This window comes from Roseateles noduli (assembly GCF_050626985.1).
GTDB classification, from domain to species: domain Bacteria; phylum Pseudomonadota; class Gammaproteobacteria; order Burkholderiales; family Burkholderiaceae_C; genus Roseateles; species Roseateles noduli_A.
In genome coordinates this window covers 2,983,334-3,041,004 of sequence record NZ_CP192463.1, presented here as the reverse complement: position 1 = coordinate 3,041,004, position 57,671 = coordinate 2,983,334, and the positions used below count along the sequence as shown (strand labels likewise).

Below are 57,671 nucleotides of genomic sequence, written 5' to 3'. Positions count from 1 at the left end.
ACCCGGCGCTGTCGCGGATCCTGGAGCCGCGCGCGGCCTCGCCGCAGCGGCGGCTGCAGACGATCAGGACGCTGGCGGAGGCGGGCGTGCCGGTCGGTGTCAGCGTGTCCCCGGTGATCCCGTTCCTCAACGAGCCGGAGCTGGAGCGCATCCTCGAAGCCGCCGCGCAAGCCGGGGCGACAAAGGCCTTCAGCATCCCGCTGCGGCTGCCGTGGGAGGTGGCGCCGCTGTTCCACGACTGGCTGCGGCTGCATCAACCCGACAAGGCGGCGCGCATCATGGCGCGGCTGCACGACATGCGCGGCGGCAAGGACAACGATCCGCGTTTCGGCACGCGCTTCACCGGCGAGGGGATCTGGGCCGAGCTGCTCCAGCAGCGGCTGCGCAAGGCCTCGAAGCGCCTGGGCCTGGGCCGCGAGCGGCACCAGTTCGACTTCAGCGAGTTCCGTCCGCCGGCCAAGGTGGTGGGACAGCAGTCGTTGTTCTGAAGACATCGCGCGGTCACGTCTTAGGCCAGGCAAGACCTGTCCCCGATTCGTCGGCGAGATTGGCTCGTCGACGACGCAATGACCTTCCTCAGTATGCGCAGGGGGAGTGACCTACCGAGATCAATACCCCCCGTTGAAACGCTCTTCGGAGGGAATGTTTTCCGGGCGCATCACGCAGAGACTGGTTGCCATTGAGTCGAGGGCGTGAGCTGCTTGAAAAATCCGTCATGGAAATGTGGCGAAGTCTTGCGGGACCGTTCGCGGACCAACGGCACCCAATTGGAGGTCGCCCAAACCTCAGTTGTGATCACCCGCGCCGGCAGGCGCCCACCCAGTCCCAGTCCTTGCGGTAGACCGAGGTCTCCACGCCGCTGAGACTCAGCACCGTGTGATACAGCCCGTCGTGCGACATCGGCGTGTCGCGACGCTGCGTCAGGCAGGCGCTGTCGAGCTTCTGCGACTGCCGCGTCTGCTCCGGCAGCCACAGGATCAGCGGCACGTGCTTCTGCTGCTTGGGCGCCAGCGCGTAAGGCATGCCGTGCAGGAACAGGTTGTTCTCGCCCAGCGACTCGCCGTGGTCCGACACGTAGAGCAGGCTCGGGTCGAAACGCTGCTCCTGCGTGCCCAGCCAGTCGATCGCCTTCGCCAGCACATGGTCGGTGTAGGCGATCGTGTTGTCGTAGGCCTTGCGGACCTGGTCCAGCTCGCACTGCTGCAGCGCGTTGCTGCGGCACTCGGGCTGGAAGGGCTTGCGGTCGTCGGGCGTGCGCAGGTAGTAGGCGGGGCCGTGGCTGCCCATCTGATGCAGCACCAGCACGACGCCGCGCGCGACGCGCTGCGGATCCAGCGCGGCGATGCGCGCGTCCAGGTCGTGCAGCATCACCTCGTCGAGGCACTCGCCGTCCGCGCGGCACAGGCCCGCGGGAATCGGGTGATCGGGCCGGGCGGGATTGATGGCCTGCGCATTCGGCACGCGGTCGCAGATGCCTTTGCAGCCCGCCTGATTGTCCAGCCACAGCACCGCCAGCCCGGCGCGCTGCAGCACGTCCAGCAGCGTCTGCTGGTTGCCGGGATGGTCGACATACACCTCGCGGCCCAGCTGCGAGAACATGCACGGCAGCGACGCCGCCGTCGACGTGCCGCAGGAGGCGACCTCGCGGTAGCTCACCACCGGCTTCGTCGACAGCTCCGGATTGGTCGGCCGGTCGTAGCCGTTGAGCTGGAAGTTGTCGGAGCGCGCCGTCTCGCCGACCACCAGCAGCACCAGCGGCGGCCGCGCGCCCGCGGCACGCGGCGTGAGCCTGGCATCGGCGGCGACGACCTCGAGCGGACCTTTGGGCTTCTTCTGCTTCTGCGCGGCCAACGCGGCGCTCGCCCAGATCGCGTTGATCGGGCTGACCATCTTGGTCAACGTCTTGTTGTTGCGCAGCGTGGAGGCCAGGTCGGCCGTCCGCGTCGCCGCCAGGCCGACACCGACCGCCAGCGCCAGGGCCACGCTCGCCAGGTTCCATCCCAGCCGCTTGAACCAGCGCGTGTCGCTCAGGCGCTGCCGCCAGATCCAGACCAAGGGGATCAGCGCGATCACCGCGACATGCGCCGCCAGTCCCCAGCCGATCAGGTCGCGCGTCTCGCGCACGTCGGTCTGCAGCGCGTTGGTGATCATCGTGCTGTCGATGATCACGCCGTAGCTGCCGATGAAGTAGGCCAGCGGCGCCGTCATCAGCAGCATCAGCGTCAGCAGCGGCTTCACCGCCACGCGCCAGGCCAGCAGGCTGAAGGCGGCGGCCAGCACCATGATCACGATGCCGGCGAAGACGATGACGAACAGCTTGCCCGAGGCACCGGCGTAGTCCGGCATGCCCCACATCCGCTGCCACAGCGGCCAGTTGCCGAGCACGCCGACCCACAGGGCGCCCAGCCATGTCAACACCAGCGGCGAACGGCCTCCCTTGGCGCCTGCAGCGGCGGCCTCGCGGGTCCGCGAGGTCGATGAATCGGAAAACGGCATCGTGTCGTGTCAGGCCGGCAAAAGGAAACCCGCCCTTGTAGTTGTCCTACCTGAAGCTCCCCTGAAGCATCCCTCCGCAGGCCCGCAGCCCCGCCCGGAATGCGCAGTCATCCTCGCAAGGCCATGCCGCCGCCCCGGGCGGCCTTCAGCCCGTGGCCGCCGGTCTGCACATACCGGCGCTGCAGGTCCTCGATCCGCGGCTCCAGCGCCCCCGGGTCGCTCATCCGGTCGCGGTAGCGCTTGAGCACCAGCGCGGCCATGTCGATCAGCTTGGCGTTCAGCGTCAGCGTCCCCTGCTCGACCAGCAGTTGCACGCCGGTCTGCGCGTCGCCGCGCATCGCATGGCGCATGGCCGTCTCGGAGATCGCGAACACCCGGGCATTCGCGTCGCGCAGCAGCTGCGTGCTGGGTTCGTGGCCTTCGGCCATGCGGATCATCACCTCGGTCGCCGACTTCGAACTGCAGAAGCGCAGGCCGAGCTGGCTCATGAGCGTCTCCATCTCGCTGAGCTCGATGTCCTGCCGCGCCATGCGCACCCACAGCGCGACCAGCAGGCTGGCGGCCTCGAGGTCGAAGTCCTCGTCGACGGCGCGTCGCGCGAACCGGCGCGCGAGGAGCAGCGCGTCGGCCAGCTTGCGTTCCATCAGCAGCCGCAGGCCCTGCATCAGCACGTCGAAGCCCTGCAGGCGCTGGTCGCGCGGTGCGCGGTCCATGCCTTGCATCAGCGCGTCCATCGCGTATTTCAGGCCCTTGCCGTCCTTCGCATCGAAACGCATCAGCGCGATCAGGGCCAGGCTGTGCGCATCGAACAGCTTGGAGCGCAGGCCCTGCGCCACGCTGCGCTCGAGCATCTTGAGCGCCTCGTCGCGCTGCCCCGCGTAGAAGGCCAGCGTGCCGCAATGCTGCTGCCGCAGCAGGCAGCCGGGCGTCAGCGTCGCGGCGGTGCGGTAGGTCGCGAGCGCGGCGTCGATCTCGCCCTGTTCCATCTGCACCCGGCCCATCAGGTCGTAGCTGTCGGCCTGGTCGGGCATGTCGCCGATCAGCGTCTCCAGCGTGCGGCGCGCGGCGCTGAGGTTGCCGCTGGCGACCTCGGTGCGCGCCACGCCCAGCCGCGCCCAGGGCACGGTGCGCGCGGCGATGATGGCCTCGTAGAGTTCACGCGCCTCGGTGTGGCGCTCCAGGCGCAGCAGCAGTTCGGCGCCGATGCGGGCGGCGTACAGCCAGTAGGTCGCCTTCAGCTGGAAGCGCTCCAGGCAGAGGTCGGCGGCGCGGTTGAAGTCCCGCGCGTCGATGGCGTCGAAGATGCCCTTCAGCTCCAGCTTGCGATGCCGGGCGTTGGCCAGCCGGTCGGCCAGCGCCGCGCTCGTGTAGGGCTTGACGAGGTAGGCGTCCAGCGCCGCCTCGGCGGCCTCGGCGACCTTCGCGTACGAGGCTTCGCCCGTGACCATCACGAAGACGGTGGAGTAGGGCAGCAGCTGCTCGCGCCGCAGCTCGTCGAGCAGATCCTGGCCCGACAGCTCGGAGCCGTCGAAGTAGTAGTCGCACAGGACGATGTCGTAGGGCTGCGTCTCCAGGATCACGCGGGCGTCGCGCACGCGGGTGGCCTGGCGCACGTGGCCGACGCCGAGCTCGCGCAACTGCGCCGTCATCAGGCTGCGCGAGTTCGCGTTGCCGTCGATGACCAGCGCCTGCGTCTTGCCCAGCGGACTGGCGAGCGTCATGGCCGCCGCCCCGCGGCGCCGCGCCACCCGTGCCGGGCGGGCGCCCATGTGAAAAAGCCCGCCTCCGAAGAGAGCGGGCCGGCAGCACCCCAACGATTTGTGCGAATGTCGTCAACCACGGACCGATTGTCCGCCCGGCGACTGTGGCCGGCCCCCCGGGTTTGCGTGGGTGGAACGGCCCGATTCGTGAATCGTGGCGAGGGCTTGCGTGTCGCTGCTGGCGATTTACTTGAAGAGATCCTTGACCCGGTCGGTCCAGCTCTTCGCGTTGGGCGAGTGACGCTCGCCGCCGTCGCGCAGGCTCTTGTCGAGTTCCTTCAACAGCTTGCGCTGGTGCTCGGTCAGCTTCACCGGCGTCTCGATGCTGATGTGGCAGTACAGGTCGCCCGGATAACTCGAGCGCACGCCCTTGATGCCCTTGCCGCGCAGCCGGAAGGTCTTGCCGTGCTGGGTGCCCTCGGGCAGCTCGATCTCGGCCTTGCCGCCCAGCGTCGGCACCTCGATCGTGCCGCCCAGCGCCGAGGTCGTGATCGACACCGGCATCGTGCAGTGCAGGTCGTCGCCGTCGCGCTCGAAGATGTCGTGCTGCTTGATGCGGATCTCGATGTAGAGATCGCCCGACGGACCGCCGTTGACGCCCGGCTCGCCGTTGCCGGCCGAGCGGATGCGCATGCCTTCGTTGATGCCGGCCGGGATCTTGACTTCCAGCGTCTTGGTCTTCTTGATCTTGCCGGCGCCGTTGCAGGTCGTGCAGGGCTCCGGAATGATCTTGCCGGTGCCGTGGCAGTGCGGGCAGGTCTGCTGGATGCTGAAGAAGCCCTGGCGCATGTGCACCGTGCCGCTGCCGCCGCAGGAGCCGCAGGTCTTGGCGCTGGTGCCGGGTTTTGCGCCGCTGCCGTGGCAGGTCTCGCAGCCTTCCCACGACGGGATGCGGATCTGCGTCTCCTTGCCGCGCGCGGCTTCCTCCAGCGTGATCTCCATCGCGTAGCTCAGGTCGCTGCCGCGATAGACCTGCTGGCCGCCGCCCTGGCGCCGGCCACCGCCGCCGCCCTGCTGGCCGAAGAGGTCGCCGAAGATGTCGCCGAAGGCCTCCGCGAAGCCGCCGAAGCCTTCACCGCCCTGGCCGCCGCGGAAGCCCTGGTTCGGATCCACGCCCGCGTGGCCGTACTGGTCGTAGGCGGCCCGCTTCTGGCCGTCCGAGAGCATCTCGTAGGCTTCCTTGGTCTCCTTGAACTTGTCCTCGGCTTCCTTGGCACCGTCGCCCTGATTGCGGTCAGGGTGGTACTTCATCGCGAGCTTGCGATACGCCTTCTTGATGTCCTCTTCGCTGGCGTTCTTCGCGACGCCCAGGACTTCGTAATAGTCACGCTTTGCCATGGATCTTCCTGCGGGCCTCAAACCAAAACGCCGCGCGAGGCTGGCGGCCTCGCGCGGCGGCTGTCAATCGACAGCGATTGCCGTGCGCGATGCCGACGTGAGGGTCGGCATGCACGACGCTTACTTCGAGTCCTTGACTTCCTTGAACTCGGCGTCGACGACGTTGTCGTCGGCCGGCTTGGCCGAGGCCTGCGCACCCGCCGCTTCCGCATGCTCGGCACCGGTCGCGCCGGCGGCGCCACCCGCCGCGCCGGCCGCCGCCTGGGCGGCCTGCGCCTCGGCGTACACCTTCTCGCCCAGCTTCTGGCTGGCGGTCATCAGGGCTTCGGTCTTGGCGTCGATGTCGGCCTTGTCCTCGCCCTTGATGGCTTCTTCCAGGTCCTTGATCGATGCCTCGATCTTTTCCTTCTCGCCGGCTTCCAGCTTGTCGCCGTGCTCGGTCAGCGACTTCTGCACCGAGTGGATCAGGCCGTCGGCCTGGTTCTTGGCCTGGACCAGCTCGACCTTCTTCTTGTCCTCGGTCGCGTTGGCCTCGGCGTCCTTGACCATCTTCTCGATCTCGGCCTCGGACAGGCCGGAGTTCGCCTTGATGGTGATCTTGTTTTCCTTGCCGGTGCCCTTGTCCTTGGCGCCGACGTGCAGGATGCCGTTGGCGTCGATGTCGAAGCTGACCTCGATCTGCGGCAGGCCGCGCGGCGCCGGCGGGATGCCTTCGAGGTTGAACTCGCCCAGGCTCTTGTTGGCCTGCGCCAGTTCGCGCTCGCCCTGGTAGACCTTGATGGTCACGGCGGGCTGGCTGTCCTCGGCGGTCGAGAAGGTCTGGCTGAACTTGGTCGGGATGGTCGTGTTCTTCTTGATCATCTTCGTCATCACGCCGCCCAGGGTCTCGATGCCCAGGCTCAGCGGGGTGACGTCCAGCAGCAGCACGTCGGTGCGTTCGCCGCCCAGGACCTGGCCCTGGATCGCGGCGCCGACGGCCACGGCCTCATCGGGGTTCACGTCCTTGCGCGGGTCCTTGCCGAAGAACTCCTTGACCTTCTCCTGCACCTTGGGCATGCGCGACATGCCGCCGACCAGGATGACGTCGTCGATCTCGCCCACCGACACGCCGGCGTCCTTGATCGCGGTGCGGCAGGGGGCGATCGTGCGCTCGATCAGCTCGTCCACCAGCGACTCCAGCTTGGCGCGGGTCAGCTTGATGTTCAGGTGCTTCGGACCGGTGGCGTCGGCCGTGATGTACGGCAGGTTGACGTCGGTCTGCGACGAGTTGGACAGCTCGATCTTGGCCTTTTCAGCGGCTTCCTTCAGGCGCTGCAGGGCCAGCACGTCCTTGGTCAGGTCGACGCCCTGTTCCTTTTTGAACTCGCCGATGATGTAGTCGATGATGCGCTGGTCGAAGTCCTCGCCGCCGAGGAAGGTGTCGCCGTTGGTCGACAGCACTTCGAACTGCTTCTCGCCGTCCACGTCCGCGATCTCGATGATCGAGATGTCGAAGGTGCCGCCGCCCAGGTCGAAGACCGCGATCTTGCGGTCACCCGCGCCGTGCTTGTCCAGGCCGAAGGCCAGGGCCGCGGCGGTGGGCTCGTTGATGATGCGCTTGACGTCCAGGCCGGCGATGCGGCCGGCGTCCTTGGTCGCCTGGCGCTGCGCGTCGTTGAAGTAGGCCGGCACCGTGATGACGGCTTCGGTCACTTCCTCGCCGAGGTAGTCCTCGGCCGTCTTCTTCATCTTGCGCAGGACTTCGGCGGAGACCTGCGGCGGGGCCAGCTTCTTGCCGCGCACTTCCACCCACGCGTCGCCGTTGTCGGCGGCGGCGATGGTGTAGGGCATCAGGTCGATGTCCTTCTGGACTTCCTTTTCCTGGAACTTGCGGCCGATCAGGCGCTTCACCGCGTACAGCGTGTTGCGCGGGTTGGTCACGGCCTGGCGCTTGGCCGAGGCGCCGACCAGCACTTCGCCGTCTTCCTGGTACGCAATGATCGACGGGGTGGTGCGGGCGCCTTCCGCGTTCTCGATGACGCGGGTGGTGTTGCCTTCCATGACAGCGACGCACGAGTTGGTCGTGCCCAGGTCGATGCCGATGATCTTCTTCTTAGCCATGTGGTGCTCCTGAGGGGATGCTTCTGATCTGTGGATAACTTGCCCGGGTTCAAGGGCCCGGCTGCGTTTTTGTGCGAAGTCGGTGCGTTTATTTGGGCGCGGTCACGGTGACCAGCGCCGGGCGCAGCACGCGGTCGGCGATCAGGAAACCCTTCTGCAGCACGGTCACGACGGTGTTCGGGTCCTGCTCGGCCGGCACCACGGAAATGGCCTGGTGCTGGTGCGGATCGAATTTCGTGCCGGCGGCCGGGTTGATCTCGACCACCTTGTTGCGCTCCAGCGCGGACTGCAGCTGGCGCAGCGTGGCATGGACGCCCTGGAGGACCTGCTCGACGCTGGCGTCGGGCAGGGCGATGGCGGCCGAGAGGCTGTCCAGCACCGGCAGCATCGCTTCGGCGAAGCCCTCGACGGCGAACTTGCGGGCCTTGGTCGTGTCGTCCTCGCCGCGGCGGCGGGTGTTCTCCACTTCGGCCTTGGCGCGCAGGTAGGCGTCGGACATCTCGGCCAGGCGGCGCTCGGTGTCGGCCAGCCTGGCCTCCAGCGTTTCGGGCACCGCCGCGGCGGCGGCGGCGGCAGCTTGCTGGGTCAGTTCGTCCAGCGTCGGATCGGGATGTTGGTTGTCAGTCGTCATGGTTGGAATGCCCCAATGCGGATGCCCGGGCCTCTCTGCGAAGGCGCGGCCGGCCTCTGGACGGCCAGCCTGCGTCGGGCGACCCGCCGCATCTGAGGCCCATGGCCGGAACTTCAAGAGGGGGATTTTGGCATCCGTGCGCGGGCAAACCCCGGGCCTGCTACCGGGGGTGGTCGCCCAGGGGTGAGTTCCCTAGATCTGGCGAAGTGCGAGCGTCTCGATGGGCGACTCGGCGTCGGCACGCGGCTCGAGGGGCGCGAGCCGTGCCCATTCGAGTTGCGCCTGCTGCCGCTCCAGCCGGGCACGATCACGTGCGAGGACGGCCGGCAGCCCGCCGAAGTAGGGCTCGACGGCGGCCCCCACGCCGACGCCCAGCTCGATCGCCTTGCCGACGCGATGGATCCAGTTCAGCGGTTCGCGGCGGGTGGCCGCTCCCGCGAAGCTGACGAGCACGCCCAGCAGGGCCAGCAGCCAGGTCGAGACGGCGAGCAGCCGGATGCGGTCCCCGATGCCCCGGGCGAGGTTGCCCAGGCCGTTGCAGGCGCCGGTCCCGGTGAAGCGGGGCATGACCGGCGCCGTCTTCTTCACCTCGAACAGCGGCACCTGCACGAGCGGCGCCTGACCGTCGCCGGTGTGCCTGGCGTCCGGCACGAGATGGCGCTTCCTGGCCATGAGCGTGCCGGCGATCAGGCCCGTGGCCATCCCGGCCATGAAGGACACGGCGGTGGAGATGCCGATGTCCGGCAGCACGCCGACCGGCGACTGGCCCAGCGCGGCGCCCCGCACCGCGTTCAGGACGCCGAAGGCCACGACGCCGCTGCGCACGTGCGTGGTCCCGTCGATCTGTCCGGTGGCCTGCTGGACCTGCCGGACCTCCCGGCGGAGCCGGTCCACGCCCTTGTCGCCGTACGGCGCGCCGGTCTCGTCCAGCAGGTCGGCCACGTGGTCCGGGATGAGTCGCTCCGGCGCGATGGCCGCCAGCTGACGGCCGGTCAACGCCGCGGCCCGTGGCGCCAGGACGCCGCCCAAGGCCGCGAAGGCGCCGCCGACCAGCGTGGCGCCCAGCCACCGGAGGGTCACGACGGCGGAGATCTGCTGCAGGGCGAGGTCGGTGTCCTGGTCGACGTAGTTGCGGTCCTCGCCGATGCCCAGCGGCATGCGGGTGTCGAAGTGGTAGCGGATGCCGAGTTCGGCGATCGCCGCGCCGGTGCCCCGGCCCATGCCGAATCCGCAGCCGGAGGAACCGCCGATGTTGAGGGCCAGGGCGCCGATGGCCCGCAGCACCTCGGGATGGCCGGGCGACAGCGTCGCGGCGCTCTGCCGGATCTCGTCGAAGCGCGCGACGGCCTGGGACCGGCTCGTCGCCTGGGCCAGGGACTGGACCCGCCATCCGGCGTCCGCGCGGAAGAGGACCCGGGCCATCGATCGGGCATCGGGGCGTGCCACCGGAGACGCATCGATCGCGTCGGGCGTCGGCCGCGCCTCGGAGGGGTGGTCGTCGGCGACGACCTCGTCCTCCTTCGCGAGCGGAAACTCGTGAAGCGCCTGGTGCCTGGGGATGCCGATCATGTCGCCCTCGCTGCTCGCGTTGCGGCGGACCATGCGGCGCGCCGATGCCCACCGGGCGGCGCGGGGCCGCGTGGGATCGGCGGAACGGGGGCGTCAGTCCAGGCTGGCGGACCAGCGGTTCCAGTCCGCGAGGCGGCGGCGGTCCTGCTTGGTGGGGCGGCCCTGCTCGATGGCGTCGGCCGGTTCGGGCGCGAGGCGGCGCGCCTCGGCGGCGCGCTCGCGGGTCGCGATGCTGTCGGGCGTTTCCTCGTACAGCGCCTGCGCCACCGGCGCCGGACCGCGCATGGCGCTGAGCCCGGCCACCTTCACCTCGCGATCGATCTGACCCTGGCGCAGCTTCACGAGGTCGCCGACGCGCACGTCGCGCGAGGCCTTCGCCGCCTGCCCGTTGATGGTCACGCGACCCTTGCCGATCTCGTCGACCGCGAGCGAGCGGGTCTTGAAGAAGCGCGCGGCCCAGAGCCATTTGTCCAGGCGCATGCCGGCCGGGCCGGAAGCGGCCGCGGCGGCGGCGGGAGCGGCTGCGGCACCGGCGGAGCGGGAGCGGGCGTGGGAAGACATCAGCGTCGATTGTCCTATGGCGAGATCGGATCGGAGGATGGTGCCGCCGGCAACCGGACCACGGCGTCCAGGCCGGCGATGACCCCATCCCGCTCGCGGTTGTCCAGCGCCAGCGTGCCGCCGAGCGAGCCGACGATCTCCCGGCAGATGGCGAGCCCGAGCCCCGAACCCCCGCCGGCACCGGCAGCGAAGGGCTGGCCGAGCCTGGGCCTCAGCGCGGCCGCGATGCCGGGGCCGCTGTCGGCGATGCGCAGCTCGACGCCGCCGTCGGCTCCCGCGCCCCGCGTCACCCGCACTTCCAGACGTCCGCCGCGGGGGCAGTGCCGCAGCGCGTTGTGCAGCAAATTGCGCACGAGCTCCCGCAGGGCCCACGCATGACCGCGCACCGGCGCAGCGTCGGTGAAGAGCTCGAAGTCCAGTTCCGCGTCCGCGATCAGCGGCGCGAGGTCGAGCGCCACCTCGCGCACCGTCTCCGCCAGGTCGAGCCGCGGCGGATCGCCCTGCTGCCGCAGCTGCTCGACCTTGGCCAGCGCGAGCATCTGGTTGGCGAGCGCGGTGGCGCCGTCGACGGTGGCGCCGATCTCGTCGATCGCCTGCGTCAGCGGCAGATCGCCGCGCCGCGCCGATTGCACCTGCGCCTTGAGCACCGCCAGCGGCGTGCGCAGCTGGTGCGAGGTGTCGCGCACGAAACGCTGCTGGTGGGCGAACAGGCCGGCCTGCCGGTGCCAGGCCTCGTTGATGGCGACCACCAGCGGCGCGAGTTCCGCGGGCACGCCCGGCATGGGAATGGGGCTGAGGTCGTCGTCCGCGCGCGCGCCGATCGAGCGGCTCAACTCGCGCACCGGCCAGGTCGCGAAGAGCACCACGCCCCAGACCACGATCGCGATCACCGCGAGCAGCGCCGCCTGCCGCCACAGCGTGGAGACCAGCACCTGTCGCGCCAGCGTGCGGCGGATCTCCAGCGTCTCCGCGACCTGGATCGTCGCCACGCCCAGGCCCGCCTCGCCCGAGACGGGCTGCTTCAGCACCGCGACGCGCACGGCCTCGCCCTGGTAGACGTCGTCGTAGAAATCGACCAGCGCCGCGTAGGCGCCGCGATCGGGCAGCTTGCCGTGCCACGCGGGCAGGTCGTCGAAGCCCGATACCCATTCGCCCTGGAAGCCGGTGACGCGATAGAACATGCGGCTGCGGTTGTCCGCCTCGAAGGCCTCCAGCGCCGCGTAGGGGACTTCGGAGACGAGGTGCGGCGCCTCGCGCGTGCCGTGCACGTCGAGCTGCTCGCCGATGGTCTTCGCCGAGGCGAGCAGCGTGCGGTCGTAGGCCGTGTCGATGGCCTTGAGCGCGTCCTCGTAGAGCCGGTGCGCGTTGGCGGCGATCAGCAGCCCGACCGGCACCAGGATGCCCACCAGCAGCCGGCTGCGCATCGAGGAGAGCCAGCGCCGGCGCGCTTGCGTCGGCGGCTGCATCAGGGGCGGCAGCGGCGTCGGCGTCTGTGTCCGCGTCGGCGCTTCTGCCGGCGGCACCCGGTTCCGGCCTTCGGTCACCTCGGCCACTCAGTCCGGCGCCTTGAGCAGGTAGCCCAGGCCGCGCAGCGTCACCAGCCGCGCGCCGTCCGCGGGCAGCCGCTTGCGCAGCCGGTACGCGACGACCTCGACCGCGTCGGGCTGCACGTCCAGGTCGTCGGCGAAGACGATCTCCGTCAGCCGCTCCTTCGCGACCGCCTGGCCCGGTCGCGCCAGCAGCGCGCGCAGCAGCGCGGCCTCGCGCGGCGGCAGGTCCAGCGGCAGCCCGAGGTGGTAGATCGCGCCGCTGTCGGCGTCCACGCGCAGGCCGTGGAAGGCGTCGTCCTCGTGCGTGCCCATGCCGCCCGTCTGGCCGGTCTGGCCCGCCGATCCCGCCGCGCCGCGGCTGCGCCGCGCCAGCGCCCGCACGCGGGCCTCGAGTTCGTCGAGATCGAAGGGCTTGGGCAGGTAGTCGTCGGCGCCGATGTTCAGGCCCAGGATGCGATCGCCCACCGTGCCGCGCGCCGTCAGGATGATCACCGGCGTGGTGAGCTGCTCGGCGCGCGCGGCCGACAGCAGTTCCAGCCCGTCGATGTCGGGCAGCGACAGGTCCAGCAGCACGACATCCGGCGGCTGGGCGCGCCATCGCTCGAGCGCCGCGCGGCCCTCGGCGAACACCTGCACCTGGATCCCGCGGCGCTCGAACGAGCGCGCCACCGTGGTCTGCAGCGCGGCGTTGTCCTCGACGAAAAGCAGCCTCATGCCCGGCAGTGTCCGCCACGCGCCGAGGCGCCGCCGCTCAGGGTCAACCCTGAGTTTTCCGACAGCCGATTGAAAGCCACCTTGTGCAGGATTCACGCCTACAACGAACGTCGGGCGCGTGCTCTGCCCCCGATGACGAGATCTACAACAGGAGACATGAGCATGCGTCGAGACCAATTCCTGAAGTCCGCGGCCGCGTTCGCCGCGCTGGGCGCCACCGGCGCGCTGCCGCTGAGCGCGCAAGCCGCCGCGGCATTGAAGATCCTGGTGCCCGCCAACCCCGGCGGCGGCTGGGACATCACCGGCCGCGCGCTGGGCAAGGCGCTGCAGGACGCGGGCGCCGCGGGCGCGGTGACCTTCGAGAACAAGGGCGGCGCCGCCGGCGCCATCGGCCTGGCGCAGTTCGTCAACGCCGCCAAGGGCGACCCGAACGCGATGATGGTGATGGGCGCCGTGATGCTGGGCGGCCTGATCACCAGCAAGCAGCCCGTCACGCTGACGCAGGCCACGCCGATCGCGCGCCTGACCAGCGAGTACAACGTCTTCGTGCTGCCGGCCAACTCGCCGTTCAAGACGATGAAGGACGTGGTCGAGGCGCTGAAGAAGGACCCGGGCTCGGTGAAGTGGGGCGGCGGCTCGCGCGGCGCCACGGAGCACATCGCCGCGGCGATGCTGGCGCGCGAGGTCGGCGTCGACGCGACCAAGATCAACTACGTCGCCTTCCGTGGCGGCGGCGAGGCCGTGGCCGCGATCCTGGGCGGCAACGTCAGCATCGGCGGCAGCGGCTACAGCGAGTTCCAGGCCTACATCGAGAGCGGCAAGATGCGCCCGATCGCCATCACCGCGCCGCAGCGCATCAAGGGCCTGGACATCCCGACGATGAAGGAGCTCGGCTACAACGTCGAGATCGGCAACTGGCGCGGCGTGTACGGCGCGCCGGGCATCACGCCGGCGCAGCGCCAGGTGTTGATCGACCTGGTCGTGAAGGCGACCAAGTCCAAGGCGTGGGCCGAGGCGCTCGAGAAGAACGGCTGGACGCCGGCCGTGCTGACGGGCAAGGACTTCGAGGCGTTCGTCGACAACGAGTTCGCCTCGCTGCGCGCCATCATGCACAAGTCCGGAATGGTTTGACCCACCCCCTACCGGCTACGCCGGCCAACGCCAGAGGCGTTGGCGCCTCGTAGGCACCAACAGTCCTCAGGACTGTTGGTGTCCGACTCGGCCCCCCTCGAGGGGGCGAGCCCAGTCGCCTGGCGGAGCTGGTTCCACGGCTCCGCTTGGTAGAAACGGCGCGGACTGATCGACTTGATTCCGGACCGGGAGGTCTCCATGACTGATTCCACTCTGCAGGCCACACCGGGCCCGCTCTATCAAACCCTGGTCGGCGCCGCTGCGATGGTCGTCGGCGGCGTGATGGCCTTCGGCGCCGCCGCGATCCCGTCCGATGCGGGCTACTCCGGCATCGGCCCGAACGCGCTGCCCTGGTTCGTCGCCGTGGTGCTGCTGATCTGCGGCGCCTGGCTGATCTGGGAAGCGCGCAGCGGCGGCTTCCGTTCGATGGAGCCGCCGTCGGGCGCGCCCAAGGCCGATTGGCTGTCGGCGGCCTGGGTCGCCGCGGCCGTCATCGCCAATGCGTCGCTGATCACGACGATCGGTTTCGTCCTCGCCTGCACGCTGTGTTTCGTGCTGGCGGTGCGCGGCCTGCGTCGCGCCGAGGGCAAGGCCCACGGCGGCGTGCGCCAGGTCGTCATCGACGCCATCACCGGCCTGCTGATCGCAGCCCCGGTGTTCTGGCTGTTCAACAAGCTGCTCGCGCTGAACCTGCCCGCCGTCACGGCCGGCGGCTGGCTCTAACCCAACCGGAGTTCCGACATGCAAGACCTCTGGACCCACCTGATGGGCGGTTTCGCCACGGCCGCCTCCGGCGCCAACCTGATGTGGGCCTTCATCGGCTGCGCGCTCGGGACGGCGATCGGCGTGCTGCCCGGCCTCGGCCCGGCCGTGACCGTCGCGATGCTGCTGCCGATCACCGCGCAGGTCGACCCGACCGCGTCGATGATCTTCTTCGCCGGCATCTACTATGGCGCGATGTACGGCGGCTCGACGACGTCCATCCTGCTCAACACCCCGGGCGAGACCGGCACCATGGTGACCGCGCTCGAAGGCTTCAAGATGGCCCGCCACGGCCGCGCCGGCGCGGCGCTGGCCACGGCGGCGATCGGCTCGTTCTTCGCCGGCACCATCGCGACCGTGCTGGTCACGCTGTTCGCGCCGGTGCTGGCGGACTTCGCCGTCACGCTCGGCCCGCCGGAGTACTTCTGCCTGATGCTGATCGCCTTCACCACCGTCTCCGCGGTGCTGGGCCAGAGCACGCTGCGCGGCATGACGGCGCTGTTCATCGGCCTGGCCATGGGGCTGGTCGGCATGGACCAGATCACCGGCCAGATCCGCTACACCGGCGGCGTGCCCGAGTTCATGGACGGCATCGAGACCGTGCTGGTCGCGGTGGGGCTGTTCGCGGTCGGCGAGACGCTCTACGTGGCGCTCTATGAGGGCCGCAGCAACCTGACGATGAACACCATGGGCCGCGTGCACATGACGCGCCAGGAGTGGAAACGCTCGATCCCCGCGTGGATGCGCGGCACGGCGCTGGGCTTCCCGTTCGGCGTGATCCCGGCCGGCGGCACCGAGATCCCGACCTTCCTGAGCTACGCGACCGAGCGCAAGCTGTCCAAGCACAAGGAGGAGTTCGGCACCGTCGGCGCCATCGAGGGCGTGGCCGGACCGGAAGCGGCCAACAACGCGGCCGTGACCGGCACGCTGGTGCCGCTGCTGACGCTGGGCATCCCGACCTCGGTGACCGCGGCGATTCTGCTGTCGGCGCTGCAGAACTACGGCATCCAGGCGGGACCGCAGCTGTTCGAGACCTCGTCGACGCTGGTGTGGGCGCTGATCGCGTCGCTGTACATCGGCAACGTGATGCTGCTGGTGCTGAACCTGCCGATGGTGGGCCTGTGGGTGAAGCTGCTGCGCATCCCGCGCGCGCCGCTGTACGCCGGCATCCTGATCTTCGCGACGGTCGGCGTCTACGGCATGCGCCAGAGCGCCTTCGACCTCTACGTGATGCTGGCCATCGGCCTGCTGGGCGTGGTGATGCGGCGCTTCGACTTCCCGACCGCGCCGGTCGTCGTCGGCATGATCCTGGGCCCGCTCGCCGAGGCGCACCTGCGCAACGGCGTCGCGATCGGCGGCGGAAGCTGGAGCGTGTTCTTCGAACGCCCGCTGTCGGCCGGCCTGCTGGCGATCGTCGTGATCGTGCTGCTGTTGCCGCGCGTGCTGAAGTGGATGAGCGCGCGCAAGGCGCGCCAGCAGGCGGCAGCGATCGGCTGATCAACGGATCAACGCCTCGCGCAACGACGAACGACGAAGGGCCCCGATGAGGGGCCCTTCGTCATGGTGCGGGTGAGGGGGCGCGCAGCGCCGAGTCGATCGGCGCGTCGTTGTTCACCGTGTCCTTGCTCAGCGCGTCGCGCCGGCGGTCAGCGCCGCGTCGCGTTGGCGGGCGAGGGCGGCCGCCTGTGCCTCGTCGGGCACGGCGGTCGTGGGCCAGCCTTGCAGGTGCTGCTCCGCGATGGCCGCCAGCGCCCTGATGTGGCTCGGGCGGTCGTTCAGGCAGGGGATGTAGCTGAAGCGCTGCCCGCCGCTGTGCAGGAAGGCCTCGCGCGCTTCCATGTCGATCTCTTCCAGGGTCTCGATGCAGTCGGACGAGAAGCCCGGGCAGATCAGGTCGACGGACTTCAGCCCGCGTCCTGCCAGCTCGCGCAGCGTGGGTTCGGTGTAGGGCTCCAGCCAGCGCGCCTTGCCGAAGCGGCTCTGGAAGGTCACCTTGTACTGCGCGTCGGACAGCCCCAGCGCCTCGGCCAGCAGCCGGCCGGTCTTCAGGCATTCGCAGTGGTACGGGTCGCCCAGCGCCAGCGTGCGCGCGGGCATGCCGTGGAAGCTCATCACGAGCAGCTCGCCGCGGCCCTCGGTCTTCCAGTGGGCGCGCACGCTCTCGGCGAGCGCGGCGATGTAGCGCTTGTCGTCGTGGTACCGGTTGACGAAGCGGAACTCCGGCACGTGCCGATGCGCCAGCGACCAGCGCGCCACGTCGTCGATGACGCTGGCGGTCGTCGCGCCCGAGTACTGCGGATACGCCGGCAGCACCAGCACGCGGGTGGCGCCGTCGGCGCGCAGCGCGTCGAGCTGCGACGCGATCGACGGGTTGCCGTAGCGCATCGCGTGCAGCACCTTGACGCGATGGCCCAACTCGCCGAGCTGGCCCTGCAGCAGCTTGGCCTGCTTCGTCGTCCAGACCATCAGCGGCGAGCCGTCCTTCATCCAGATGCTGGCGTACTTCTTCGCCGATTTCGCCGGGCGTGTCCGCAGGATCACGCCGTGCAGGATCGGCCACCATGCGGCCTTGGGGATCTCGATGACGCGCGGGTCGGACAGGAACTGCGCCAGGTAGCGGCGCGTGGCCTCGGGCGTCGGCGCGTCGGGCGTGCCGAGGTTGACCAGCAGCACGCCGATCGTCGGCGCGCGCCCGTGGGTGTGATCGGGTTCGGGACGGAAGCTCATCCGGCGTGGGGCGGAAGACCGCGAAGAAGAGGGAACGAGGGGAGGGCGACGTGCCTGCGACGCGGACAGTTCAGAGTCCGCGGCGCAGCAGCGCCGGCGAGGCGGCTTCGGCCAGGTGCAGCACTTCGAAACGCACGGTCGGGGCCTGCGACTCCGAGGCCGCGCCGCCGAGGCCGATCGCGCCCGCGCCGTGCAGCGTGCACGACCCGCGACGCAGGCTCAGCGTCTGGCCGCCGGCGCCGAAGCGCACGAAGGTGCCGTTGTAGCTGAGGTCGGTCAGGCTGAAGCTGCTGCCCTGCCAGTCGATGCGCGCATGCGATCTGCTGACGCGGACGTCGGTGATGCAGTAGGTCGCCTGCGTGCTGCGGCCCAGCACGATGGGCATCTGCTCGATGTCGAAGACGCGGTCCAGGTCTTGCCAGACCAGCCGGATGCCTTCCGGCGCGACGCTGCGGGCGATCTCGCCGAACTGCGTGGCGCCCGGATCGCCGGTGCCCTGGTCCAGCACGTAGATGTGGACCGGTTCGGCGCGGCCGCGCACGCTGATGTGGTCCAGGCTGCGGAAGCGGGACTTCTGCGCGCTGGTCAGGCCGTTGACGACCTCGGCCGTCACGACGGTCTCGCCGTCGCCCGCGTGGTCGAGCAGCCGCGCCGCGACGTTGACCGCGTCGCCGAAGCAGTCGCCGTGGATCTCGACGACCTCGCCGCGCGCCAGCGCGATCTGCAGGTGGGTGTGGCGCAGGCGCTCGCTGCGCGCCGACGATTTCAGCAGCAGCTCCTGCATCCGCATGGCTGCCTTGATGCCGTCGCGCGGATTGTCGAAGGCGGCCATCAGGCCGTCGCCCAGCGTCTTGATGATGTTGCCGCGGTTCTCTTCGACCGCCTGGCCGGTCAGGGCGACCGTCTGCGTCACCAGCCCCGAGGCTTCCGCATTCCCCAGTGTCTCGAACAGCGCCGTGCTGCCGCGCAAGTCGGCAAACAGGACGGTGCGCTCGCGGATCTGGGTCATCGGCCTGGGAAGGGGCTAAGGTGTGATGGAAGTCTCAGTGTAGCCGCGCCACCTTGGGCGTCACGTGGAGATAAGCCCTCGCCTTGGGGGCCTGTCGGCCCCTGTACGACACCTCCCCCCAACAGGCGGGCGAATGCCGTACGCGGCCCCCGAGCGGTGGATCCCGAAGGGGATGCGAGGGCGGCCCGGGCAGCGGCGGCCACAAAGAAAAAACCGGCCAGCGTCCGAGGACGTGGCCGGCTTCTTCGGCAAATCCGGTACCCATCGCTGGGCGCCGGATCTGAGGCTGGATCAGAGCTTGTCCAGGTACGTGCGCAGCTTGTGGCTTCGCCGCTCGCTGCATGCCGACTGCGTCGTCATCCGCCTGCGGCGGGCACGCCCTTGGTCAATCAAAGATTGTCCAGGTAGGTGCGCAGCTTGTCGCTCCGCGACGGGTGCTTCAGCTTGCGGATCGCCTTGGCTTCGATCTGGCGGATGCGCTCGCGGGTGACGTCGAACTGCTTGCCGACTTCCTCCAACGTGTGGTCCGTGCTCATCTCGATGCCGAAGCGCATGCGCAGCACCTTGGCCTCGCGAGGGGTCAGGCTGTCGAGGATGTCCTTCACCACCTCGCGCAGGCCGGCCTGCATGGCCGCCTCGATCGGCGCGGTGTTGTTGGTGTCCTCGATGAAGTCGCCCAGGTGGCTGTCGTCGTCGTCCCCGATCGGCGTTTCCATGGAGATCGGCTCCTTGGCGATCTTCATGATCTTGCGGATCTTGTCCTCCGGCATCTCCATCTTCTCGGCCAGCGTCGGCGCGTCCGGCTCGAAACCGAACTCCTGCAGATGCTGACGCGAGATCCGGTTCATCTTGTTGATCGTCTCGATCATGTGAACCGGGATGCGGATGGTGCGGGCCTGGTCCGCGATCGAGCGGGTGATGGCCTGACGGATCCACCACGTCGCGTAGGTCGAGAACTTGTAGCCGCGGCGGTACTCGAACTTGTCGACCGCCTTCATCAGACCGATGTTGCCTTCCTGGATCAGGTCCAGGAACTGCAGGCCGCGGTTGGTGTACTTCTTGGCGATCGAGATGACCAGGCGCAGGTTGGCCTCGATCATTTCCTTCTTCGCGTCGCGCGAGGCTTTCTCGCCCTCGTTCATCCGCTTGTTGATGCCCTTGAGGTCGTCCAGCGGCACCACGGCCTTGCCCTGGATGTCGATCAGCTTCTGCTGCAGCTCCTGGATCGCGGGCAGGTTGCGCGACATGATGTTCGCGTACGGCTTGCCCGAGGCCACTTCCTTCTCCGCCCACTGCAGGTTCAGCACGTTGGGCGGGAAGGTCTTGATGAAGTGTTCCTGCGGCATGCCGCACTTGTCCACGACGATCTTGCGGATCTCGCGTTCGAAGCGGCGCACGTCGTCCACCTGCGAGCGCAGGATGTCGCACAGCTTCTCGATGGTCTTGACCGTGAAGCGGATCGTCATCAGCTCCTGGCTGATCGCGGACTGGGCCTTGTTGTAGTTGGCCGACTTGTAGCCGTCCTTCTCGAAGGCCTTGCGCATCTTGTCGAAGTTGGTCGCGAGCGAATCCAGCTTCACCAGCGCCGCGTTCTTCAGCTCTTCCAGCTTCTTGGTCAGGGCCTTGGAGCCGCCGGCGCCGTCGTCGTCGTCCTCTTCGTCGAACTCGTCGAAGTCTTCTTCCGCGACGTAGTCGTCCGCCTCGTCATCGGAGACGAAACCGTCCACCGATTCCGAGATCTGCATCTCGCCGGCGCGGATCTTGGCGGCGATGGCCAGGATCTCGGCGATGGTCGTCGGGGAGGCCGAGATGGCCAGCATCATGGCCTGCAGGCCGCCTTCGATGCGCTTGGCGATCTCGATCTCGCCCTCGCGGGTCAGCAGCTCGACGGTGCCCATCTCGCGCATGTACATGCGCACCGGGTCGGTCGTGCGGCCGAACTCGGAGTCGACAGTCGACAGCGCGGCCTCGGCCGCTTCTTCCGCTTCCTCTTCGGTGGCGGTCGGCGAGGTCGAGCCCTGGATCAGCAGCGTGGCGGCGTCGGGCGCCTGCTCGTACACGGCGATGCCCATGTCGTTGAGCATCGACACGATCGCCTCGAGGATTTCCTCGTTGATCAGCTTCTCGGGCAGGTGGTCGTTGATTTCCTGATGCGTCAGGAAACCGCGCGTCTTGCCCATCTTGATGAGGGTCTTCAGCTCCTGGCGGCGCTTGGCGACTTCCTCTTCGGTCAGCGCGGTCTCGTCCAGGCCGAACTCGCGCATCAGCGCGCGCTCCTTGGCGCGGCTGACCTTCATGCGCAGCGGCTTGGCCTTGGGCTTGTCCTCGCCGACTTCCTCGACCTCGACAGCCTCGACGGTCTCGACTTCCGCGTCGGCGTCGCCTTCGGTCTCGCCGTCGGCGTCGACGTCGGCGAAGTCCTCTTCCTCCACTTCGACCTTGGCCTTGGCGGCCGGCTTCTTCGACTCGGTCTCGGCCTTGGGCTTGCGACCGCGCTTGGGCTTCGCGTCGTCGTCGGACGCCGCAGCGGTGGCGGCTTTGGTGGTCTTCGCGGCGGCCTTGGCGGCCGGCTTCTTGACTTCTTCGGTTTCTGCGGCGGCGGCCTTGGACGCGGTCTTTTTGGCGGTCATGCAGTTCCTCGGTGGCTCAGGGGCCAGTAGGTGAATGCGGGGAAATCGCAGTGGGTGCAGGCAATGCAAACAGCCACCTGCCCCGCTGGCGCCCGCAAACTCCCGACTCCTGCGGGCTATGCGGCGCGAGCGAGCCAGGCGGCTCGAACTCAGGCCTCGAGTGACAGATCGGGGCAAACCGACTGCCATTCAAGGCTTTGCGCGTGAAGGTTAGCGTGAACCTTTGTTGTTGCAGCCCAGGCGGTGTAAGTTGGCCACTTTGTGTATGAACCCAGGGTCAGTGGGGGGCCGGGGACCGGTTGGCGCTGCGGTCACTCTTGACGCGCGAAAACCATAGATTATCTGCGAATTTTCCCATTCGGTCAAAAAGCGCGTTCCGGCCGATGTTCTGCCGGACGTTCCGGCGGACGCGCCGGCACACGTTCCGGCAGCGTATTCAGGCGGCTTCCAGCTCGCGGATCTGCCGCAGCAAGGCCTGGAACCGGGTCATGTCCGGTTGCGGGCTGCGCGCGATGCGATCGGCCTCCGCACGGAGCTTGCCGACCCACAGCTTGCGCATCACGACGCGGAACTCGACCTCCACATGCTCATCGGGCGGCGGTGCGCTCAGCGGGCCGCCGCTGACGCGCTGGGCGAGGTCCATCAGGTCGGCCTCCTGCAGGGCGACCTGCAGCACCGCCCACGGCGCCGGGCCGTTGTCGACCAGCGAACGTTCGAGCCAGGCAATCAACTGGCCGTGTTCGCCGGGAAGCTCGTGCAGCAACTGCAGGTCCTGCTCGCCGATCTGCTGCCAGAGTTCGCCGTGCAGCAGCAGCATCCGGACCGCCAGGTTCATCGGCGCCGGCGGCAGTTCCAACGGCATGCCGATGGTCGGATCCTGGTCGCGCTTGCGCCAGTCGACCTTGCCCCAGTTGCCCTTGCCGCCCTTGCCCTTGAACTCGCCCTTGGGCACCCACTTGCGTTCTGCCTGGCCCTGACCCTGGGCCTGAGGGGCGGGCGCGGCACCCGCGCCCGCGCCGTACGCGTCCGGCGGGATGTGAATGTCGTCCGCGCCGGCATGGGCGGCGTCATCACCGTAGGCGGACGCGGGGATGTCGAAGTACGGCTCGTCGTGGGGGCCGTCGGCAGCGGGGGAGGCGGTTCGCGGGGCCGCCTTCGGAGGGGCGGCGGGCCGTTCCGCGCGTGGACGCGAGCCGGGGGCGGCCGGCGGTTGCGCGTTCGCCCACAGCGCCTGCAGCTCGGCATCCGGCAACTGCGCGCGGCGGGCGAGTTCGCCCAGCAGCTGCCGCTTCAGCAGCCCGTCCGGCAGCGCGGCCCACAGCGGCTTGGCGACGCTCAGCATCTTCGCGCGACCTTCCGGCGTGCCCAGATCGCAGCCGTCGGCGGCGGTCTCCATCAACTGGCGCGACAGCGGCACGGCGCCTTCGACGCAGCGTTCGAACGCGTCGGCGCCGAGCTCGCGCACATACGAATCGGGGTCGTGCTCGGTCGGCAGGAACAGGAACTTGATCGTGCGCGTCTCGTTGGCGTGGGGCAGGGCGGCCTCGAGCGCGCGCCCGGCCGCGCGGCGCCCGGCGGCGTCGCCGTCGAAGCTGAACACCACCGACTCGGTGAAGCGGAACAGCTTCTGCACGTGCTCCGCCGTGCAGGCCGTGCCCAGCGTCGCGACCGCGTTGCCGAAGCCGTGCTGCGCCAGCGCCACGACGTCCATGTAGCCCTCGACCACCAGCGCGTAGCCGCGCCGGCGCATCGCAGGGCGGGCCTCGTAGAGGCCGTAGAGCTCGCGCCCCTTGTGGAAGACCGGCGTCTCCGGCGAGTTCAGGTACTTGGGCTCGCCCTTGTCCAGCACGCGGCCGCCGAAACCGATGACCTCGCCGAGCACATTGCGGATGGGGAACATCACGCGGTCGCGGAAGCGGTCGTAGCGGCGCTGTTCGGCCTCGCTCTTGCCGGGGTCGTCCTGCAGGATGACCATGCCGGTCTCGACCAGCAGCGGATCGTCATAGGACGGGAAGGCGTTGGCCAGCGAGCGCCAGCCGTCGGGCGCATACCCCAGCCCGAACTGCAGCGCGATCTGGCCGGTCAGGCCGCGGCCCTTGAGGTACTCGATCGCGCGCGGGTTGGCCTTGAGCTGCTGGCGGTAGTGCTGGCCGGCCTTGGCGAGGACCTCGGTGAGCGTCGCCTGACGCTGCTTCTGCGCCTTCTCGCGCTCGCGCTCCTGCGGGCTGCGGTCGTCCTCGGGCACCTGCATGCCGGCCTGCTGCGCGAGGTCGCGCACCGCGTCGATGAAGCCGATGCCCAGGTGCTCCATCAGGAAGCCGACGGCGTTGCCGTGCTGGCCGCAGCCGAAGCAGTGGTAGGTCTGGCGGGACGGGCTGACCGTGAAGCTCGGCGACTTCTCGCCGTGGAACGGACACAGCCCCTTGTGGTTGATGCCGGCCTTCTTGAGGTCGACATGGCGGCCCACGATGTCGACGATGTCGACGCGGGCCAGGAGGTCCTGAATAAAGCCGGGCGGGATCACCGCGGGATTTTAAGTGATCGCCTGGACGGGCACTTCCCGGGGCGGCAGGGGCGTGCGGCGTCGCGCCCAGGCGAGCAGCGCCTGCGGCGGCAGCGGCTCGCACAGGCCGCTGCCCTGGCCGACGCCGCAGCCCAGCGCGATCAGCGCCTGCGCGTGCGCCGCCGACTCGACGCCCTCGGCCACCAGCTCGCAGCCGAATTGCCCGGCCAGTGCGATCACGCCCTGCACCAGCGCGCGGTCCTGCGGGTCGACGAGCATGGTCTGCACGAAGGAGCGATCGATCTTGAGCTGGTCCAGCGGCAGCTGCTTGAGCACCGACAGCGTCGCGTAGCCGGTGCCGAAGTCGTCCATCGCCAGGCGCAGGCCGAGGCGTTTGCAGTCGGTCAGCAGGCGGCGCGCGTGGGCGACGTCGTCGAGCGCGCTGGACTCGAGCAGCTCCAGCACCAGCCGGTGCGGCGGCACGTCGGGATGGCGCGCCAGCAGCGCCTCCAGACGCGGCACGAAGGCCGGGGCCGCCAGGTGGCGCGGGCTGATGTTGACGCTGAGCTCCAGGTCCAGCCCCTCGGCGCGCCAGAGCCGGTTCTGCTCCAGCGCCTGCTCCAGCACCCAATGGCCGAGCTGCGCGGCCATGCCGCTGTGCTCGACGGTCGGCAGGAAGGCGGCGGGCGCCAGCAGCCCGCGCTGCGGATGGCGCCAGCGCAGCAGCGCCTCGGCGCCGAGCAGCGCACCGCTGAGCAGGTCCAGCTTCGGCTGGTAGTACAGGCACAGTTCGCCGGCCTCCAGCGCCTGCTGCACGCGCAGCGCGGCCTGGGCTTGCGCCTCGCGGCTGCGGCGCTTCTCGACGTCGAAGAATTGCACGCCGTCCCGGCCGCTGCGCTTGACGCGATACAGCGCGTGCGCGGCGTGACGCATCAGCGTCTCGGCCTCGCCGCCGTCCTGCGGGTACAGCGTCGCGCCGACGCTGGCGCTCAGGCGCAGTGCGCCGCCGGGCGCGTCCTCGGTGTCCTCGGCGCCGGCATCGTGGCCGTCGATGTCCCCGCTGTCCGGGCCTGGACTCGAGCCCGCGCCCGCGCTGCCGGCAAGGCCCTCGCCGCTCTCGTGGTCCGGATCGATGGGGCGGCGCAGCACCTGCACGAGCCGGTCCAGCGCCTGCTGGGCTTCCTCGAGGCTCTGCACGCGCAGCAGCAGGCCGAATTCATCGCCGCCGAGCCGGGCGACCTCGTCCGACCACTGCGGCGCCTGGCGCAGCGCGAGCGTCAGGCGCCGGGCGAGTTCCCGCATCGCCTGGTCCGCGCGGACGATGCCGTGCCGCCGGTTGAAGGCGGCGAAGCCGTCCAGGTCCACGCGCGCCACGCACAGCATGAACCCCGGTCCGACCTGGCGGCTGGTGTGGAGCGCGGCCTGCAGCCGGCGCTGGAATTCCTGCTCGTTCGGCAGTCCGGTCAGCAGGTCGAAGCGGCCCAGCCGCTCCAGCGCCTGCTGCCGCTGCAGTTCCTGCGTCAGGTCGCTCAGCGCCAGCACGCGGTAGCGGGGCGGGCCGTCGGGCTCGGGGATCGAGGACACGGTCAGCCGCAGCGTGCGGGGCTGGCCGCCCGCGGCGCGGACCTTGACCAGGCCGTGCCAATGGCCGGCGGGATCGGCCAGCGCCTCGGCGATCGCGTCGGGATCGTGGCCGGCCCGGCGCAGTTGCGCCTCGTCCAGCGGCAGCGCCGGCTGACCGAGCATCCGTCGGCGCAGCGCCTCGGCGGTGTCCGGCGTCTGGCCGTCGTTCTCGAGGACCAGGCCCGCGGGCGGCTCCAGCAGCGCGGACATCAGCGTCCAGTAGGCCGGGTTGGCGTCGAGCAGCCGGTGCTCGAGGTCGGTGATCGCGAGGCCTTCGTGCAGGTGTTGGAACAGCCCGCTGCTCATCCGCTGGCGCTCCTCGGCGGTACGGCGCCACTGGATGTCCTGCAGGCTGGCCAGCACCTGGCGGGCGCGGCCGCGGGGATCGCGGCGCGCGACGCGCAGCCGCAGTTCGTGCCAGACCCAGCCGCCGTCCTCGTCGGGCAGGCGCAGCGCGTGGTGCAGCGTGTCGTGCAGGGTGTCGGGCTGGTGCGCCGTCGGGTCCTGGTCGTCGGTGTTGCGCGGCCCGGCCGTCTGTCCGCCCTGCAGCAACGCGGGCAGGCGTTCCTCGAGCTTCATCCGGTCGACGGCGTGCACCTGCGTCAGCCAGGCCAGCGGATCGGCGGGATCGAGCGGCCCCAGCCGCGTCTGCCAGCCGGGCGACATCGCGACCGATTCGCCGGGGATCCATTGCGCCAGGGACAGGCCGGCCTCGTCGATCTTGGTGCGCCATTCGCGGCGCTCATCGAGCGCGCGCTGCCGCAGGGTGCGAGCGTGCAGGACCGCGCCCAGGCCGAGCAGCGGCAGCAGCCACCAGGCGACCGTGCGCCAGGTCGGCCACAGCGCGCCGGCGACCAGCAGCAGGGCCGTGGCGGCCACCAGCAGCACGGACGGCGCCACCGCGGGCAGGCGTCGAGGCAGGGCGGGCGGGGCCCAGCCGGCGGTGGCGGACAGCTCGGACTTCAAGATGGCGGCGGGGTAGGAGGGGAAAGAGCGGGCCCGCGCGGGGCGCGGGTGGGACCGGCAGGCATGCTAGCCCTGCGCTGACGCCGACCGGTCAGCGCTATCCCTGCCGGGGGTGGCGCTCCCCCCCGGAATGAGGGTGCCGCGCCGGACGTGGCAACGAAAGGTGGCCGCCGGAAAGCAGCAGCCGGAAAGCAGCAGCCGGAAAGCAGCAGCCGGAAAGCAGAAAGCCACCCGAAGGTGGCTTTCATGGTGTCGGAAGGCGCGTCGCCCTCGGAACCTGGCGCTCAGATCACGAAATCTTCCAGCTTGGCGCCGCCGGAAATGGCGGCCTTCAGCCATTTCGGTTGCAGGCCGCGGCCGCTCCAGGTTTCGCCGGTGGCTTGATTACGATACTTCGCGGCCACCTTGGAGGACTTCGGCGTGCCGGTCTTGGCGGCGCGCGCGGTCAGGTCGGCGACCGTCAGGCCGTATTCCTGCATCAGCGACTTGACTTTGCCGATCGCGTCGGACCGTTCGCGGTCCTGGGTTTCCGCGATTTGCTGTTCGAGGGCGGCCCGCTGGGCCAGGAGGTCTTTGAGCGATGCCATTTATGCAATTCCTCGCGTAGTTCAACGGCTCCCTCGAAAGGGAATGCCGCATTATAGGCAGGGAATCGAGTATCACCGCAAGGGGGTAAATTCCCGGGCCGGCGTTGAAACGGCACGCTGAAACGGCATTTCCTTGAGTTTCCAGCGGATCAACTGTCAGGAAACGTGTCTCGCCTGACACGAGTTGACGATGGCGCCCGCCTGGATCGGTGGGGCGGGAATGCCCCGGAATCGGACCCCGCCGCGCACCGCGATGGGGAAATCACTCCGTCGGCGGGACATATCCGGCGGGCTGTTCCGCGCCGTCGCCGAAGAAGAACTGTTCCATCTGCCGCGCGAGGTATTGGCGCGCGCGCTGGTCGGCCAGATTCAGGCGGTTTTCGTTGACCAGCATGGTCTGGTGCTTCATCCATGCGGCCCAGGCTTCCTTGGACACGTTCTCATAGATGCGCTTGCCGAGTTCGCCGGGATAGATGGGAAAGTCCATGCCCTCGGCTTCCTTCTTCAGATAAACGCATTGGACGGTGCGGGCCATATCAAACCTCGATGCTCAAAAAGTGTGGGGGAGTGCGGCAGCCGGCCGACGCTGGGCCGCTGCCGCGGGATCGATCCCGGATGACGGGATGCTGGGGAAGGGTGAGGGGATCGCGGGTCAGGCGAGTTTCTTGACGAGGACCTGCGAACGCCGGTCCCAGTTGTATTTGCGCTTGCGTTCCTCGGGCAGCCAGTTCGGGTCGACCGGCTGGAATCCGCGCTTGATGAACCAGTGCATGGTGCGCGTGGTCAGCACGAAGACGCTGGTCAGGCCCATGGCCTTGGCGCGCTGCTCGATGCGCTTGAGGATGCGCTCGCCGTCGCCCTGGCCCTGCACGGCGCTGGACACGGTCAGTGCCGCCATTTCGGCGGTGCGCGCTTCCTGATAGGGATGCAGCGCGGCGCAGCCGAATATCACGCCGTCGTGCTCGATGACGGTATAGGTCTCGATGTCGCGTTCGATTTCGCTGCGTTCGCGTTTGACCAGCGTGCCGTCGCGCTCGAACGGTTCGATCAGCGCGATCAGGCTGCCGATATCGTCGTGCGTCGCCTCGCGCAGGCTTTCGAGTTTTTCATCGACGACCATCGTGCCGATGCCGTCGTGGGTATAGACCTCCTGCAGGATCGCGCCGTCGACGACGAAAGGCAGGATGTGCGAGCGTTCGACGCCCGATTCGCAGGCCTTCACGCAGTACTTCAGATAGAAACCGACGTCGGTCGGCTGCGTCGGCGGCGGGAGTTTGGCGATCAGCCGTTTCGCGTCGGCCAGCGCCAGTTCCGTGTCGATCGCGCTTTCCGGGTCCTCGGGGTTTTCGCGCACGCCCTCGACCTCGGTCATGAACAGCAGCTTGTCGGCCTGCAGCGCGATCGCGGTTTCGGTCGCGACGTCTTCCATCATCAGATTGAAGGCGTCGCCGGTGGGCGAGAAACCGAACGGCGACATCAGCACGATGGCGCCGATATCGATGGCGCGCTGGATCGCGGCGGCATCCACGCGGCGCACGATGCCGGAGTGCTTGAAATCGACGCCGTCGACGATGCCGACCGGCCGCGCGGTCAGGAAATTGCCCGACACCACGCGCACCGTGGAATTGGCCATCGGCGTGTTGGGCAGGCCCTGGGAAAAGGCCGCTTCGATTTCGAATCGCAATTGACCGGCGGCTTCCTGGGCGCTGTCCAGCGCAATGCCGTCCGTGATGCGCATCCCGTGGCTGTATTGCGGCTGATGGCCCTTGAGGGCGAGCTGTTCGTTGACCTGCGGGCGGAAACCGTGGACCAGCACGATCTTGATGCCCATCGCATGCATGATGGCCAGGTCCTGGACGAAGCTGTTGAGCTTGCCCGCGGCGATCATTTCCCCGGTCATGCCGACGACGAAGGTTTCTCCGCGATACGCATGGATATAAGGGGCCACCGCGCGAAACCACGGCACGAAGGTATGGGGGAAGACCAGGCTCATGGGCGCGGATTGTGCAACAGGCTGTCCCCGCAACGCGGCGGCAAGGTCACTTGCGGGACGCTGTGCGGGAGCGGAGCATGGCGCCTCCGCAACACCCCCCGGAGCGAGACATGGAAGTCTTCAAGACACATGGTGCCTTCAGCTGGTCGGAATTGATGACGACCGACACGAAGAAGGCGTCCGAGTTCTACGGCAAGCTGTTCGGCTGGACGATCGAGGTGATGCCGATGCCGGGCGGTCCGGCGGATGCGCCGCCGTACCACGTGATCAAGGCGCGCGGGGCGGACGACGCCATCGGCGGCCTGATGGCCTGCCCGCAGCAGGGCATGCCGCCCGCCTGGGGATCTACGTCACGGTGGACAACGTCGACGAGACGGTGGCCCAGGCCAAGGCGATGGGCGGCAAGGTGCTCATGGAGATCATGGAAGTGCCCACCGTCGGCCGCATGGCGACGCTGCAGGATCCGCAGGGCGCGGTGATCAACGTGATCACCTATGCCGAGATGCCTGACGAAAAGAAATGAGGCTTCAGCACTGCCACCGCCGCTGGCCCTCACCCCTCCCTCTCCCGCAAGCGGGAGAGGGGGCAAGAGGAGCAGTGCCGGACTCCCTCTCCCGCTTGCGGGAGAGGGCAGGGGTGAGGGCCAGGGGCCTGTGACCGGATCCCTCTAGTGAAGCGCGAGATAATCCGCGCCCCGTGAGTCAAGATCCCAACGCCCCCGCCCCGCGTCCCCCTCGGCCTCCCCGCCCGCCGCGTCCACCGCGCCAGGCCGGTCCTCGCCGCCCCCCGGCGCCCGCCACCCCGATCCCGCCGATCGAGTTCCCCGAATCGCTGCCGGTCTCCGGCCGTCGCGAGGAGATCATGCGGGCGATGGCCGAGCACCAGGTGGTGATCGTCTGCGGCGAGACCGGTTCCGGCAAGACGACGCAGTTGCCCAAGATCGCGCTGGCCATGGGCCGGGGCCGCGGCAACGGCGGCGGGCTGATCGGCCACACGCAGCCGCGCCGCATTGCCGCGTCCAGCGTCGCCAAGCGCATCGCCGAGGAGCTCAAGTCGCCGCTGGGCGACGTCGTCGGCTACAAGGTCCGCTTCCAGGACCGGCTGCAGCCGGGCGCCTCGGTCAAGCTGATGACGGACGGCATCCTGCTGGCCGAGACCCAGACCGATCCGCTGCTCAGCGCCTACGACACGCTGATCATCGACGAGGCGCACGAACGCAGCCTCAACATCGATTTCCTGCTCGGCTACCTGCGCGAGATCCTGCCGCGCCGGCCCGACCTGAAGGTCGTGGTGACCTCGGCGACCATCGACGCGGACCGCTTCGCGCAGCACTTCGCCTCGGCGAAGGGACCGGCGCCGGTGTTGATGGTGTCGGGACGGCTGTTCCCCGTCGAGCAGCGCTATCGCCCCTTCGAGGAATCGCGCGAGTACGACGTCAACGACGCCATCTGCGACGCGGTCGACGAACTCTGGCGCGACGGCCGCGGCGACGTGCTGGTCTTCCTGCCCGGCGAGCGCGAGATCCGCGAGGCCGCCGAGGCGTTGCGCAAGCACCATCCGCCCGGCGTCGAGGTGCTGCCGCTGTTCGCGCGCCTGTCCGAGCAGGAGCAGAACCGCGTCTTCCAGCCGCACGGCCAGCCGCGCATCGTGCTGGCGACCAACGTCGCCGAGACCTCGCTGACGGTGCCCGGCATCCGCTACGTGATCGACCCCGGCCTGGCGCGCGTCAAGCGCTACAGCTACCGCAACAAGGTCGAGCAGCTTCAGATCGAGAACATCAGCCAGGCGGCGGCCAACCAGCGCGCGGGCCGCTGCGGCCGCGTCAGCAACGGCACCTGCATCCGCCTGTACGACGAGAAGGACTACCTCTCCCGTCCGCGTTTCACCGACCCGGAGATCCTGCGCAGCTCGCTCGCGGGCGTGATCCTGCGGATGAAGGCGCTGCACCTGGGGCAGGTCGAGGACTTCCCCTTCATCGAACCGCCGCCACGCAAGGCGGTCGCCGACGGCTACCAGCTGCTCAACGAGCTGGGCGCCGTCGACGAGCGCAACGAGCTCACGCCGATGGGCCACGAGCTGTCCAAGCTGCCGCTGGATCCGCGCGTCGGCCGCATGATCCTGGAGGCCCGCCAGCGCGACGCGCTGAGCGAGGTGCTGATCATCGCCAGCGCGCTGTCCGGTCAGGACGTGCGCGACCGGCCGATGGAGCAGCAACAGCAGGCCGACGAGAAGCACAAGAAGTTCGACGACGAGAAGTCGGAGTTCATGGGCTACCTGAAGCTGTGGAAGTGGCTTGGAGAGTCCCGCGGAGGCGAGGGCGAACACAAGCTCTCCAACCGCAAGCAGGAACAGCTGCTGCGCGACAACTTCGTCAACCCGCGCCGCGTGCGCGAGTGGCGCGACATCTATTCGCAGCTGCACACGGTGATCGCCGAGCACGGCTGGCGCCTGAACGGCGCCCCGGCGACCTATGAGCAGGTCCACCTGTCGATGCTGGCCGGCCTGCTGGGCAACATCGGCGTCAAGGCCGATGACGACGACTGGTACCTGGGCGCGCGCGGCATCAAGTTCTGGCGCCATCCGGGCGCGCACCTGAGCAAGAAGCCGGGGCGCTGGATCGTCGCGGCGGAGCTGGTGGACACGACGCGGCTGTTCGGCCGCGGCATCGCGGCGATCGAGCCGCAGTGGCTGCCCGGCATCGCCGGCCACCTGATCAAGACCCAGCTGCTGGAGCCGCATTGGGAGAAGAAGGCGGCCGAGGTCGTGGCGCTTGAACGCGCGACGCTCTACGGCATCGTGCTCTACAACAACAAGCGCGTGAACTTCGGCCGCGTCGACGCCGTCGCCGCGCGCGAGATCTTCATCCGCGAGGCGCTGGTCAACGGGGACTGGGAGACGCGGCTGCCCTTCCTGGCCCACAACCAGAAGCAGATCGCCAAGGTCGAGGAGCTCGAACACAAGTCGCGCCGCCAGGACGTGCTGGTCGACGACGAACTGATCTACGCCTTCTACGACCAGCAGCTGCCGGCGGACGTGTACTCCGGCGTGACGCTGGAGAAGTGGTTCCGCGAATCGAGCAAGGCCAACCCGCGCCTGCTGCAGCTCAGCCGCGACGAGCTGATGCGGCACGAGGCCGCCGGCGTGACGAGCAATGCCTTCCCGAAGACGATCCGCCTGGGCGGCGTCGACTGCAGCGCGACCTACCTGCACCAGCCCGGCGACGCGCGCGACGGACTGACCGTCACCGTGCCGATCTACGCGCTCAACCAGGTCAGCGACGAGCGCGTCGACTGGCTCGTGCCCGGCATGCTCGAGGCCAAGGTGACGGCGCTGCTCAAGAGCCTGCACCAGAAGCCGCGCAACCGGCTGACGCCGCTGCCCGAGTTCGTCGCCGAGTTCGTCGAGCTGAATCCGTTCGCGCAGGGCGGCCTGGTCGACGTGCTGCTCAAGGCGGTCAAGGAGCGATCGCAAGTCGCCGTGCAGCGCAACGACTTCAAGCTGGAGCAGTTGCCCGCGCATCTGTTCATGAACATCCGCGTCGTCGACGAGCACGGGCGGCAACTCGGCCAGGGCCGCAACCTGGCGACGCTGAAGGCAGAGCTCGGCACCCAAGCGCGCTCCGCCTTCCAGGCCCTCGCCGCGCTCAAGCTCCACGGTTCGGGAGACTCGTCCAAGCAGCAAGACTCGGAAGAGTCCCTGGAGCGCCGAGGCGCTGACGACTCCCTCTCCCGCTCGCGGGAGAGGGCAGGGGTGAGGGCTGCGGTCGACGGAGGACGGCCGACGTCAAGCGACGGCCAGTCCTCCCGCGGCATCAAGGCGACGGTGATCCCACCGACCAAACCCGCGACCGACGCCGCCAAGACCTACACGTCCTGGACCTTCGGCGAACTCCCCGAGCTCATGGAGATCAAGCGCGGCCCGCAGACGCTGATCGGTTTTCCGGCGCTGATCGACAAGGGTCAGCACGTCGAGATCGAAGTCTTCGACGAGCCCGAGATCGCCGCCGCGAAGCACCGCGCCGGCCTGCGCCGCCTGGTCGCGCTGCAGCTGAAGGAACCGCTGAAGTACCTCGAGAAGAACATCCCCGACCTGACCCAGATGTCGGTCGCCTACATGAGCCTGGGCACGGCCGAGGAGCTGCGCGACCAGATCATCGCGGTCGCGCTGGAGCGCGCCTTCCTGTCCGACCCGCTGCCGGTCGACGAGTTCACGTTCAAGGCCCGCCTCGAGGAAGGCCGCGCCCGCCTCAACCTGATCGCGCAGGAGGTGGCCCGCCTCGCCTTCAACGTGCTGATCGAGTACCAGGCCGCGCTGCGCAAGCTCAAGGACGCACGCACGGCGCCCAAGGACGTGGTCGAGGACCTGCAGGCGCAGTTGCAGCGGCTGATGCCCAAGCGCTTCGTGCTGCAGACGCCGTGGAGCCAGCTGCAGCACTTCCCGCGCTACCTGAAGGCGATCACGCTGCGGCTGGACAAGCTGCGCGCGGACGCGGCGCGCGACGCGAAGCTGCTTTCGGAGCTGCGCCCGCTGGAGCAGCGCTGGTCGCGCCGCCTGGCGGAACTCAGGGGCACGACCGACGCGCGGGTGGAGGATTTCCGCTGGCAGCTCGAGGAATTGCGGGTCAGCCTGTTCGCGCAGGAACTGAGGACACCGCAGCCCGTCAGCGTCAAGCGCCTGGAAAAGGTGTGGGCGCAGTTACAGAACTGAGCGGAGAATCCCCCCCAGTTCTTCAGGCGGGGATCTCGGGTTTTCGGTCCAATTCAAGCTACAAAAGGTCCGTGGCCCTGCACCGTCGGGTGCCGCACATCGCTCGTGTCTGACAACACCACAACATCCTCCGCCGCCCCGATGCGGCGCTTCGGCCGCTTCGAGCTGCGCGCGCTGCTGCACAAGAGCCTGCGCTCGATGCTGTGGGTGGTCTTCGACCCGCAGAGCGGTCAGGAGCTGTTCCTGATGATGCCGCGCGAGAAGCCCAACAGCGAGGCGGCGATGCTGCACTGGCTGAAGACGGTCGACGGTGCGTCGCGCATCCATCATCCGAACCTGGCGCATGTCGTCGAGACCGGCCGCGTCGATCCGTGGCCCTACGTCGCCTACGACCGCGCGCTGGGCGAGACGCTGGAGGAGCGCATCGCCCGCGGCGCGCCGCCGCTGCCGCTGGATGCCGCCGGCTGGGCGTCGCAGGCGCTCGAGGGCCTGGCCTTCGCGCACGAGGCCGGCCATGCGCACCGCGACATCCAGCTCGCCCACATCGTCGTCGACGGCGCGAACCACGTCCGCGTGCTGGGGCTCGAGGTCGCGCAGGAGGTCGTGCCGCCGAACGCCGACTTCAACACCACCACGCGCCGCGCCGCGCGCGAGGCCGCCGAGGAGGACGTCGTCTGCGTCGGCCTGGTGCTGCATCGCCTGCTCAGCGGCAAGCCGGTGCTGGAGGAGTCCGACCTGCAGGTCGTGCTCCAGCGCATGCAGCCGCAGGGGCATGACCTCGTGCGCCTGGGCTGGGAAACCCCGTATGCGATCCCCGAGCCGCTGCGCGCCATCGTCAACCGCGCCAGCGACCGGCAGACGCGCCAGCGTTACCACCTGGCGCGCAGCTTCTGGCGCGCGCTGGACGGCTGGCGGCTGTCGGCCGAGCAGGACGACGGCGGCCCGATCGCGCTGCTGAAGGACAAGATGCAGCGCTTCGGCCATCTGCCGAGCACCTCGACCCGGCTGGTGACGACGGTGTCCTCGTCGGCGATGGCGGGACAGCACGGCAGCCAGCTGGCGTCGATGGCGCTGAAGGACATGGCGCTGGCGCTGGAGCTGATCCGGCGCGTCAACAACGCGCTGCGCCAGCAGGGTCCGACCAGCGGCGGCACGGTGCTCAACCTGCAGCGCGCGATCGCGATGCTGGGCCTGAACGGGCTGGAGGACGCGGCGCGGGCGCTCAAGCCCTGGCCCGGTCCGATGAACGAGGGCCAGGCGCAGTTCATGCAGAGCGTGATGCGCCGCGTGCAGCGCGCCGGCCAGGTGGCGCAGGCGCTGCGTCCGGCCGGGTATGACGGCGAGGTGATCTACCTGATCTCGCTGATGCAGAACCTGGGGCGGCTGCTGGTGCAGTACCACTTCCCCGACGATGCGCAGCAGATCCGTCAGCTGCAGGTCGCGCCGGAGGCGACCGAGGACAACCCCAACCCGCGCGGCATGAGCGAGCAGTCCGCCGCCTACGCGGTGCTGGGCTGCGACCTGGAGAGCCTCGGCCTGGCCGTCGCCCGGTACTGGGGCCTTGGCGACGAGCTGCAGCACATGATGCGCCGCCAGCCGCAGGAGGCGCCGGTGCGCCATGCCGACGGCGACACGGAGCTGCTGCGGTTGACCTGCAGCCTGGCCAACGAACTGGTGGACGCGCTCGCGCTGCCGGAGCGCAAGCGCCAGGCGGCGATCGAGCTCGCGACGCGGCGTTATGCGCGCGCGCTCGGACTGGGCCTGCGCGAGATCTACGACGCGCTCGGCACCAGCGGCGCGATCACCGACGCCGGCGAGAGCGGCCTCGGCGCGATGAGCGATCCGGCCGTCGGCGCGGCTGCGACCGCGGCGCCGCGCTCCCGGCTGCGCGAGCGCGCCGAGTCCGGCGCTCCCGCCCCTGCGGCCACGAACACTGCCAACAACAACGCGAACAGTACCGCCCAGCCAGGATCGCCGAACGGCACGTACCCGCCCGGCAGATCCCAGCCCGGCAAGGACCGACCATGACCGCCATGCCGCCCGCCGTCGGGCGATTCAAGCCGCTGCGCAGTCTTGGGCAGGGTGCCCAGGCGGTGGTGTGGCTCGCCCACGATCCGCGGCTGGACCGCGAGGTCGCGCTGAAGGTGCTGACGCAGGCCGTCGACCGCGCGAGCGTGGACGCCTGGCTGCACGAGGCGCGCGCGGTCAGCCGGCTGACGCATCCCAACATCGTGCCGGTCTTCGAGGCCGACATCGAGGGCGGCCAGGCCTACATGGTCTTCGAGTACGTGCCCGGCGGCACGCTGACCGAGCGGCTGCGCCAGCGCGGCCGCCTGCCGGCGCGCGAGGCCGTCGCGATGATGCTGGGCATCCTCGACGGGCTGCACGCGGCGCACCAGGCGGGCGTCGTGCACCGCGACCTGAAGCCGTCCAACATCCTGATCGACTCGACGGGCCGGCCCAAGGTGATGGACTTCGGCATCGCGGGGCGCATCCAGTCCGGTGCGGTCAGTGCGACCGCTGCGGGCGGTACGGCCGGCGCGGCCCCCCGCCCGAATCGCATCGTCGGCACGCCGGGCTACATCTCGCCGGAAGCGGCCCGGGGCGACGCCGCCTCGCCGGTGATGGACGTCTTCGCGGCGGCCGTGATGCTCAGCGAGATGCTGTCCGGCCAGCGGCTCAACTACGACCCCGATCCGTGGCGCGCGGTGCGCCGCGCGATGGAGCAGACGCTGGATCCGCCGGCCGATCTCGGGCCCGACAGCGACGACGCGTTGCGCGCCGTGCTGCTGCGCGGCCTGTCGCGCGAGTCGTCGCAGCGCTGGGCCGATGCCAAGACCTTCCACGACGCGCTGGCCGCGTGGCTGCATCCGGCCAGCGAGGCGCCCGAGGCGGGCGAGGGCGGCAACGCCACGCTGGAGTTCCTGCTGCGCCGCATGCGGCATCGCAGCGACTTCCCCGCGATGGCCGACTCGGTGACGCGCATCCAGCGCATGACGCAGTCGGAGAACGAGAGCCTCACCTCGCTGTCCAACGAGATCCTCAAGGACGTCGCGCTGACCAACAAGCTGCTGCGCCTGGTCAACACGGTGCAATTCAGCCACGCGGGCGGCGGGCACATCAGCACGGTGTCGCGCGCGGTGGCGCTGGTGGGCTTCGGCGGCATCCGCAACCTGGCGCTGTCGCTGGTGCTGCTGGAGCGGATGGAGAACAAGGGCCACGCGCAGCGCCTGAAGGAGGAGTTCCTCCGTTCGCTGATGGCGGGCTCGCTGGCGCGCGAGCTGTGCCTGGTGCCGCGGGAGAACGAGGAATCCTTCCTCGCCACGATGTTCCAGGGTCTGGGCCGGCTGCTGGCCGAGTTCTACCTGCCCGAGGAGGCGCAGCAGGTGCGCCGCGTCGTGCGGCCCGAGCGCGGCATGGGCGAGCAGGCCGCGCCGCCGCTGAGCGAGGCGGCCGCGTCGGCGCAGGTGCTGGGGCTGAGCTACGAGAGCCTCGGCCTGGGCGTGGCCCGGCAGTGGGGCTTCCCGGACACCCTGCAGCGCAGCATGCAGCGGCCCGACGGTGACGCGCCGACGCGGCTGGTGGAGCACTCGACCGACCGGATGCGCTGGCTGGGCCGCGCGAGCAACGATGTCGCGGACGTCATCCTGAACAGCGATCCCGCCGAGGCGCATGCCAAGGTGCGCGCGATGGCGCAGCGCTACGCACGGGCACTGGGCGTCGAGGCCAAGGCCTTCGAGGCCGCGGCGGACCAGGCGCGGCAGCGGCTGACGCAGCTGGCGCAGGCGATGGACATCAAGCTGGCGAAGAACTCGCCGGCGCAGCGCCTGCTGGCGCCGCTGACGCCGTCGGCGGAGGACACCCTCTCGCCGCACCAACTGCAGGCGACGATGGTGGAAGGGCAGCCGCCGGCCGGCGTGATCCCGCCCGAACAGGCGGCCGCGACGCTGGCCGCGGGCATCCAGGACATCACCAACGCGATGGTCGAGAGCTTCAAGCTCAACGAGATCCTGCGGATGATCCTGGAGACGATGTACCGCGGGCTGGGCTTCCGCCGGGTGATCTTCTGCCTGCGCGATCCGAAGACCGAGACGCTCACCGGCCGCTTCGGCCTGGGCGACGGGGTGGAGGCGGTGGTGCCGCTGTTCCGCGTCCCGTTGCGGGTGATGCCGGGCCTGCCGGCGGACCTCTTCACGGCGATCTGCACGAAGGGCGTGGACACGCTGATCGCCGACGCCTCGCAGCCCAAGATCGCCGAGCGGCTGCCGCCGTGGTTCCTCAGCGGGGCCAAGGCGCACAGCTTCCTGATCCTGCCGATGGCGCTGCGCGGCGCGCCGTTCGCGATGATCTACGCGGACAAGACGGAGCCGGGCAGCGTGGTGCTCGACGAGAAGCAGCTCTCACTGCTGCGCACGCTGCGCAACCAGGCCGTGATGGCCTTCAAGCAGGCGAGCTGAGATTCAACGACGCGGGCCGTAATGGCCCGGGATCCAGCGGCGACCGCCGCCGCGGTTGTCCCAGTAGCCGTCGATCCAGATGGTGCCGGTGACGACCGGGCCGCCGTCCGAATAGCCAGCGCCGTAGCCACCACCGCCGCCGTAGCCGCGGTCGTAGCCGTGATAACGATGGGCCGGAACCACGACGCAGCCGGTCAATGTCGCGACCAGCGGAGCCGCGACCAGCGCGAGCAGCAGGGGACGAAGCGTTCGCATGTGGGACCTCCATGAAGGGGACTGCATGCGTCAGACAACGCGGTCCCCGAGGTCGCCGATGACCGGTCACGCCGGACATTACGCGGCGGACACGGAGTAACGGTCGGTGAGCCCGCCATCGAACGGAGCGGCAGGCCCTGCAGGCCCTGCAGGCCCGACATCCCGGTCGAGCCGGGGCCCGATCAATACGGGCCGTTCTTCAGCCAGTGTTCGAGCTGCGGCAGGCGGTCGTTGCCCCAGAAGCGTTCGCCCTCGACGATGAAGAACGGCGAGCCGAACACGCCGCGGGCTTCCGCGAGGTCGATCTCCGCCTTCAGGCGGGCGCGCGCGGCGGTGTCGTTGGCGATGGCCTGGAGCTGGTCGGGCGAGACGTGCTGCGTGGCGCAGAGGTCCTGGAGCACCTCGCCCTGGGCGATGTTGCGGTCGTCGACGAAGTAGGCCTTGTAGACGGCCTGGGCGAACTTGCGGCCCTGCTCGGGGTCGCGGTCGTTGAACCAGTGGAACAGGCGCGCGGCCATCTCGGTGTGCAGGCCCAGCGAGGACGGCGTGTTGTAGGGCACCTTCATGAACGCGGCGAGCCGGACGACGTCGCGACGGACGTAGTCGCTGCGCATGACGCTGTTGGGGACGCGGATGCGTTCGAGCGACTGGAAGTTGGCGTCCAGCACGATGGCGTGCCAGTTGACGGTGCGGCCGTACCTGGACGCGAGCTCGTCGATGCTCTGCGCGGCGATGTAGCCGTAAGGCGAGGCGAAGTCGAAATAGAAGTCGATCGGTGCGGACATGCGGGCTCCTGACAAGGCGCGCGGATTGTAGGAGGGTGTCTCGACGCGCCTCGTGAAGCATCCGCCGGATGGGTGATGCCACTAACGCATGCCCCACCCGTCCGTCAACCACCCCCGGTTGGCGATGTATCGGCGCTGTTGCCATCCGATACAGTCATTTACTTCGGTTCCCCCTGAGGGCGTGCATTCCGTGAGGGAAATCACACCAAGGGGGCTGACCAGGGCAAAACCGGCGCGAGCCGGCGACGCAAAGCCTCCGGTCTCGGCGCCGACATCCCAAAGATGTCACGACTCGAGATAGCGGGGTTGCCGTACCGGCATCGACCGGTTCGTGACGCATCGCCGCTTGTCCGGCCCGTCCTGGGTCGAAAAAACAACGCCAGACCAACGGCAGGCAGGGATGCAAGAGAAGTATGAAATGCGGACGCCCGCGCGGCGGCGTCCGGCCGTCGGCGTGCCGACGGTGAGCACGATCGCGATCGCCGCCGCCTTGTGCGCCGGCATGGCAACCGCCTGGGGTCAGTCCTTGCCCCCGGGCACCGTCGACCCCGATGCGCAACGCCAGCTCCAGCAGCAGCGCGAGGCGCAGCAGCGCCAGTCGCTCGAACGCGAACCGGACGTCCGTCTGCGCGCCAGCGCACCGCAGGCGCGCCCCCGTCTGCGCGACGACGAGTCCCCCTGCTTCCAGATCACGCAGATCGAGCTGCGCGGCGTCGACGGCCAACCCCGCATGGCGCGCCAGATCGGCGCGCTCGACGGTCCCCAGGGCGACGACGCGCCGATCGGCCGCTGCCTCGGCGCCGGCAGCATCGCCACGCTGGTGACGCGCCTTCAGGACGCGTTGATCGAGGAAGGCTTCATCACCACGCGCGTGCTCGCGGCGCCGCAGGACCTGTCCACCGGGCGGCTCGTGCTGACCGTCGTGCCCGGCCGCGTCCAAGCGATCCGCCTGCGCGAAGGCACGTCGCCGCAGGTGCGGCTCGCCAACGCGCTGCCGGTGAAGCCGGGCGACGTGCTCAACCTGCGCGACATGGAGCAGGCGCTCGAGAACCTGCAGCGCGTCCCCGGCGCGCAGGCCGACATCCAGGTCGAGCCCGCGCTGGGCACCAGCGAGCCCGGCTACAGCGACCTCGCCGTCAGCTACCAGGGCGGCCGTCAGTGGCGCTGGCAGGTCTCGCTCGACGACAGCGGCAGCGAGGCCACCGGTCGCTACCCGCTCGCGCTGACGGCGTCGCTGGACCACGCGCTGACGCTCAACGACCTCTTCTACGTCACGCTGAACCGCGATGCCGACTGGCTCGCGCGCCGCGTCGACCACCGCGAGGGTCCGCACAAGGGCACCGGCGGCCACGTGCTGCACTACTCGCTGCCGTGGGGCCATTCGCTGATCAGCGTCACGGTCAGCCGCAGCGGCTATCGCCAGGTCGTCATCGGCGCCAACCAGACCTACGTCTACCGCGGCGCCAGCAGCAACGGCGAGCTGAAGCTGACCCGCATGCTCTGGCGCGACGGCCAGTACAAGTTCAGCGGCTATGTGAAGCTGTTCGGCCGCGGCTCGCGCAACTACATCGACGACGCCGAGGTCGAGGTCCAGCGCCGCCGCACCGGCGGCTGGGAGGCCGGCATCAACCTCAAGCGCAATGCCGGCGGCATCGGCAGCGAGGCCGAGCTCAGCCTGAAGCGCGGCACAGGCGCCTTCCACGCGCTGTCGGCACCCGAGGAAGCCTTCGGCGAAGGCGATTCGCGCGTGCGCCTGCTGCAGGGCGGCTACAGCCTCAACGGCGCGCTGACGCTCGGCGCCCGGCAGCTGCAGCTGAGCACCTCGCTGCGCGGCCAGTACGCGTTGAACCGGCTCACGCCGCAGGACCGCTTCTCGATCGGCGGCCGCTACACCGTGCGCGGCTTCGGCAGCGACGCGTCGCTGTCCGCCGACAACGGCCTGCTCTGGCGCAACGAGGCCGAACTTCCGCTGTCCGCTGCGCAGCAGTCGCCGGCCGTGTCGATGTACCTCGGCGTCGACGCGGGTCTGGTCGGCGGCCATGGCGCCGAGCGCCTCGCGGGACGCCACCTGACCGGTGCCGTCATCGGCTCGCGTGTGCGCACGCAGGGCTTCTCGCTCGAGGTGTTCGCCGGCGCGCCGCTGTGGCAACCGTCCCGCTTCCCCGCAGCCCGCGTCGTCGCGGGCTTCAACCTGACCTATTCGCGCTGAGCTCCCGTCGAGCCAGGCCCTGAACTCTTTCCGTTGAGATCGCGATGAACCGTCTTCAGTACCGAATCGTCTTCAACAAGCAACGCGGCCAACTGATGGCCGTGGCGGAAACCGCCTTGAGCCACAGCAAGGGCGGCACGAGCGGAGAGAGCGATGCGCCGGCGCGTCGCGCGCTGGGGACGGCGGAGACGGCGCCCGCGGCGTCGCGCGGTCCGCCTTCGCTGCTCGCGCTGGCGGCGGCCTTCGCGATGGGCGCGGCGATCACACTGACGCCGGACGCGCTCGCGCAGGTCAAGGCCGATCCCAACGCGCCCAAGGGCCAGCAGCCGACGGTGGTCAACAGCGCCAACGGCACGGTGCAGGTCAACATCCAGACGCCCAGCGCCGCCGGCGTCTCGCGCAACAGCTACAGCCAGTTCGACGTCGACAAGCGCGGCGTGATCCTGAACAACTCGCGCACCGACGTCAGCACGCAGCTCGGCGGCTACGTGCAGGCCAATCCGTGGCTCGCCAAGGGCGGGGCGCGCGTGATCCTCAACGAGGTCAACAGCAGCGCGCCCAGTCAGCTCAAAGGCTACGTCGAGGTGGCCGGCCAGCGCGCCGAGGTCGTCATCGCCAACCCGTCCGGCATCCAGGTCGACGGCGCCGGCTTCATCAATGCCAGCGCGGCCGTGCTGACCACCGGCACGCCGCGCTTCAACGTCGACGGCAGCATCGCCGGCTACGGCGTGCAGGGCGGCCTGATCCGCGTGGACGGGGCGGGCCTGGACGGCTCGTCGACCGACTACACGGCGCTGCTCGCGCGCGCGGTCGAGATCAACGCCGGGATCTGGGCCAAGGACGCCCGCATCCAGACCGGCACGCAGGTCATGACGGTGGACGAGACCGGCGTCGCCGGCGGCGAGTCGCTCGCGCCGACGGGCGAGCGCCCGCGCTACGCGCTGGACAGCACCGCGCTCGGCGGCATCTACGCGCAGCGCATCACGCTGGTGGGTACCGAGGCGGGTCTCGGCGTGCGCCAGGCCGGGCAGGTGGTCGGCGGCCAGCTGACGCTGCGCGCGGACGGCTGGCTGGACAACACCGGCACGGTCTACGCGCAGGAGGCCGATGCCAACGGCACGCCCGCGCTGACGGTGCAATCGAACGCCGGCGTGCGCAACGCGGGTTGGCTGGCGTCGCGCGGCTCGGCCGACATTCGCGCGCCGCAGCTGAACGGCGAAACCGGCAGCGTGACCGCGGCGGGCATGACCGCCGACGGCGCGATCGTGGCCGGCGGCGGCCAGCTGTCGCTGACCGCCTCGCAGTCGGCGAAGCAGGCCGGCCAGCTGCTGGCCGCGGACCGCCTGGCGGTGCAGGCGCCGGCGCTCGATCTCGGCGGTGCGCAGGCCCAGGCCGGATCGATCGCGCTCGGCGGCGACACCGTCGCGGCGCGCGAGTCGCTGCTGATCGCCGGAAGCGGCATCGACGTAGCAGGCAGCGCCTCCGTCGATCTGACGCGCGCGCAGGTGCAGGCGGCCACGGTCGCTGCCACTGCGCCGACGCTGATCGCCGACGGCGCGCAGCTGTCGGCCACCGGCACGCTGAGCCTGAAGGCGGACGGCACGCTGAGCACGCAGGCGGCGAGCCTCGCTGGCGGGAAGCTGGCGATCGCGGCGCACGACGCCGATCTGCGCCAGGCCGAATGGCTGCAGATCGGCACGGACGCGCTGTCCGTGCGCGTGGACGGCACGATGACAGCCGACGCCGCGCGCATCGCCAGCAATGGCGCGTCGCTGTCGATCGCGGCGAACGCCTTCAGCGCGATCGGCGCGAGCCTGGAGCAGTACGGCAGCGGCGCGCTGAGCATCGACGGCCAATCGGTCCACCTGAATGGCGCCACGCTGTGGTCCAACGGCGCGCTGTCGGCGACGGCGGCGCAGCTGACGCTCGATGGCGCGGACGCGCAAGCGCGTGCCATCGCGCTGAAAGCCGACGGCACGCTGAGCCAGCAACGCGCGACGCTGCGCACGACCGGCACCGCGACGCTGAGCGCGGACCGCGTCGACAACCGTGACGGCCGCGTCGCCGCCGATGGCGGCCTGACGGTCCAGGCCGGTACCGAGCTGCGCAACGATCGCGGCGAACTGCAGGCGGCGTCGGGTGGCATCGCGATCGTCGGGCAGGCCGACATCGCCAACGCCGCCGGCCTGATCGCCGCGCGCGACGGCGTGTCGGTGCAGGGACGTTCGCTGGTGCAGGAGCAGGGGGCCGCGATCGGCGGCCAGGACGTGACGCTGACGCTGCAGGGTGAGCTCCGTCAGGATGCGTCGTCGAGCGTCTCGGCCAACCGCCGGCTCGACATCGACGCGCAGGCGATCCTGTCGGACGGTCAATTGCGCGCGGGCGGCGCGCTCGGCCTGACGGCGCGCGACAGCGCGACGCTGGGCGGATCGGTCTACGGCGCGCAGGTCACCGCGTCCGCCAGCGGGACCTTGAGCGTCGCAGGCCTGCTGGCCGCGCAAGGGCAACTGAGCGCCACGGCGGCGCAGCGCCTGCAGACCAGCGCCGGATCGACCGTCGCGGCCGGCCTCGGCACCGATGGGCACATCGGCGCACAAGGCGCCCTGGCCATGACGGCCGGTTCGGAGATGACGCTGCGCGGCCAGGTACTGGCGGTCGACGCGAGCCTCGATGCGATGGGCCTCGATCTCAACGGCGCGCAGGTCCAGGCGGTCAACACGCTGAACGTGAAGAGCGTCGGCGAGCTGAACACCGAGGGCGCGCGGCTGAGCGCCACCTCGCTGTCCTTGCAGGCGCAGGACTGGCGCCATGCCGGCGGCCAGCTCGCGCTGAGCGGCAGCGGCGACCTGTCCGTCGCGCTGACCGGCCGGCTGGACAACCGCCAGGGCGTGATCCAGGCGAATGCGAAGACCGTCTCGCTGACGGCGCAGACCATCGACAACACCGCCGGCAAGATCGTCGCTGGCGGCAATGCGCTGAACCTGCGCGCGGAGTCTCTCGCCAACCAGGGCGGCACGGTGACGACGGCGGGCGACCTGAGTGTCGACGCGCGCCTGCTCGACAACCGCGACGGCGAACTGAGCGGCGGGCAGGTCGGCGTGACCAGCCGCCAACTCGACAACACCGGCAACGGCCTGATCGCGGCGACGGGCAACCTGACGATCCGCGCCGATGCGCTGACCAATGCCGGCACGCTGCAGGCGCAGGTCGACGCGACGATCGCCGGCGCGGGCACGCTCGCCAACAGCGGCCTGATCCGCGCCGGCGGCGCGGCCACGGTCGAGGCGGACACGCTGACGCACGCCGGCACGCTGGCGGCTGGCAACGCACTGACGGTGCGCGCGGGTGCGATCGACAGCACCGGCACCTTCGCCGCAGGTCTCCGGACCGACAACACAATCGCCGCGACAGGCGACCTGGCGCTGAACGCGGCGCGGACGCTGAAGCAGTCGGGGACGACGCTGGCGGGCGGATTCGCGCGCATCGACGGCGGCGATCTCCAGCTGCAAGGCAGCCAGACGCAGGCGGCCGACCTGATCGTGCGCTCGCACGGCGGCGACCTGCGGCTGGATCGCGCGGCGATGGTCGCCACCGGTGGACTCGAGTTGAACGCGGGCGGCGCGCTCGTCACGGACAACGCGCAGCTCAGCGGCGGCGCGGTGAAGCTGTCGGCCGCGGACTGGCGCAACGCCGGCGGCGAGATCGGCCAGACCGATGCGGCCGGCCGCCTGACGGCCACCATCGGCGGCACGCTGGACAACAGCGGCGGCCGCATCGCCGGCAACGGTTCGGCGCTGTCGCTGAGCGCGCAGCGCATCGACAACGTCGCGGGTCAGGTGATCCATGCCGGCGGCACGGGCGGTGAACTGCGGCTGGATGCCGCCACCCTCGACGGCGCGGGCGGCACCATCGCCGGCGCGGGGCGGCTCACGCTCAATGTCGGCGGTCATGCCGACCTGGGCGGCGCGTCGGCGGTCACGCAGGCGGACCGCGTGTCCGTGACCGCGGGCAGCCTGAGCACGCGAGATGCCAAGCTGGTCGCTCAGAACGGCGCGCAACTCGCGGTGATGGGCGAGTTCGACAACACCGGCGGGCTGGTCCAGTCCGGCGGCGCGGTCGCCGCGTCGGCCGGATCGCTGGTCAACCGCAACGGCCAGATCGGCGGCGTCGACGTGACGCTGACCGGCGCCAGCGTGGACAACGCCGGCCTCGGCCTGATCGCGGCGCAGCAGCGCCTGTCGGTCGACGTGGGCAGCCTCGGCAATGCCGGCACGCTGCAGGCCGGCGGCGACGTCGACCTGCGCGCGAGCGCCCGGCTGGACAACGCGGGAATGATCCGTGCAGGCGGCGACGCGCAACTGCGTGCCGACGCACTGACCAACACGGGCACGATCGCGGCGCGGGGCTCGCTCGGTCTCGATGCAGCCACGATCGACAGCAGCGGCGCGCTGGCCGCGGGTCTGCGGGACGACAACACCGTCGCCGCCACCGGCGACCTGACGGTGGCCGCGACCGGACAACTGCGTCAGGGCGGCACGGCGCTCGCGGGCGGCGCGATGACGCTGACCGGCGGCGAACTGGCCCTGCAGGGCGGCAAGTTCCAGGCGCAGCGCGTCACGCTGAACGCGCTGGCCGGCGACCTGCGCCTGGACGGCGCGGCGCTGTCGGGCGGCGAGCGTCTGATGCTCGCCACGGCGGGCGTGCTGGACACCTCGTCCGCGGTCTTGAGCGCAGGCTCGGTGGCCGTGACGGCGGGCGACTGGCGCAACGTCGCCGGCGACATCGCGCAGACCGCGTCGGCGGGAACCCTGACCGTCTCGGTCGCCGGCACGCTGGACAACCAGCGAGGCTCGATCGCGGGCAACGCGGCCGACCTGACGATAGTCGCGGGCGTGCTGGACAACCGCGCGGGCTCGATCGTCCATGCGGGCGCGGCTTCGGGCACGCTGGCGCTGACGGTGTCGCGCCTGGACGGCACCGGTGGCGAGATCCTCGGCAAGGGCGCGCTGGTGCTGCGCGCCGACGGCGCGGTGACGCTCGACGACGCGCTGACGCAGGCGCGTCGTGTCGACATGACCGCGGTCAGCCTGAGCCTTCGTGACGGCCAGCTCGTCAGCGAGAGCGGCGCGACGCTGACGGCGGCCGGCGCGGTCGACAACACCCGCGGCGTGATCCAGACTGCCGAGGACCTGCGCATCGACGCGGCCTCCCTCGCCAACACCGCCGGCCAGATCGGCGGCCGGGCGGTGGATCTGTCGACGTCGGGCGCGCTGATCAACGGCGCGCAGGGCCTGATCGCCTCGACGCAGGCGATGACGATCGCCGCGGGCCGGCTCGACAACGCCGGCAGCCTTCAGTCGCAGGCGGCGATGGACCTGACCGTCCACGGCGCGTTCTCCAACACCGGCACCGCGTACGCGCGCGGCCCGCTGACGATCACGACGGGCGACGTGCTCGGCAACACCGGCATGCTGGCGTCGCAAGGCGCGCTGGCGGTGCAGGCGGACAGCATCGCCAGCAGCGGCGGCTTCATTGCCGGGCTGAATCCGGACAACACGCTGGGCGCGCAGGGCGACCTGACACTGCGCGCGACCGGTGTGCTGCAGCAGAGCGGCCAGACGCTGGCGGCAGGCGCGATGTCCCTGCGCGGCGCGACCCTGCAATTGCAGGACGCGAAGCTCCAGGCACGGACCGTCGGCTTGACGGCCACGGCGGGTGCCCTTCAACTGAACCGCGCGACCGTGGCTTCCGCCGGCGCGCTGACGCTGGGCAGCACCGGCGCGCTCGACACCGGCGCGGCGGCTGTCTCGGGGAACAGCATCGCCATCGCGGCGCAGCGCTGGTCCAACGTCGACGGCACGGTGACGCAGACCGGCCAGGGCGGACAGGGCGCCGCCTTGAGCGCGACGCTGCAAGGCGCGCTCGACAACACGCGCGGCGAGATCGCTTCGGCCGGTCGCACGTTGGCGATCTCGGCCGGCGCGGTGAACAACACCCAGGGGCGCGTCGTTCACGCGGGGGGCGAGGGTCTGCGCATCGATGCGAGCTCGCTGGGCGGCGTCGGTGGCGAGATCCTCGGCGCGCAGGCGGTGACGCTGGCCGTGACCGGTGCGGTCGACCTGAGCCAGGCGAAGACGCAAGGGGCCCAGGTCACGATCGAGGCTGGCAGCCTGCGCCACCAAGGCGGACAACTGCTGAGTGCCGGCGACGCGCAGCTGCGCGTGACCGGCGCGCTGGACAACGCCGGCGGCGCGATCGTCGCCACGCGCGACCTGCTCGCGCAGGCGGGATCGCTCGACAACACGGGCGGCCAGATCGGCGCCCGCAACGTCGACCTGACGACCGGGACCTTGACCAACGGCGCGCAGGGCCTGATCAATGCGCAAGGCGCGTTGACGGTCGGCGCGAGCCAATTGACCAACGCGGGCGCGCTGCAGTCCGGCACGGACACGCGCCTGACCGTCACCGGCGACATGAGCAACAGCGGCTCCGTCTACGCGCAGGGCAATGCCGTCCTGAACGTCGGCAACGCGCTGGCAAACACCGGCGCCATCGGCGCTCAGGGCGGGCTGACGATCGATGCCGCGTCGCTGTCGGGTACGGGCTCGCTCGCTGCGGGTCTGCGACCGGACAACTCGCTGGCGACGCAAGGCGATCTCACCGTGCGCACGAGCGGCACGCTGCAATCGGGCGGCGCGATGCTGTCGGCCGGCGCGCTGGTGCTCAATGGACGCGATCTCCAACTCCAGGACAGCCGCCTCCAGGCGGCCTCCGCCTCGCTGACCTCGACCGGCGGCCCGCTGCGGCTGGACCGCGCGGCGCTCGCCAGCGCCGGCAACCTGATGCTGGCGAGCGCGGGCCTGCTGTCGACCGACGGCGCGACGCTCAGCGGCGCCAGCGTCGGCCTGACGGCGAGCGACTGGCGCAACGTCGGCGGCTCGCTGACGCAGCTCGGCTCGAGCGGCCAACTGACCGCGACGGTCGGCGGCCAGATCCTCAACACCGACGGCCGCATCCAGGCCGGCGGTTCGCTGCTGCGCTTGCAGGCGCAGGCGATCGACAACGTGCGCGGTTCGCTGGTGCAGGCGGGCAGCGGCCCGCTCACGCTGTCGACCGGCACGCTGTCCGGCGCCGGCGGGCAGATCCTGAGCAACGGCGCGCTGACGGTCGGCGCGACGGGCGCGGTGACGCTGACCAATGCGCAGACGCAGGGCGCGGGCGTGACGGTGACCGGCAGCAGCCTCGACCATCGCGGCGGCAACCTGGTGAGCACCGGCGCGGCGCAGCTGAACATCGTCGGCGCGATCGACAACACCGGCGGAACGCTCGCCAGCGCGGGCGCGCTCGACGTGCGCGGCGCCAGTCTGAGCAATGGCGGCAACGGGCTGCTGCAGAGCGATTCGACGCTGCAGGCGACGTTCGGCGGCACGCTGGACAACCAGGGCGGCCGGCTGCGCAGCGGCTCCGCGATGACGCTCAATGCCGGCACCGTGGACAACCGCGGCGGCTGGGCCGGCAGCGACGGCGCGCTGACGGTGACCACCGGCGGCAACCTGCTCAACGGCGGCGGCAGCCTGCTGGCGCAGCAGGGCCTGACGCTGGGTGCGGCGTCCGTCGGCAACCAGACCGGACGCATCGCCAGTCTGCAAGGCAACGTGACCGTGCGCGCGCAGGGCGCGCTCGACAACACGCAAGGCGCGATCCAGGCGGCGCAGACGGTGGATCTGCTCTCGACCTCGCTGGTCAACCGTCAGGGCGAGGTGTCCGGCGCGTCGATCGTGGTCGACACGCGCGGCCAGACGCTGGACAACACCGGCGGGCGACTGCTCGCGTCGCAGTCGCTGATGACGGACAGCGGCACGCTGGAGAATCGCGGCGGCCTGCTGCAATCGGGCGGCGGGCTGTCGGTGCAGACGCACGGCGCGGCGCTGGTCAACACGCGCGACGGCGCGGTCTCGACGCCCACCGGCATCCGCGCCACGGGCGCGATGACCATCGCCGCCGGCACGCTGACCAACGAGAACGGCATCAGCGCCGGCACCTCGGCGCAACTGACGGTGAGTCAGCTGACCAACCGGGCGGAGCTGTCGGCCTCGGCGCTCGGCCTCACCGTCGGCGGCACGCTGGACAACCAGGGCGGCCGGCTGATCGGCGGGCAATCGCTGAGCGCATCCGCGCAGCAGGTGCTCAACCAGGGCGGCCTGATCTACGGCGGCGGCACGCTGACACTGAACGCGGCCGGCCGCATCGACAACACCGGCAATGCCGGCAGCGGCGTGGGCATCCAGGGCGGCAACGTCACGCTGCAGGCGCAGCAGCTCGACAACGTCGGCGGCCAGGTGCTGGCCAGCGGCAACCTCGGGCTGACGATCACGCAGGTGCTGAACAACGCCAGCGGCGCGCTGGGTGCCTCGGGCCAGCAGACGATCGGCGATGGGGCGCAGGCCTCGGCGCTGTCGCTCGACAACGCCGGCGGCCGCATCTGGTCGGGCGACGCGATGGGCCTGAATCTGCGCGAGCTGGCCGGCGGCGTGGGCGGGCAGATCAGCAGCGGCGCGGGCATGACGGTCAAGCTCGCGGGTGACTTCAGCTATGGCGCGGGCAGCCAGTTCCAGGCGACCGGCGACATGACGCTGAACGTCTCGGGCAACTTCAGCAACCAGGGCACGCTGCGCAGCGGCGGCGGGTTGTCCATCCAGGCGACCAACATCGACAACGCCGCCAGCGGTGAGCTCAGCGGCGCGCTGACGCTGCTGACCGCGGCGGGCCAACTGAACAACCGCGGCTTGATCGACGGCGACGGCGTGATGCTGACGGCGGATCGCGTGCTCAACATGGGCACGGGGCGGATCTACGGCGGCGACATCGTCATCGATGGCGGCCAGTTGATCAACGGCGCGGAGGGCGGCGTGTCCGCGGTGATCGCGGGCCGGCGCTCGATCGATGCGGCGATGACGCGCGACGTGTCCAACACGGGCGGCGCGCTGATCTTCGCGGACGGCGTGCTGACGATGTCGGGCGCGAGCCTGCTCAACGAGAACTCGATCATCGAGGCCAGCCATGCGCTGGGGATCCAGATGACCGGCGGGATCGTGAACCGGACGGTGTTGGCGGGCGTGAGCACGGGGCAGGTCGCGGGCGCGGCGTCGGGCGGTACCGGGGGAAGCAGTGGCGGCGGCAGCGGCGGCAAGCCGGGCAACGGAGAGTTGACGGAGACGGCGCCCGAAGAGACCGCCGGCGGCGGCGACGTGTCCGCGGGTACGGGCAGCGGCGGCGTGAGCTTCCTTGACACGAAGGCCTTCATCCGCAGCGGCGGCAACATGAGCCTGACCGGCGCGTCGCTGCTCAACAGCGGGGCCAACATCGAGGCGCGCGGCGACCTGCTGCTGCAGGCCGGCACGATCGACAACCTCAACCCCTACCTGGCTTGGACGACCAATCCGGGTGCCACGGGGGCCTATGCGCGGGTCACGTACAAGTCGACGCAGACCATGACGCAGCAGTTCTTCATCAACGTGCCGTTGAACGGCAAGTCGGCGAATGATGCAGTGGCGGAATGGTCACGCTCCCACCCCAACGACACCATCGTCGGCTACACCGTGGAGGGGACGGGCGCCCTGGCGACAGTCACCCAGTCGCTGGCGGCAAACATCATCGTCGGCGGGCAACTGACCGTGATCGGCGCGAACACGATCACCAACGACATGAGCCGAGTGATCGGTTATGACGGTGTCGCGATCAGCGGCGGCAAGGTCAACAACGTCGCGCATTCGGTGCAGGTGGTCAATGCGCAGGGCGTGAGCCAGACAGCGGTGCTGGACTTGCCGTCGCAGGCGCAGTCGTTCATCCCCGCGTCGCAGGGCGCGGACGGCCGCCAACAGGCCGGTGGCGTGAGCCTCGGCGGCGGCGCGTCGCAGCAGGGCACGCAGGGGGACACCCGCGCGACTGCGGGAGGAGGCTCGGGTCTGAGCGGCCTGATCGGCCGCGTGATGCGGCAGGTCAACGCGGGCAACGCGGTCGTGACCGGCGCCCAGGGCGGCGCGCAGGTGCGCAGCGGTGGACAGATGCTTGCGCAGGCGGTCGATGCCGGCAATGGCGCAGGCAATGCGGGCACGGCCGAGGTCGAGCTCCGCAATGCCACCGTGAAGACGGCCCAGCAAGTCGGACAGATCCAGGACGCCAACGTATCCGCCACCATCCAGGGCGGCGCGCAGACCGGCCGTTCGGCGGTGGCGCAGGCGCTGCGTGCGGCGGCGGCGGCGCAAGCGGACGGATCGGCGCAGGCCGACGGCAAGGCGATGACGCAGGCGACCAAGGTGCTGGCGTCGTCGGCATCGACATCGCAGCGCCCGGGCGCTGCGCAAGGCGTGACCTTGAGCGGCTCTGGCGCGACCTTCAACGGCAAGCCGCTGGCGCTGAGCGTGCGGGTCAACCTGACACCGCCCTCCAACAGCCTGTTCAAGACGCACAAGGAACCGACGTCGAAATACCTGATCGAGACCGATCCGCGCTTCGCCAACTACAAGGAATGGCTGTCCAGCGATTTCCTGCTGCAGGCGATGGCGCTGGACCCGACGGTCACACAGAAGCGCCTGGGCGACGGCTTCTACGAGCAGCGCCTGGTGCGCGAGCAGATCGGCCAGCTGACCGGCACGGGCTACCTGTCGGGCTACGCGGACGACGAGTCCCAGTACCGCGCGCTGCTGACCAACGGCGCGACCTTCGCCAAGGAGCACCAGCTGGTGCCAGGTGTTGCGCTGACGGCGGAGCAGATGTCGCAGCTCACCAGCGACCTGGTGTGGCTGGTGGAGCAGACGGTGACGCTGGCGGACGGGACGACGCAGCGCGTGCTGGTGCCGCAGGTGTACCTGGTGCCGCGCGAGGGCGACCTGCTGCCCAGCGGCTCGCTCATCGCCGGCGGCCGCGTGGAGATGGCGCTGAGCGGCGACTTCACCAACGGCGGCGACGTGCGCGGCGGCGCGGTGAACATCACCGCGCAGAACATCGCCAACACGGGCGACATGCGCGGCACGACGCTGGCGCTGAGCGCGCGTGACGACCTGCGCAACATCGGCGGTTCGTTGAACGCCACGGGCGACATGAGCCTGGTGGCCGGTCGCGACATCACGATGGAGACGACCATCGCGAGCGGCGGCACGCAGCGCGGCAACGTGACGACGAAGGCGACGGTGCTGGATCAGGTCGCTTCGCTGAGCGCGGGCGGCGTGATGGTGGTGCAGGCCGGTCGCGACGTGTCGATGCAGGCGGTGCAGATCACGCAGGGCGGGGCGGACGGCGCGGGCGCGGACGGCGGCGTGCTGATCCAGGCTGGACGCGATCTGTCGCTGACGACGGTGACGACGGCCAGCGCGCGCGACGAGATCAAGAACGCGACCAACTTCAAGAAGGAGAGCCAGAGCCAGGACGTGGGCACGGCGGTGCAGGCCGAGGGCCTGGTCGTGCTCAAGGCGGGGCAGGACCTGACCGCGGCGGCGGCGCAGATCGCCAGCGCGCAGGGCGAGGTGAACCTGAGCGCCGGCCGTGACGTGCAGCTGCTCACGGGTCAGGCGACCTCGTCGGTCGAGGAGATGACGCAGAAGACCAAGAAGAGCCTGTTCAAGAAGAAGACCACGACGACGTACAACAAGGACGAGCAGACGCTGGCGATCGGGACCTCGCTCACGGGCACGGAGGTGACGGTGACGGCGGGGCAGGACATCCGCACGGAAGGCGCGACGATCAAGGCCGACGGCCTGGCGCTGCTGGATGCCAAGCGGGATCTGCTGCTGGGGAACGTGACGGAGAGCAGGAGCACGACGGACTTCAGCCAGACGATCAAGAAGACGACGGGCCTCGGCGCGGTGCTGTCGCTCGGGTCGCTCCTGCCGATCGCCAACCTGAACGCGTTGCAGGACGCGACGAAGACGGTCAACGAGGCGGTGGGTACGACGGTGAGCGCTGGGAGCGTGATTGCACGCGCGGGACGCGACGCCGCGCTGCAAGGCGCGACGGTGGTGGCCGACAGTGACGTGTTCATCAGCGCGGGGCGCAACCTGACGCTGACCACCGCAGAGAGCACGGAGTCCGGCAGCAGTTCGTCGAGCAGCAAGAAGAGCGGCTTCATCGGCAGCTGGTGGCAGCCCGCGGTGGGCACGGTGAAGACGAGCACCACGGGTGCGCAGCAGAGCAGCTCGCAGACCGGCTCGCAGGTGGCGAGCCTGGGCGGCGACGTGATGCTGAAGGCGGGCGAGGTCTACACGCAGACGGGGTCGAGCGTGATCGCGAAGGCCGACGCCAGTGGCCTGGGCGGCAACGTCGACATCGAGGGCCGGAAGGTCGTCATCGAAGCGGCCGAGAACAGCGCCAGCAGCAACCAGACGAGCAAGTTCAGCAAGACGGCGCTGGGCGGATCGGTCAGCGTGCCGATCGTGAGCGCGGCGCAGGGCGTGCTGAACGCGGTGAAGGCCGGGGAGAAGACCGAGGATTCGCGCATGCAGGCGCTGGCGGGGCTGAACGCCGCGCTGGCCGGCATGGATGCGGTCAAGGCGGGCCAGGACCTGATGGGCAAGAGCCCGACCGACGGCATCAAGATCAGCGTGAGCCTGGGGACGTCCAAGAGCCAGAGCAGCAGCACCGAGCAGAGCACGACGGTGGTGGGCAGCCAGGTGAAGGGCCAGGGCGACGTGTCGATCCGCGCGACCGGCGGCGGGCAGGACAGCACGCTGAACGTCGCGGGGTCCGACATCGTCGCGGACGGCAAGGCGTCGCTGAAGGCCGACGGCGCGATCACGCTGGCGGCGGCGCAATCGAGCCAGAGCCTGAACAGCAGCAACAGCAGCAGCGGCGGAAGCATCGGCATCGGCTACGCGTTCGGCGGCACGCAGAACGGCTTCACGCTGGACGCGTCCGTCAACAAGGGGAAGGGCCGGGCGAACGGCAACGGTTCGGAGCAGACGCAGACGCACGTCAACGGCACGCAGGTCGCGATCGAGTCCGGCGGCGACACCACGCTCAAGGGCGCGGTGATCACTGGCGGCAAGGTCACCGGCGACATCGGCGGCAACCTCAACATCGAGAGCCTGCAGGACTCCGCGACGTACTCCGCCAAGCAGCAGAGCGCGGGCGTCGGCGTGAGCATCTGCATTCCGCCGTTCTGCTACGGCGCGAGTTCGGTGAGCGGCAGCTTCAGCAGCGCGCAGGCGAAGGGGAACTTCGCCTCGGTCATGGAGCAGAGCGGCATCGCGGCCGGCGAGGGCGGGTTCCAGATCTCGGTGAAGGGGAACACCGACCTGAAGGCGGGAGCGATCACGAGCAACCAGGCGGCGATCGACGCCGGGAAGAACGTGTTCAGCACGGGCACGCTGACGACCAGCGACATCGAGAACCGGAGCACGCATAGCGCGAGTGCGGTGACGGTGAGCGGCGGGACGGGCGGCGGGATGGCCGGGGCCTATCAGGACAAGGGGGACGAGCGCGGGACCGCGCGAAGCACGATCAGCACGGCGGCCACGACGATCACCAGTGGTGACCCGGCGAGTCAGACAGCGTTGGACAAGATTGATCGAGGCGCGACCAGCGCCGATACGGTGGGCAAGGTTTCGCAGGGCTGGGATGGGCAGAAGCTCATGGACCAGGGGCAGGTGAATGCGCAGATCCTGGCGGAGTTCGGTGCTGCCGCGACAAAGCAGGCCGGCAAGTTTGCGGACGAGCAATCCGGCGACATTCGAGAAAGCGCCCAGAAAGCGCTCGCCGAAGGGAAGCGGGACGAGGCGGAAAAACTCTGGGCCGAAGCGGAGAAGTGGGACGAGGGTGGTGCTTACCGAGTTGCGCTTCATACCGCCATTGGCGGCCTGACCGGCGGCCTTGATGGGGCTTTGGGAGGCTTGAGCAGTCAATACGCGGTGCCGAAGCTTGGCGATCTGATCAAGGAAACAGATCTTCCGCTTGAACTGAAGCAGGGCCTGGTGCTGGCGGCGGGCACAGCAATCGGCGCGGTAACGGGCAATGCTGAAGGCGCGGCAATCGGGTTCGATGCCACCGCCAACAACTTCCTTTCCGCGCCTAGTCGATTGGCCAAGAACCAGGCGCTTGCCGTTCTGAGAGCGGATGAGCAGAAGAACTGGTTCGAGAAGCTGATGAATCCGACCAGCGGAGTGATGGATGCGGCTCAGACTCAGGAAGCCATGCGGTACATGGACTTCCGGAGCGACACGCTGCTGAATGCGTATCGCCAGCGGCCCGGATCGCTCTCTGCGCAGGAGATCAACGAGCTGAGCGTTTATCTCGGGGCTTACGCCGCGAGTTACGGGAAGCAGATGGCTGCTGATCTGGTCAAGTTCGGCCCAGGAGCGTCCGCCGATGCGAGTGACATTCCCGCGCTGTCGCTAAAGGCGCAATCGCTGCTTTTGGTGAACGCGGTTCACGAGGGACAGGCGGAGGTTGGTACCCCCGCGCTGGAAGTGCTTACGGGGCCGGTTGGCACAGTCGCTAGAGCTGTGCAGGCCGCCAAGAGCAGTACTCAGATTGGGATGGGTATCGCGCAGATTCGCGAAGGAGATACCGCCGCTGGTTTGGCTGACGTCGGTTTGGGCCTTCTTGGTTATGGCGCAGCAATCGCCGGTCAATATGTGGCTCAAGGAAAAGGGTCGTCATCTCTTGCCGGACCGCAGAACGGAAAAGGAGTTGAAACGGGCGGGGGAGGGGTCGTCAACCCATTGCAAGCCGATCCTGGAAAAATCGATCGACTCACTTCGCGCGGAATTCTCGATCAAGGCCCGGGAACAGTGTCGTGTGGACATAATTCCTGCGGAATGGTATTGGATTCATTCGGCAATAAGGTTGATCCGGCTGATCTTATTCAGCGCTTTCCGCCTGCTGAGAATGGCATCAATGGTCAACGAATTGTGGATATTTTTAAGTCCAATGGGGTGAGTGCGGTTAATGTGGAGTCGCGCAACATTGCAGATCTTGTGAGATATACTGAGACAGGGACGCCGGTGATTGCTCGGATTGCAGGCCCAGACGGATACTCTCACTTTGTTGTCGTTGACGGCGTTACCGTGAGGAACGGAGTGAACGTCGTAGCGGTGCGTGATCCGGATGGTGGTGCTGCTTACTTTAGTCCCGTGACTACATTCAAGAAGTATTTCACCGGTAATGTGGTTCTTCCTAAGAAGGGGAAATAATGATTGTCAATCAATTGATTTTGCGAATTGATGTTCCGGATGATGTTCCGCATCAAACTCTTCTTGGTCACGAGAATATTCCATGTATTTGCCGAGTGGACGGGACCGGATTTTCCGTCAGCTTTGTTCCGCCACTGCCCGCCATGAGCGGTTTCGTGGAAGGTTGGGAGCGGCAAATGGTCGAACTTAGGGCCCCTGCTATGGGCGGGGCTACGGTCACTTTCAATTGCAATGGACTGATTTCCTTGCGGTCGATGAGTTCCGGGAAATATTCTATTCAGAAGCTCTCATTCTTTGTTGAGGCATATCCTGGCTGGTTCCCCATAGTGGAGGATGGAGTTTGGGCGACCCCCGTTTCTCGCCATACGGCAGAAGATTTGGAATTGCTGGCAGAAATTGAGTCGGAAATTGATGCCCGGCGCGCAAAGAAAAAGCATAAACGGATTCAATCGATCGATGGGGAATAACTCTTTCCAGATCAATAATTTGATGTTGAAAATCGATGTTCAATAACTCGTCGCGTTGAGGTTGATGCCTTCTGTAGGGCCATCCGAAAAGCAATGAATGATGGTTAATGAGAATGGGCGACTTTCTTTTGCCGAAAGAAAATGTGTGGAAATCTTCTTGCACTGCCATGAACGCGTAGACTTGGGAGCCGGTGGAGGCTTGGGACGCCTGATCGATGTTGTGGATCGCTTCGGCAATCATGTGGATAGATTTGACATGATGTGCGCCGCGATTGATAGTGACATTCGAAGCGCCGAAATTCTGGATTGGATTGAGAAAATCGAGTCTGGAGAGGAGACCTCTGTCGAAGGCGATGGTAATGGCTGGGTTGTATTCTTGAATCGGAAAAAGGTTTTGTTTGAGGGTCTTTATGGACAGGGGGAGGGCGGGGTTGTTTCATTCGCGCAATTCCAATTCGCAGTAAGGACATTCTTGTTGTTTCTCCAAGATTCGAGATCGGATCCGATTAAGGTGGCGTTTCTTGATTGAAAAATCGTGAATGAATGAAACGCGAAGATCTGCTGGCAGATTTCTTCGCGCAGTCGCAGAGACGCGGATTTCGGCCACGCGGTGATTTCCGGAAACGTTGCACTGGCGATCAATCCGGTCCGAGTGTTGTCTCGAAAGTCTGTACAGACAAAGAGAAGAAAAATAATGAAATCCAGTAGGCGCTGCGTCGGGCATCCCCGGGGCTGAGGGCCGCTATCGAAGGAGGGGTGATGAAAATATTAATAGATTGCTGGGATTCTCTGGGTGTTCTTGATTGTCAATATGGCGCTCACGTTCTCTCCGGCAATGAGTTTTCCATCTATGTGAACAACTGGCTGTTCGTCTCTGAGGACCTGAAGCCGCTCTTCTCTCGATCGAACGGAGTGGGGTGTGTTGGTCACTGCATTCTGAAGTTCTTGGATGTCTC

31 protein-coding genes and 1 riboswitch (1 of these 32 cut by a window edge) are annotated in these 57,671 nt (G+C 69.2%); of the genes, 12 read left to right on the top strand and 19 right to left on the bottom strand.

The features are described 5' to 3' along the window. Positions 1–488 carry the 3' end of a PA0069 family radical SAM protein gene (locus ACQ4L4_RS13315; RefSeq protein WP_431104667.1) on the top strand. 631 nt of this gene lie to the left of the window's left edge, so 488 of the gene's 1,119 nt are visible here — the last part of the coding sequence; the start codon falls outside the window, past its left edge; its stop codon occupies positions 486–488. Positions 489–795: 307 nt separating this feature from the next. On the opposite strand, the gene ACQ4L4_RS13310 is transcribed toward ACQ4L4_RS13315, so the two are convergent. The 9 genes from ACQ4L4_RS13310 to ACQ4L4_RS13270 all read right to left on the bottom strand — a co-directional run bounded on the left by ACQ4L4_RS13310 (position 796) and on the right by ACQ4L4_RS13270 (position 12,719). Next, positions 796–2,496: a phosphoethanolamine transferase gene (locus ACQ4L4_RS13310; protein ID WP_431104666.1), complete on the bottom strand. Its 1,701-nt coding sequence runs from the start codon at positions 2,494–2,496 to the stop codon at positions 796–798. A 107-nt stretch (positions 2,497–2,603) separates the two neighbouring features. Then, positions 2,604–4,217: a response regulator gene (locus ACQ4L4_RS13305; RefSeq protein ID WP_431104665.1), complete on the bottom strand. Its 1,614-nt coding sequence runs from the start codon at positions 4,215–4,217 to the stop codon at positions 2,604–2,606. 225 nt (positions 4,218–4,442) lie between these two features. After that, a complete protein-coding gene (gene dnaJ, locus ACQ4L4_RS13300; protein ID WP_377152758.1) occupies positions 4,443–5,594 on the bottom strand; it encodes a molecular chaperone DnaJ in 1,152 nt (383 codons plus the stop codon). Between the two features lie 120 nt (positions 5,595–5,714). Next, the gene (gene dnaK / locus ACQ4L4_RS13295; RefSeq protein WP_431104936.1) at positions 5,715–7,730 is read right to left on the bottom strand and encodes a molecular chaperone DnaK; all 2,016 of its coding nucleotides are present in this window, start codon (positions 7,728–7,730) and stop codon (positions 5,715–5,717) included. 52 nt (positions 7,731–7,782) lie between these two features. Next, on the bottom strand, positions 7,783–8,325 hold the full coding sequence (grpE, locus tag ACQ4L4_RS13290) for a nucleotide exchange factor GrpE (protein WP_431104664.1): 543 nt from the start codon (positions 8,323–8,325) through the stop codon (positions 7,783–7,785). Positions 8,326–8,517: 192 nt separating this feature from the next. Then, positions 8,518–9,927, bottom strand: a complete 1,410-nt coding sequence (locus ACQ4L4_RS13285; protein WP_431104663.1) for a hypothetical protein — start codon at positions 9,925–9,927, stop codon at positions 8,518–8,520. Between the two features lie 60 nt (positions 9,928–9,987). Next, positions 9,988–10,374 (bottom strand): RNA-binding S4 domain-containing protein, encoded by a 387-nt coding sequence (locus tag ACQ4L4_RS13280; protein ID WP_377161813.1) that lies wholly within the window; start codon positions 10,372–10,374, stop codon positions 9,988–9,990. 95 nt (positions 10,375–10,469) lie between these two features. After that, positions 10,470–11,921 (bottom strand): sensor histidine kinase, encoded by a 1,452-nt coding sequence (locus ACQ4L4_RS13275; RefSeq protein ID WP_431104935.1) that lies wholly within the window; start codon positions 11,919–11,921, stop codon positions 10,470–10,472. An 87-nt stretch (positions 11,922–12,008) separates the two neighbouring features. Next, positions 12,009–12,719, bottom strand: a complete 711-nt coding sequence (locus tag ACQ4L4_RS13270) for a response regulator transcription factor (RefSeq protein ID WP_377152809.1) — start codon at positions 12,717–12,719, stop codon at positions 12,009–12,011. A 162-nt stretch (positions 12,720–12,881) separates the two neighbouring features. Here ACQ4L4_RS13270 and ACQ4L4_RS13265 point away from each other — a divergent pair, with 162 nt between their 5' ends. The 3 genes from ACQ4L4_RS13265 to ACQ4L4_RS13255 all read left to right on the top strand — a co-directional run bounded on the left by ACQ4L4_RS13265 (position 12,882) and on the right by ACQ4L4_RS13255 (position 16,109). Beyond that, positions 12,882–13,850 (top strand): Bug family tripartite tricarboxylate transporter substrate binding protein, encoded by a 969-nt coding sequence (locus ACQ4L4_RS13265; protein ID WP_377152812.1) that lies wholly within the window; start codon positions 12,882–12,884, stop codon positions 13,848–13,850. 198 nt (positions 13,851–14,048) lie between these two features. After that, positions 14,049–14,573: a tripartite tricarboxylate transporter TctB family protein gene (locus ACQ4L4_RS13260; RefSeq protein ID WP_431104662.1), complete on the top strand. Its 525-nt coding sequence runs from the start codon at positions 14,049–14,051 to the stop codon at positions 14,571–14,573. An 18-nt stretch (positions 14,574–14,591) separates the two neighbouring features. Continuing rightward, on the top strand, positions 14,592–16,109 hold the full coding sequence (locus ACQ4L4_RS13255) for a tripartite tricarboxylate transporter permease (protein WP_431104661.1): 1,518 nt from the start codon (positions 14,592–14,594) through the stop codon (positions 16,107–16,109). A 129-nt stretch (positions 16,110–16,238) separates the two neighbouring features. Here ACQ4L4_RS13255 and hemH read toward each other — a convergent pair whose 3' ends face one another. The 8 genes from hemH to argA form a co-directional block, all read right to left on the bottom strand. Next, entirely contained in the window at positions 16,239–17,339 is a 1,101-nt protein-coding gene (hemH, locus tag ACQ4L4_RS13250) for a ferrochelatase (protein WP_431104660.1), read from the bottom strand. A gap of 70 nt (positions 17,340–17,409) precedes the next feature. Beyond that, on the bottom strand, positions 17,410–18,348 hold the full coding sequence (locus ACQ4L4_RS13245) for an adenylate/guanylate cyclase domain-containing protein (RefSeq protein WP_431104659.1): 939 nt from the start codon (positions 18,346–18,348) through the stop codon (positions 17,410–17,412). Positions 18,349–18,737: 389 nt separating this feature from the next. Then, complete coding sequence (gene rpoD / locus ACQ4L4_RS13240) at positions 18,738–20,978, bottom strand: RNA polymerase sigma factor RpoD (protein ID WP_377152826.1); 2,241 nt, start codon at positions 20,976–20,978, stop codon at positions 18,738–18,740. A 436-nt stretch (positions 20,979–21,414) separates the two neighbouring features. Continuing rightward, complete coding sequence (gene dnaG, locus ACQ4L4_RS13235) at positions 21,415–23,502, bottom strand: DNA primase (protein ID WP_431104658.1); 2,088 nt, start codon at positions 23,500–23,502, stop codon at positions 21,415–21,417. A gap of 9 nt (positions 23,503–23,511) precedes the next feature. Continuing rightward, positions 23,512–26,070, bottom strand: a complete 2,559-nt coding sequence (locus ACQ4L4_RS13230) for a putative bifunctional diguanylate cyclase/phosphodiesterase (RefSeq protein WP_431104657.1) — start codon at positions 26,068–26,070, stop codon at positions 23,512–23,514. A 284-nt stretch (positions 26,071–26,354) separates the two neighbouring features. Further along, positions 26,355–26,657: an H-NS family nucleoid-associated regulatory protein gene (locus tag ACQ4L4_RS13225; protein ID WP_377152839.1), complete on the bottom strand. Its 303-nt coding sequence runs from the start codon at positions 26,655–26,657 to the stop codon at positions 26,355–26,357. 262 nt (positions 26,658–26,919) lie between these two features. Continuing rightward, positions 26,920–27,192, bottom strand: coding sequence for an oxidative damage protection protein (locus ACQ4L4_RS13220; protein ID WP_067275250.1), 273 nt, complete (start codon positions 27,190–27,192; stop codon positions 26,920–26,922). Positions 27,193–27,309: 117 nt separating this feature from the next. Beyond that, entirely contained in the window at positions 27,310–28,650 is a 1,341-nt protein-coding gene (argA, locus tag ACQ4L4_RS13215; RefSeq protein WP_431104656.1) for an amino-acid N-acetyltransferase, read from the bottom strand. On the opposite strand from argA, the gene ACQ4L4_RS13210 reads away from it, so the two are divergent. The 4 genes from ACQ4L4_RS13210 to ACQ4L4_RS13195 all read left to right on the top strand — a co-directional run bounded on the left by ACQ4L4_RS13210 (position 28,649) and on the right by ACQ4L4_RS13195 (position 37,814). Beyond that, a complete protein-coding gene (locus tag ACQ4L4_RS13210; protein ID WP_431104655.1) occupies positions 28,649–29,173 on the top strand; it encodes a VOC family protein in 525 nt (174 codons plus the stop codon). The two genes, argA and ACQ4L4_RS13210, sit on opposite strands and share 2 nt — an antisense overlap. 338 nt (positions 29,174–29,511) lie before the next feature. Further along, positions 29,512–33,357, top strand: coding sequence for an ATP-dependent RNA helicase HrpA (hrpA, locus tag ACQ4L4_RS13205; protein WP_431104654.1), 3,846 nt, complete (start codon positions 29,512–29,514; stop codon positions 33,355–33,357). Positions 33,358–33,462: 105 nt separating this feature from the next. Further along, positions 33,463–35,385 carry an HDOD domain-containing protein gene (locus tag ACQ4L4_RS13200; protein ID WP_431104653.1) on the top strand — a complete coding sequence of 641 codons (1,923 nt, stop codon included), beginning with the start codon at positions 33,463–33,465 and terminating at the stop codon, positions 35,383–35,385. Beyond that, complete coding sequence (locus tag ACQ4L4_RS13195) at positions 35,382–37,814, top strand: protein kinase domain-containing protein (protein WP_431104652.1); 2,433 nt, start codon at positions 35,382–35,384, stop codon at positions 37,812–37,814. The genes ACQ4L4_RS13200 and ACQ4L4_RS13195 overlap by 4 nt, the downstream gene beginning before the upstream one ends. A 3-nt stretch (positions 37,815–37,817) precedes the next feature. On the opposite strand, the gene ACQ4L4_RS13190 is transcribed toward ACQ4L4_RS13195, so the two are convergent. Beyond that, on the bottom strand, positions 37,818–38,069 hold the full coding sequence (locus ACQ4L4_RS13190; RefSeq protein WP_431104651.1) for a hypothetical protein: 252 nt from the start codon (positions 38,067–38,069) through the stop codon (positions 37,818–37,820). Between the two features lie 182 nt (positions 38,070–38,251). Beyond that, positions 38,252–38,854 carry a 2-hydroxychromene-2-carboxylate isomerase gene (locus ACQ4L4_RS13185; protein ID WP_431104650.1) on the bottom strand — a complete coding sequence of 201 codons (603 nt, stop codon included), beginning with the start codon at positions 38,852–38,854 and terminating at the stop codon, positions 38,252–38,254. Positions 38,855–39,066: 212 nt separating this feature from the next. Next, a riboswitch (cyclic di-GMP riboswitch) is annotated at positions 39,067–39,168 on the top strand. Positions 39,169–39,272: 104 nt separating this feature from the next. On the opposite strand from ACQ4L4_RS13185, the gene ACQ4L4_RS13180 reads away from it, so the two are divergent. The 4 genes from ACQ4L4_RS13180 to ACQ4L4_RS13165 all read left to right on the top strand — a co-directional run bounded on the left by ACQ4L4_RS13180 (position 39,273) and on the right by ACQ4L4_RS13165 (position 57,244). Further along, complete coding sequence (locus tag ACQ4L4_RS13180) at positions 39,273–41,063, top strand: ShlB/FhaC/HecB family hemolysin secretion/activation protein (RefSeq protein WP_431104649.1); 1,791 nt, start codon at positions 39,273–39,275, stop codon at positions 41,061–41,063. Positions 41,064–41,107: 44 nt separating this feature from the next. Next, positions 41,108–56,248, top strand: coding sequence for a hemagglutinin repeat-containing protein (locus ACQ4L4_RS13175; protein ID WP_431104648.1), 15,141 nt, complete (start codon positions 41,108–41,110; stop codon positions 56,246–56,248). Next, a complete protein-coding gene (locus ACQ4L4_RS13170) occupies positions 56,248–56,715 on the top strand; it encodes a hypothetical protein (RefSeq protein ID WP_431104647.1) in 468 nt (155 codons plus the stop codon). Before ACQ4L4_RS13175 ends, ACQ4L4_RS13170 begins: the two co-directional genes overlap by 1 nt. 97 nt (positions 56,716–56,812) lie before the next feature. Then, entirely contained in the window at positions 56,813–57,244 is a 432-nt protein-coding gene (locus ACQ4L4_RS13165) for a hypothetical protein (protein WP_431104646.1), read from the top strand. Positions 57,245–57,671 lie beyond the last annotated feature (427 nt).

Coding starts and splice junctions, on each gene's coding strand:
- ACQ4L4_RS13275 (WP_431104935.1), bottom strand. CDS start 11,921: ATGCAGCCGCCGACGCAAGCGCGCCGGCGCTGGCTCTCCTCGATGCGC.
- argA (WP_431104656.1), bottom strand. CDS start 28,650: ATGAGCCTGGTCTTCCCCCATACCTTCGTGCCGTGGTTTCGCGCGGTG.
- ACQ4L4_RS13195 (WP_431104652.1), top strand. CDS start 35,382: ATGACCGCCATGCCGCCCGCCGTCGGGCGATTCAAGCCGCTGCGCAGT.
- ACQ4L4_RS13210 (WP_431104655.1), top strand. CDS start 28,649: ATGGGCGCGGATTGTGCAACAGGCTGTCCCCGCAACGCGGCGGCAAGG.
- hrpA (WP_431104654.1), top strand. CDS start 29,512: ATGCGGGCGATGGCCGAGCACCAGGTGGTGATCGTCTGCGGCGAGACC.
- ACQ4L4_RS13165 (WP_431104646.1), top strand. CDS start 56,813: ATGATGGTTAATGAGAATGGGCGACTTTCTTTTGCCGAAAGAAAATGT.
- ACQ4L4_RS13190 (WP_431104651.1), bottom strand. CDS start 38,069: ATGCGAACGCTTCGTCCCCTGCTGCTCGCGCTGGTCGCGGCTCCGCTG.
- grpE (WP_431104664.1), bottom strand. CDS start 8,325: ATGACGACTGACAACCAACATCCCGATCCGACGCTGGACGAACTGACC.
- ACQ4L4_RS13265 (WP_377152812.1), top strand. CDS start 12,882: ATGCGTCGAGACCAATTCCTGAAGTCCGCGGCCGCGTTCGCCGCGCTG.
- ACQ4L4_RS13225 (WP_377152839.1), bottom strand. CDS start 26,657: ATGGCATCGCTCAAAGACCTCCTGGCCCAGCGGGCCGCCCTCGAACAG.
- ACQ4L4_RS13270 (WP_377152809.1), bottom strand. CDS start 12,719: ATGAGGCTGCTTTTCGTCGAGGACAACGCCGCGCTGCAGACCACGGTG.
- ACQ4L4_RS13260 (WP_431104662.1), top strand. CDS start 14,049: ATGACTGATTCCACTCTGCAGGCCACACCGGGCCCGCTCTATCAAACC.
- ACQ4L4_RS13220 (WP_067275250.1), bottom strand. CDS start 27,192: ATGGCCCGCACCGTCCAATGCGTTTATCTGAAGAAGGAAGCCGAGGGC.
- rpoD (WP_377152826.1), bottom strand. CDS start 20,978: ATGACCGCCAAAAAGACCGCGTCCAAGGCCGCCGCCGCAGAAACCGAA.
- ACQ4L4_RS13175 (WP_431104648.1), top strand. CDS start 41,108: ATGAACCGTCTTCAGTACCGAATCGTCTTCAACAAGCAACGCGGCCAA.
- ACQ4L4_RS13305 (WP_431104665.1), bottom strand. CDS start 4,217: ATGACGCTCGCCAGTCCGCTGGGCAAGACGCAGGCGCTGGTCATCGAC.
- ACQ4L4_RS13180 (WP_431104649.1), top strand. CDS start 39,273: ATGCGGACGCCCGCGCGGCGGCGTCCGGCCGTCGGCGTGCCGACGGTG.
- ACQ4L4_RS13280 (WP_377161813.1), bottom strand. CDS start 10,374: ATGCGCCTGGACAAATGGCTCTGGGCCGCGCGCTTCTTCAAGACCCGC.
- ACQ4L4_RS13170 (WP_431104647.1), top strand. CDS start 56,248: ATGATTGTCAATCAATTGATTTTGCGAATTGATGTTCCGGATGATGTT.
- hemH (WP_431104660.1), bottom strand. CDS start 17,339: ATGAGCTTCCGTCCCGAACCCGATCACACCCACGGGCGCGCGCCGACG.
- ACQ4L4_RS13245 (WP_431104659.1), bottom strand. CDS start 18,348: ATGACCCAGATCCGCGAGCGCACCGTCCTGTTTGCCGACTTGCGCGGC.
- ACQ4L4_RS13255 (WP_431104661.1), top strand. CDS start 14,592: ATGCAAGACCTCTGGACCCACCTGATGGGCGGTTTCGCCACGGCCGCC.
- ACQ4L4_RS13185 (WP_431104650.1), bottom strand. CDS start 38,854: ATGTCCGCACCGATCGACTTCTATTTCGACTTCGCCTCGCCTTACGGC.
- dnaJ (WP_377152758.1), bottom strand. CDS start 5,594: ATGGCAAAGCGTGACTATTACGAAGTCCTGGGCGTCGCGAAGAACGCC.
- ACQ4L4_RS13310 (WP_431104666.1), bottom strand. CDS start 2,496: ATGCCGTTTTCCGATTCATCGACCTCGCGGACCCGCGAGGCCGCCGCT.
- ACQ4L4_RS13285 (WP_431104663.1), bottom strand. CDS start 9,927: ATGGTCCGCCGCAACGCGAGCAGCGAGGGCGACATGATCGGCATCCCC.